We start from the raw sequence: 57,671 nt of genomic DNA, 5'->3' as shown, positions 1-57,671 counted from the left end.
TTTCGCTAGTTTTGTTTACGCAAGAGTTATTGGCGCTGCTGCAAGCCGGACTGGGTTTGATCGAAAGCCTGGAAGCCCTGGGTGAGAAAGATGCGCAAAGCGAGACAGCAAACATCGTCGCCCGTTTGCTGCTGCGCATGCGGGACGGCTTGCGGTTTTCAGTTGCCGTCGCTGCCGAACCTGAGCATTTTCCACCTCTGTTTATCGGTATCGTCAAAGCGGCAGAACGTACCAGTGATTTGCCGCAGGCCCTGTCGCGTTACATTGAATATCAGGTGCGTATTAATGGTATTCGTAACCGCATCGTCAGTGCCGCAATCTATCCGGCGATATTGTTGATCGTCGGTGGTGTGGTCAGCATGTTTTTGCTTGGTTATGTCGTTCCCCGGTTTTCTGTGGTGTACCAGGGCAGTGGCAGGGAATTGCCGCTGATGTCGCAATGGCTGATTGCCTGGGGGGCTGCGGTGGCTGCGCATGGCAAGTTGTTGCTGGCCGCTGCGACGGGCATCGTCTTCGTTTTGTTTGCCTGGTGGCGCCGGCTAAAGCGCTCTGGCCGTTTGATGCAGATGTTGACGCGTTTGCCCGGGGTGTCGCAGCGCGTGAATATTCTTGAACTGGCGCGCTTGTACCTGACGCTGGGCATGTTACTGGAAGGCGGTATTGCGGTTGTCAATGCGCTGGAAATGGTCAGTGGCACCTTGTCTGCACACAGGGCCAGGGCCCTGGCGGCGGCGCGTTACAGCATAGTCCAGGGTGGTAATTTTTCTGATGCTTTTGAAAAAAACGGTTTGACTACGCCGATTGCCTTGCGCATGTTGCGCGTGGGTGAACATTCTGGGCAACTGGGTTTGATGCTGACAAGGGCGGCACTTTTTTACGATGCCGAAACGACACTCTGGATAGAGAAATTCAGCAAGACCTTTGAGCCGGTGTTGATGGCGCTGATAGGTATCGTGATCGGCTTGATCGTGGTGTTGTTGTATATGCCCATCTTTGATCTGGCAGGTACCTTGCAATAAACGAATTGCAGGTTTGATCGTAGTACGGACGCATTGCACCAGTGTGGCGGCGTGGTCCGAAGTCAGGAAAGGAGCTTGTGAGTATGATGGACAGCATGCGTATCGCGCATACCGCGCATCTCAATTCCCGGCTTTCGGGAGGAAGCTTTTTTATTGAGCTGGAAACCCTGACACAACTTGAGCCGCGTGTCTTGTTGTCGCAGACAGCGACTTTGTTTCGCATGGCTGCGATCGACATGGCAGGCATGCTTGCCTATGAGCCTGTGTTTGAATGCCTGCCGCTGGCACGGGCCCAGGTAAGACAGTGCGTGTTGCTGCGCAATGCACTGGGGCTGACGGCAGTGGTCTGCGATCCCTATGACCAGAATCTGCAAATCTGGCTGGAAACGCTGGCTGCAGAAGCACTGCAGTGGCGGCTTGCCTTGCCGGGCGAGGTGCATGCTTACCTGGCCAAGCAGGAAGAATCGGTGCGTTCCATTGACGTACTGATTCATGACCAGCAAGCCGATGGCGAGCATAAGAACTTGTTGGAAAATCTTAGTTATGCAGCCTTGAGCGATGCTGCCAGTCCGGCGGTCAAGCTGGTTAATTCGACACTCTATGATGCTTTGAAGACGGGTGTATCTGATATCCATTTTGAATCAACGCCGAATGGCATGCTGACCAAATACCGGATAGACGGTGTGCTGGATCAGGCGGCACAGGTGACGGGCAGGGCGCTGGCTGAACAGGCTGTGTCCCGTATCAAGGTATTGGCTGAGCTGGATATTTCTGAACGCAGGGTGCCGCAGGATGGCAGTTTCCGGGTAGAGGCACAAGGGCGCGAGATTGATTTGCGGGTATCCATCATGCCCAGCGTCCATGGTGAAGATGCCGTCATACGGATATTGGACAAGCAAGCCATGGTCAGTGCGCATGGTGGCCTGACGCTGGATGCGTCGGGTTTTGCTGATGATCACCTTGCCACCATACGGCGTCTGGTGGCAGAGCCCTATGGCATGGTGCTGGTGACGGGGCCGACCGGGTCTGGCAAGACCACGACCTTGTATGGTGCGATTACCGAAATCAATACTGGCCGGGCAAAAATCATCACGATAGAAGATCCGGTTGAATATCATTTATCAGGCATTTTGCAGATACCTGTGAATGACAAAAAAGGTTTGTCGTTTGCGCGCGGCCTGCGTTCCATATTGCGGCACGACCCCGACATCATCATGGTCGGCGAAATCCGTGACCAGGAAACCGGTGAAATAGCTGTGCAATCAGCGCTGACCGGGCATCTGGTCTTGTCCACCGTGCATGCGAATAGCGTGTTTGATGTATTTGGCCGCTTTGCCCATATGGGAATAGATCCGTATTCATTTGTTTCATCTCTCAATGGCGTCATCGCACAACGTCTGGTCAGGCTCAATTGCAAGCATTGCAGCACCAGTTATGAACCAGATGATGAAGAATTGCTGCGCAGCGGACTGGATCGCACTATGGTGAAAAATTATATTTTCCGACGTGGGATTGGCTGTGGTGATTGCCGTGGCACGGGTTATCGCGGTCGTCGTGCGGTGGCAGAAATATTGACGTTGGATGATGCATTGGCCGAACTGGTCATAGAACGCCGTCCTTTGCGACAGATTAAGGAAATGGCACGTGCCGGCGGCATGCGCAGCTTGTTTGAAGATGCATTGAAACTGGTAGCCAATGGTCAAACTACATTAGAAGAGGTTAAGCGTGTCACTTTGGCAGGTTGAAAAAAATCATTTGAACATCGGTGGTCAGGAGATATGGTTAAGTCGCGCTGACGGCAGTGCGCCACACAAGCTGGCTGCAAAGCCAGGGGATTGGCAAGCGTTGCGTGAAGAACTGCCTGGCTTGCTGACAACAAAGGCCGCCTTGATCGTTGTTGTGGCAGATTGCTGGGTACGCTATTTCTTGTTGGAACTGCCAGAAGAAATCTCCAGCTTGAATGATTCTTTTCTGTTGTTGAATGCCCGTTTCGAAAATTTGTATGGACAAGCAGCGGCCGACTGGGCGATACAAGCCGACTGGCACAAGGGTGAACCCATGCTGGCCTGTGCATTGCCGCGTAGTCTGTTGCAGGCGTTGGAGATGTATGCGCTGCGCAGCCTGGTACCACAACTGGTGACGGTTTGGCGGCAGCAATGCGCAAGTCTGCCACCAACCGGTGCCTGGTGTTTCGTGCAGGATGGCATTAGCACCTTGTTATATTGGCAGCAGGGGGTATTGCGGCTGGTGCGGCAGTTGCGTTGTGATGATGTGGATGCCTTGCTGTCGCTGGAGTTACTCAGACTGGGCGAGCAATTGCCCGCCGACAGATTCTGGACCGGCGATGCCAGGCCATCGCACTGGCTGGCACGGAAAGCTGCCGTATGAAACCTGTGCAAATCAACTTTGCAGAGAAAAATAATCCCTGGCGCTGGGATGTTCGCAACCGTGGTGTGCAGGTATTTCTTGTCTTGATATCGCTGGCTTTATGCGTGGCCATTCTGGTCTGGCGTGGTTGGCAAGGCATGCAGAGTGAACTTGTCCGTCTGGATGAAAAACGCGCGCAGATGCAGGCTGGCCAGGATCAGGGCGCTGATCAGGGACGCAAGCAGCTTGGCAATGACGAGGCCGTGTTATTGCGTCAATCAGAATTTTTACGGAACCTGCGCTGGGAGGCGATCTTTCAGGCATTTGAAGCCGTACCCGGCGCAGGGCTGGATGCTTTTGAACCTGAGCTGACGCGTGGCGTCGTCAGGGTGCAGGCGCATATTGCCGATGTTGTTGCCATGCAGGCCTATCTGCGTGAATTGCAGAAAAGCCCGGTTTTTTTGAGAGTGAACTTATTGCGCCATGAAACGCAGGCGACACAGGACGCACGGGTGAATTTTCATTTTGAAGTGATCCTGGCGGAGCCGTATCGCCCGTCTGTTGCAGAGGCGAAGGAGTCACCATGAAACGATTTGCTGACTGGCGCTGGTATTTGGATGTTTTTGTATTGCGCTATGGCTGGTGGCCCTTGTCTGGTGCCGCAGTATTGCTGTTGAGCTTGTTGTTGTGGCTGGTCTGGCTGCCAGCGCAGGAGACCCGTGTGCAGTCCGCGTTGCAGGAACTGTCAGCACAGCCGGAAAGTGCGCTTGAAAGGAGATCGGTGCAGACCGCAAATGCCTTGAACCTGCCTTTGGAAACTATGGCGAATGAAGGTGTGCAAGGTATTTTACTACTGGCGAAAAAACATGGTTTAAGCATCGCTCAGGCTGACTACAAGCGGCGTGAAAGTGGGCACATAGGGCGCTGGCAACTGCAATTGCCCGTTACTGCCAGTTACCCGCAGATACGTCGTTTTATACGGGCGGCGCGGGATATTCCTGGCCTGTCCATGGATGAGCTTGGCTTGCGTGGCGGCGAAACTGGTGTCGAAGCGCGACTGTCATTTTCCATCTGGTTTGAAGTGGAAAAGCCGATTGAAAAGTCGATTGAGACCGCCATGGAAGGAGGAGCTTGATGTCAAAACGACTGGCGCTGATGCTGGCAGTACTGGCGGGTGTTGGTCTGCTGATTGCGTTGGATCGGCCACCGCCTCCGGTTGTTGCTGAGGTCGAGCCAAGCCGGCCATCAAGACGCATACCAGTTGCCGCACCTGACATAAAAACAGGGAAACAGATGGATATGGCAGATGCGGCTATACCTGACTTGTTTGCCGATCATGCAGTCCCGGCAGTGAATCAGCAGCCCCAACAAAGTACCGGCGCAGAAGGGAAAGATGCGGCGGAACAGCAATTCAGTTTGCTTGGTTTCAAGGAAGAAAATGGCCGGCGCGAAGCTTTTTTGATGAGAAATGGTGAAGTGCTGATCGCCCGTGCAGGGATGATGTTTGAAAAGCGTTATCGCGTCATGGGCTTGCAGCAAGACAGTGTACATATCAGGGACAATCAGTCTGGTCAGGAAATCCGGATCGGCTTCAGGGTGAATCAATGAAACGAATGGCGAGAAATGCGTTGTTGATAGGGGGATTGCTGGGCCTTGCGGCATGTGCGACCACCCCTGTCCAGACAAAACCAACAGAAATTCGTGCACTGCTGGATGCCGGCAAGTTGGAGGAGGGCATTGCACAACTGGAAGACCTGTTAAAACAAACACCAGGTCACGTTGAAGCCCGTGTTTTGCTGGTCAATGCCCGACGTCAGTTGGCGATGCAATTCCTGAACAAGGCAGCGCAAGATACGCGGCGCGAAGCCTGGGATGAGGCGCAGGCTGCTTACCGGCAGGCTGCAGCGCTTGGCGAGGTGGAACAGGCTATGCTGGGTGTGCGCACGCTGGTTGCCAGCCAGTACCAGTCCAGGTTGTTGAAGAATGTCAATGAATTGTGGGATGCTGGCAAGCAGGATGAGGCGCGCAAGGAATTGCATGCCTTTCTCACCGAATTCCCGCGTCATGCCAAAGGCTTGCAGCTGCAGCGAAAAATTGGTGAGCCTGAAGCGCGCATGCAAAATGCCGTGCTGAGTACGGCATTTCAGAAACGCTTGAGCTTACAGTTCCGTGATGCTCCGGTGCGGGCTGTGCTTGAGGCCATGTCGCATTCATCCGGCATCAATTTCACGCTGGACCGGGATGTGCCTTCCGATGTGCGGGTCAATCTGGATTTGCGCGATACCACGGTAGAGCTGGCATTGCGTAATTTGCTGATGAGCGTGCAATTGGAGCAGCGTGTCGTCGATGAGCGCACGGTCCTGATTTACCCTAGTGACCAGGCCAAGCAGCGCAGTTATCAGCAATTAAGCATACGCAGTTTTAAAATTGCCAATGCCGAGGCCAAGCTGGTGGCGAATAGCCTGAGGACATTGCTGAAGACCCGTGATCTGGTGGTGGATGAAAAACTGAATATGCTGGTGATACGCGACACACCGGAAACCATACGCATGGCGGCCAAGCTGGTGGCATTGCATGATGTGGCCGAGCCCGAGGTGATGCTGGAAGTGGAGATACTGGAAGTGCAGCGTAGCGACCTGGAGGCGCTGGGCGTCAAGTGGCCAGGGAATATCGGTTTGAGCCCATTGGCAAAGTCGGGCGTGGGTGATGATGGCAGCATCAACAGCGGTGCTTTCACCTTGCATGATTTAATGCATATCAATTCGCGCAGCGTATTGGCAACAGTAGATGCGATGAAATTATCTGCCACGGTCAACCGCGAAAATGTCAGCGTACTGGCGAATCCGCGCATACGTATCAAGAGCCGGGAAAAGGCGCAGATCAAGGTGGGGGAGCGGGTTCCCAGCGTATCTTCCATTGTCACGGCGACCGGGGTGACGTCGCAATCGGTGAATTATCTTGATGTCGGCCTGAAGCTGGAAGCGGAACCTGTGGTGTATCTGGATGACGAGATTTCAATCAAGCTGAATCTGGAAGTCAGCAGTATTCTGGGTACCATCTACGACAGCAATAATCAGCCCTACGGTTATCGCATTGGTGCCCGCAATGCCACCACGGTCTTGCGTTTGCGCGATGGTGAAAACCAGGTGCTGGCCGGCCTGATCAGTGATAACGACAAACGTTCTGTCAATGCCGTGCCCGGCCTGGGGGAGTTGCCGGTGCTGGATCGCCTGTTTGGCAATCGTGGTACAGAAAGAACCAAGACAGAAATTGTCTTGTCCATTACGCCACGGGTCATTCGTAATCAACCGCTGGGGGCGTCGGGCGACATTGAATTTGATGCTGGCACCGATGCCAGTTTGCGTGGGCGTGATGGCGTGCCAGGGCAGCAACCGGTCTTGCAGCAACAGTCTGTGCCGATTCAATCAAGCCAGCCAACTCAGCCACCAATGTTGTACCCGCCAGCGGGTGAGAAAGTGGGGGGATGACATGCGCAGCCAGGGCTTTACCCTGATAGAGCTGATGGTGACGCTGGTCATTGTCTCTTTGCTGGCCGCCATTGCCTTGCCGGTGGCGCAGGTGGCGGTGCAACGTCAGAAAGAGCAGGAACTGCGCCTGGCATTGCGTGAAATCCGTAATGCGCTGGATGATTACAAGCGCGCTAGTGGTGAGGGGCGCATTTCCTCGACACCGGACAGCAGTGGCTACCCGCCGAATTTGCTGCAACTGGTGAAGGGGGTAACAGATCAGCGTAGTGCCCGGCCAAAGAAGATATTTTTCTTACGCCGCATTCCGCGTGATCCATTTTCTGAAGACAGCAGTCTGCCTGACGAGCAAACTTGGGGGCTGCGCTCCTATCAAAGCGAAGCTGACAAACCCACGCCGGGTGATGATGTCTACGATATACATTCCAATTCTGAACTGGTCGGCCTGAATGGCATTCCCTATCTGCGCTGGTAAATACTATGGTAAGCGCGCTGACAGGCGTGGCTTTACTCTGATTGAATTGCTGGTGGTGCTGGCGATACTGTCGTTGCTGCTGACTATCGCTGTGCCACGGTATTTTCATAGCATCCAGCAATCCAAGGAAGCTGTGCTCAAAAAAAACCTGCATGTGACACGCGAGGTCATTGACAAGTTTTATGGTGACACAGGCCGTTATCCGCAATCGTTGGATGAACTGGTTGAAAGAAGATACTTGCGATCCCTGCCCGTGGATCCGGTGACTGATAGCACCGCTACCTGGGTACTCATCACACCGGAAAAAGGTGGTGGCGTGTACGACATTCAAAGCGGCGCACAAGGCATCACGCGCGATGGCTTGCCGTTCAACCGGCTGTAAATAATCAACGAATAGTCTGCGAGCAGTGTAGATGCCGGGCTATGTGCAAGACATTTTTCTATATTTGGCTTCTCAATACACTGGCCTGACCAAATTAAAGGAAATATCTCTAAATTCTCAGTAAATCCCATTTAATTTTATTATTGGTCCAGCCAAAAAATAATATTGGATGGGTCAAATTTAATATTGGCTAGACCAATTGTTGTTTTTTGATCTTATTTACAAGACGAATTTTGAGTGTAAATTATTTATATATTCAACATTTTTGTTAAAAATGAGAGATTTTGGTTTAATTGTCTATTGATCGATATTGGTAAATATATGCTTAATTTAAATGATTTTAATAGGTAGATGGACGATATTAATTTAAATGTGAGTTTTTAAAACATTAAAATTGCCATTTTAAGTACGAATGTACTAATGATTTTTTCGCATATACATGCTGTGAACCCGATTGACAGAGCACCATATTGGCGCGCATTCTCAACCCAGATCGGAAAAACGTTAAAAATCTTTAAATGTCCCGCCAAAAAGTAGTGTCAAGCGATGTTCAGGTCGGGTTTTGTGAGGAAATTGAAGCGGCATGTCTGGTCTCTCCCATGCAGGGAAATAACGTTGCCGAACGAGCAGCGAGAGCGATTATCTACCTATCGCGCGACAGATGATCGCTTGCCCAGAGCATGGGCAAATCATCAATCAATATAAACGGAGACATAAAAATGAAGGTAAATTTTCTGAAGCTGACAGTGCTGGCGGCCGGTATTGCCGCTGGTGCGCATGCAATTGCCGGACCGGTAGGTTACGGTGCGGCGACCACGGGTGGTGGTAACAAAACACCGATAGTTGTTGCTACCATGGCTGCCATGCAAGCCGAGATTGACAAGTATTCCGGCAGTGGTGGCCTGGTGTTGAGCTACACCGGCAAATTCAACTATGCCACCATCACCGATGTGTGCGCGCAATGGAAAAAACCAGCGCAAATAGTCGAAATTAAAAACAAAAGTGATGTCACGATCAAGGGCACAGGCGATTCAAGTGCCAATTTTGGTATTCATGTTGTCGGTGATGCGCATAATGTCATCATACAAAACATGACCATAGGCCTGCTGCAAGGTGGTGAAGCTGCAGATTCCATTTCGATAGAAGGCAATTCTACCGGCAAACCCAGCAATGTCTGGATTGATCACAACACGATCTTCGCTTCCCTGACAATGTGTTCGGGCGCTGGCGATGCTTCCTTTGATGGTGGCATTGACATGAAAAAAGGGGCAAACAATATTACCGTCTCTTATAACTACGTGTATGACTATCAAAAAGTGGCACTGAATGGTTATAGCGATAGTGATACGCTGAATGCCGGCTCACGCACCACCTATCACAACAACCGTTTCGAAAACGTCAAATCGCGTCTGCCTTTGCTGCGTTATGGCAAGGCACATCTGTTCAATAATTACTTCGGCAATGTCCATACCTCTGGCATCAATCCGCGTATGGGTGCCCAGGTGTTGGTCGAGTCAAATTATTTTGAAAATGTTGCCAATCCTGTCACCTCTCGCGACAGTAGTGCGCTCGGCTATTGGGAGTTGAAAAACAATTTTGTCGGCAGTGGCATTACCTGGACTGTACCTGATAGTACTTCCAAGCCTTACGCCAATGCGACAGACTGGACGACGACCAAGGCATATGGTGCCACCGGTTATTCCTATAACGCTGCAGCAGCGGCTGGCGTGAAAGCCAAGGCAATTGCTACGGCCGGTGCGCGTACCAATCTGGCCCAATAAGCCTCATTCAACAATGTTGATATAGCCGATTCGGGCGGCTGATTGATTGGCAGTACCAATGGTACGCACAGCACTCACAATGCCCGGGTTGCGCTTTTTAATTACCTAATTTGAAAAGAGATACAAATGAAAAAATCACATGGTTTACTCCTTGCAGTCCTGGGATTCGCGTTTGCCGTCAATGCCTATGCTGCGCCAGGAAAAAGGGCGATACCTGCCTGTACCAAGCAGTCTGTTTCCTCCACTACGACAGTGCCTGCCAACACAGTGTTTGACGGACTGGTCAAATTTGGCAAGATGGTGTGCCTGGTAGGTACTGGCAAAAGTATGGCTGGCGATCAAAGTGAAAATCAAATCCCGCATTTCATCCTGGAAGAGGGCGCGACGCTGAAAAATGTTGTGCTGGGCGATCCTGGTTTTGGATCAGGTCGGGATCTGAAGGCAGGCGGTGCCGACGGTGTGCATTGCAGTGGCAATTGCAGGATAGAAAATGTATATTGGGGTGATGTCGGTGAAGACGCTGCCACGCTCAAAGGCCCGGGCACAATGACGGTTACCGGTGGTGCCGCCTACAAAGCCGCGGACAAAATTTTCCAGAATAATGGTAAGGGCGGGAAAATTGTCATCACCAATTTTTATGCAGAAGAAGGTGGCAAGCTGTATCGCTCTTGCGGTAATTGTAGCGCGTCAAAGCAAAGCGCTCGTTTTGCTGATATCAGTAATGTGACGGTCTTCAATGTCAGCCATCCTGTTCTTGTCAATAGCAGCTTTAACAGCAGCAAACTGCCGGGCCTGAAGGATGCTTTTGATGTTGCTACAATCAAGGATATGAACTCCAATATCACGCCTGTTTGTAGTGGCAGTGTAGGCACTGTTTCCGGGAACGAGCCCAAAGACGATACCAATGCAGCTAACGTAGCCCGTTCCTGCAAAGTCTCCAAGTGATCGATCAATAGGATACGCTTAGTGAGATTTGCTTATTGAGATTCACTTAGTGAGATTCGATGATTAAGGAATGAAAAAAGACGCCATCATGTATAGGATGGCGTCTTTTTGTCGATGGTACAGCTTCGTTGCGACGTGGAATGCTGCGCTGTCGGATGAAATTTTTAATTGCTTTCACGCTGCGGTTTTTCGCCATCCTTGCAATTGGCACCGCATGCCATGACATACGCAAAAATCCAGTCGCAATAGCGTTTTTGTCCATCAAGATAAGTAAAGTCCCCATGGGTAAAACTGCGTTTGATGCTGGTCGCACATGAGCTGCTTTTAATCCCCATAATGCCGCCACCAGGTGCAGCCACCAGTTGCCAATCCAGTTTGCCGGTAATGGGATCGGGATAAAGCTGCCTGATGTAGCGTTTTACGCCTGCCTGTCTGGGATCGCGCAATAAATCTTCCAGGCGTGACGGGGCGCGGTTGGCGTTACCTGCTGGGGTATTCAATTCGTATTCGAGTATGGCTTTGATGTATTGCTGGCCGACGGTCAGCAATTCTTCTTCCGCAGTCCGCCGTCTGACCGTGTCAGCAACCGTCGCCGTTGCAACCGTGGCGACACCGATGATGGCGACCACAATCATTGCCCCCACATAGGTAAAGCCGGATTGCCGGGGCGTACACGGCAGCATGTGATGGCGAGAGATGATTTTCATGATATTGCCATACACGAATAGGGGGAGAATAGTCGCTTTGAACACTTGCAAAAGCGATGACTGATGTGAGCTTTAAATTATATCCGGTCTGCTCAATAGCAAATTAATTGTCCAGCCAAAAAAATATTGGTAGGACCAATTGTTGTTTTTTTGTTGTGTTGACTCGAATTTTCACCAGTGTTCCCGGACAAAACAAGAATGATGTAATGTCTTGCTCTGCAAGGTCACAAGGCGTGAAATATGCTGAACTTGCGCGATAAGTTCCAGGAAAAATCACCCTGGTGTAATGTCATTATGAGATGGGCAGGCTTGCGGTTTCATTTAGCAAGTCTATTTCACTTTTGTCGCTGCATCACGCTTGCAGGGGGACGTGGTGAGCAAGCTTGAGTGAGTGTGAGTAAGCGATTGATTTACTTTTATTGGATGCAGACATGGCCAGACTTATTTCTTCTGTTGTTCTTAACTGCATTCGTAGCAATATTTGTAGCTGTATTGCTCTTGCCTGTATTGGCTCCATGCAGCCGTTGCAGGCCCTGGCTGCGTCGCAAGTTGCCGTTGCAGCAGATACTGCACATGCAAGTTTCCCTGGTGCGGCGGGTTGGGCTGCGCAAACCCCGGGTGGGCGTGGCGGCAAACTTATACGGGTGACGAATCTGAATGCTGACGGCCCCGGTTCGCTGAAGGAAGCGATAGAAACACCCGGCCCACGCATCGTGGTGTTTGAAGTGGGTGGCGTGATTGACCTGAAGCGCTCGACACTGACCATACGCGAACCTTTTATCACGATTGCAGGGCAGACTGCACCATCGCCAGGCATCACGATTATTCGTGGTGGCCTGATTTTGCGTGGGCATGATGCCATTATCCGTCATCTGCGTGTACGCACTGGTGTCGATGGACAGCCAAAACGCAGCGGCTGGGAAGAAGATGCATTTTCAACTTCATCAGCCCATGATGTCATCGTGGATCATTGCAGTTTTAGCTGGGCGATAGATGAAAACATGTCGGCATCAGGCCCACGTTTTAATGGCAACACACCCGAAGAATGGCGCAAGGGAACCAGTTACAACGTCACGTTCTCTTATAACCTGGCAGCAGAGGGACTGGCGGAGGCAAGTCATTCCAAGGGCGAGCATTCCAAAGGTTCGCTGGTGCACGACAATGTCACCAATATTCTTTTTTACCGCAATATTTTTGCCCACAATGTAGAGCGCAATCCATTATTCAAAGGTGGCGTGCGTGGCTCTGTCATTAATAACCTGATTTATGACCCGGGGCGGAGAGCAATTCATTACAACCGGATGGCACTGGAGTGGGGTACGCATCCCTATCAGAATGGTCAGTTGAGTGCGGTTGGCAATGTCATGCGGGGTGGTCTGTCGACCAAAGGCAAGTTACCTTTCATGACCCTGGGTGGCGACGGTGATCTTGAATACTATGCCAAAGATAATACGGCGGTAGACAAGTATGGCATGCCCTTGCCTTCATTCGGACGGTATGGCGAAACCCAAGCTAGGCTGATCAGCATGAATGAGCCGGTTGCCTGGCCTGCCGGTATTGCTGTCATGCCTTCACACGAGGTAGAAAAATACCTGCTGCAACATGCCGGTGCCAGACCTTGGGACAGGGATGCGGACGATATTCGTGTTTTATATTTCATTGCCGAAGGGCAGGGGAAAATCATCGATGATGAAAATGAAGTCAGTGGCTATCCCAAACAAAATGAAGTGCACGCCCCCTTTGTTGAAGCCGACTGGGATATGGATAGCCTGGAGCCCAAGTCGGGTACGTATCCGCAGGCAGTCAAGCACAAGTAGGTAAGTGGAAATAACTCAGGCAGCAAATGAAAATGCCCTGTGGTGAATGTGTAATTCACCACAGGGCACTACAGCTGGGCTGTTATCAAGGTTTGCCGAGCGTTACCTTGATAGGGTGTTGCATTCTTTCTGCCGTTTCTTTGACATAGGCTTGCCATTTTTCATCGCTATTGTAAGGGCTGGCTTTGTCCCAGGCAGCGCCTACATAATAGCGTAATGGTTTGTCGGATGAAACTGTCGCCAGGATGAGGTGATTCAGGTTGTCTTCGGCATAGCCTTCAGCATTCGGCAATATGATGGCAGTACCGATAGAGCCGTTGCTGGCCTGGTCCACCCATTGCGTCAGTGATGGATTCGACTGGTTTTTAGCCAGCTTGATGACGGGATTCTGGCCTTTGTCGGTCGGTGTCTTGTTCAAACCCAATGCGACTTTCAACTGCGCAGGCCCGGCGAAGGTGAAGGTGCTTTCTATCTGGTCGAAATAATGACCGGCATCGACGGTGAAGCGTTTGACTTCGGATACCTTGACACCTGCCGCATCCCAGTTGCTGTAGGCCAGCTCAAATACCGTGCGTACCGGGCCATTGGCGATGACTTTCCAGGTGGCGTAGTTGGCGCTGGTGTACAGGGTCTGGCCATCCCAGATGCCGGTCCCGCCGCAGCCGCGTGATCTGCCGACGTTGTACATGTCCATGCCTTCACCTTCATCCTTATGGTAATGGTCATGGCCTTTGTTGTACCAGCGATCGACGATGGAATACGGTACGCGCTTGAACCAGATGTCCAGCCCGCTGCTACGCAAGACTTCTTTATTGCTGCCTGGAGGGGCTGGTGCTTCCAGCGCCGGTCCATAGGTACGGTGACCGATTTTGTCATTTTCCCAGGCGAAGTCATCCAGCCTTTCGGGGATGTAGCGTCCATACGCTTTGGATTCAAATACCGGCACCAGGGTGTCGATTTTTTCTACGCTGAACACGGCCTGTTTTTCACCGGGGGCAAAGTCATATTGGAAAATCAGTTCGCCATAAGCGATGCCTTCTCCCTTGGGGTCTTTCGACAAGGGGGCGATATTGGTGACCTGATGTGCCAGTACTTTACCCTTGGCATCTTTGACCGCTATTCGCTGTATCAACGCACCGGGCAAGGCTTTGTTGACTTCTGACCAGGGCAGAGTGATGGTTTCTGACGGGCGCGCTGCATTCAGGTCGTGGCTGACCTGTATCGTCAGTTTGTCGGCAGCGCTGGCCAGGCCAGCAGCAAGCAGGGCAAGTGGAATGGCAAGAAGACGCAGAGTCTGTTTCATAGATAGGGATTCCATGGTGTGTTTACGCAAGATTATGGATGTTCACGATAATCCGTTTTGCTGTTGCCAGCAGGCAGATAATGGTACGTGCGCACCTTGTGCTGAATTTCAATAGATGGATTTTTCAATAATTTGATCATTTCAGCGCCAGCCAGCAACATCGGGCCGTAACCATGCAGGGCATCCACACTGGTAGGGCGGTTATAGTAATAGACTTGATCGCTGGCGAAGGTCGTGCCTACGCAAGTACCTTCGACCTGGCCTTTGGCATTGATGCGGGTGGATAGTGCATTCCAGCCAGCCTGGGCGATGGAGCCATAGGTGGCCGGGCTGACCCAGCCCTGATTGATGGCGTGGGCAAATACATACACGAACATGGCGCTGGCAGAGGTTTCAAGATAAGAGTCATTGCGGTCCAGCATCTGATGCCACAGACCCTGGCCAGACTGCAATTCTGCAACGCCATTCAGGGTGGCCCGCAATTGCGCCAGCACCTTGGGATAACCAGGGTGATCTTTAGGCAGCACATCCAGCAGGTCAGACATGGTCAGCACTGCCCAGCCATTGGCACGTGCCCAGTAAAAACGCGGCGCATCGGGGTTGTTGGCATTCCAGCCGTGGGTGTAGATGCCGGCTTGCTTGTTGAACATATAGGCAGACATTTGCAAGACATTTTTGACAGAGTCATCAAAATACGCGCTGTCTCGGGTCAGGTGCCCAATTTCAGCCAATGGCATAACACCCATGTACATATCATCAGACCACAAGGAAGACGCTTGTGGGCGTTTTCTGGCCAGGGTGCCATCATCCAGCCGGTACTGCTGCTTGGAAACGAAATTGCTGCACACCTTGATCATATTGCTGAGGTCTGGCCCGATATGGGCAAAACGCGCCCTGATCAGCGCCGCACACATGGAACCGCTGTCATCCAGCGAGCGTGGGTCGAGGAAGCGGGCAAAGCTGTTCGCGCGTTCCAGGTGAAACTTTTTTTCCTGCGCATCAAAGTAAGGCATGGTTTTCGAGAAAAACTGCAAATGGCGTTCGGTCATTGCAGTAAACGTCTTGTCGCCAGTGACTTCAGCGGCCTTGATCAAGCCGGCATGCACCACGCCCATTTCATACACCAGGATACCAAAATCGCCCTTGGCAGGCTCAATAATGGCATCGGCAACGGGAGGCTTGCTGAAGTCTGTCACTTCTGCGCCGTTACTTTTTTGTATCACACGGGTAGGCGTGACTGATTCCATATAGGCGCGCACACGATGCAAGGCTTCGGTAATTTCAGCCACATTCGGTTTCTGGTAAGGCACTGGATAAGTCCCTTCACCTACATCTTTTAAATCTTTATTGTCCCTGTTACGGTAGGGGCCTTCTGCATAGGCTGTACCTGACAAGACCAGGGAAGTGATGACAGCTTGAATAAGAATGGAATTAATTTTCATATGGATTGAACATGAGTAAAGTTGTTGAGCGATTTTTTGTTTTTTTATTGGGTTTATGTAGGTGTCTATCCCCTGGAAAATGTACGGGTAACGCGTTCCAGGTGGTCACGCATGGCTTTCATTGCAGCAGCCGGGTCATGACAGGCGATGGCATTGGCGATATTTCTGTGGTCTGTCAGGGTTTCCTGGCGTAATTCTTCGGTGTGGTAGTGGCTTTTCAATCTGTGCCAGAGGCCGTTACGCTGTGACCATAAATACTCAACGGTGCCGAGCAAGGCACTGTCGCCGGTGGCGCGTGCTATCGCCATATGAAAATTTCTGTCGGCCTGTTCATTGCTGGAAAGATTATCGTGATTTCTCTCCATTTCAAGTACGGCGTCAAAAATGGCATCGATGGCCTGATCGCTTGCCTTGCGCGCAGCGATGGCGGCGACTTCGGATTCAATCAGTCGCCTCGCCGCCAGCACTTCAAACGGACCAGGTCCGAATTCAGGCGTTGATGGGGCTTGACTGTCAGGGGTTTTGACATACACACCAGAACCACTACGCACTTCGATCACGCCACTTAGTTCGAGCGCTATCAGTGCTTCGCGCAGGGAAGAGCGGCTGACCTTCAATTTGGGTGCTAAATCACGCTCTGAAGGCAGGCGCTCGCCAGCCGGGATGTTTTCATCCCGGATAAATTCTTCTATTTTGTGCGCCACGATACGATAGAGTCTGGGCTCATGTGTGATGGTGGTGTCTCCATGTACAAGTATTTTCTTCATTCTTTGATGAGATACCTGAATTTTGTATTTTTAATTGGCCAGACCATTCTAAATTGGCCTGTCCAATAATGCAATGTGGACTAGCCAATTATTATTTGATTATGGGATAATTCCTGACCGTAGCGCGGCCAGCGGGGCATGCCGCGCCCGTAAAGGAGCGACAATGGAAGGAGTGGAGCTTGAAATTAATTCTGGTCATGTTTTATGCCGCTATGCTGCTGATGGCGTGTACGACCACGGGCAAGCCCGCATCTGCCGAGAATGCCTATACGGCTGCATCCACCTATCAAAAGCTGATCGCAACTTATCCTTTTATACGCATCGCCAGCCAGACAGCACCTGTGTCTGTCAAGGTAATCAAGGATATTCCCTATGTCAGCTATGGCGACAGGAAGGTGCAACTGGACTTGTTCATGCCGGCCCAGGCATCGGCGAAGGCCTTGCCCGGTATCGTACTGGTGCATGGTGGTGGCTGGCGTTCCGGCTCCAGGGAAAATCTGGCGGCCATGGCGATACGTCTGGCCGGGCGCGGCTACGTCGCGGCGGCCATCAGTTACCGCTTGTCGGCAGAGGCGCCATACCCCGCCGCGATACATGATGTGAAGGCAGCAATACGCTGGATGCGTTCCCATGCAGCCGACTACCATATCGATCCTGCGCATATGGCCGTTGCCGGCGGTTCGGCAGGCGGGCAAATTGCTGCATTGGTGGGGGTTACCAATGATATGCCACAGTTTGATTCACAGGCACAAGGCAGCCAGATATCCAGTGCCGTGCAGGCGATCATCAATATTGACGGCTTGTCTGACTTTACGTCAGAGCAGGCACGTCGTTATGAAGATGACCCTGCCAAGAAGCCATCATCAGCCGGTGCCTGGTTTGGCGGCACCTATGCCGAGAAAACGGCGTTATGGAAAGAAGCGTCACCGCTAAGCCATGTCGGCAAGAATACGCCTCCTATCCTGTTTATCGGCAGCGCGCAGAAACGTTTCAGCCTTGGGCGGGATGAGATGGTGCAGCAGATGAATGCACTAGGTATTCCGACGCGGGTAGTGCTGATACCAGATACACCGCATAGTTTCTGGTTGTTTGATCCCTGGCTGGGACCGACAGTGGATGCAATGAGCGAGTTTTTGGAGTGGGAATTTGGCTTTTCACCATGAGGGCTTGATTTAAGAACTCGGATATGAGAGCACAACTGGGGCACAGTTTTCTGTCGGGCCTACCTAGCCTGGAGATCAATCTTTTTCAGCTTTAGCCAGTTGACGAATGCATCAGGGTCTCTGGGGGTAATAAACATCTTTCTATCCCACCACCAGCCGAGCTTGGTTTTAATCAAAAAGCTACGTGCGCGTTTATGTTGCCTGGAGGTGTCCAGATTTTGCGCATCTTTGGATTTCGCGCCGACTTCGGCAACGGATTTAATGTTTTCTACGCTTAGCGAATGGCATTTCCACACGCCAAACAGCACAAAACGAATAGCTTGCGCGTCAAGAATCAGGTCGAAAAGCCAGGAAAACAAGTCGGTAGGTTGTTTCATTCCAGTATCCCAAAAGTATCGGTTGCCGCATGGAAAACTGGACTTTAGCATACCTTGCTATTGCAGGCATCTTTTTCAGACCTTGTTTGGCGCGCTACTTGTTGAGCATTTTTTCATAAAAGGTACTGTGATGATGGCCTTTTAGAACCTGATTGCGATCTTACTGCGCAGCGCATGAGCCCCGATCACGCCCGCGCAGTAAGATCGTAAACAGGTTCTTATGTCGTTGGAGCCTGTCCATCCGCGACGATACCCATGTCCTGCATATTTTGCGGCGTATAGCCGGCATGGAGCAATGCGTGATTGAGTTCCTGGCGCAGGTGGTGCAGGGCGTGTTCGGTTTGTAGCACCGTCAAACCCAGTTCCGTAAGCACCTTGACACGCAGTACTGGTGCACCAGTGGCTTTGTCCCAATGCAGCAGGTTGTGATTTTCATTGGCATCGACGTCAAGGTTGTACAGTTCCCACTGGGTGTTGGTGTGATTTTTCGGCTCCCAGTAACGTACCAGTTTCCAGGGTTTCTCAAAATATGATTGTACGTGGTTGGGCTGCACTACCGGGCCGGGTGCTGTCAGTGGTCGTTTTTCTGTCGGCTGGCCGTCGGGGCCGGTCAGGCGTTCTGTGATATCCACATACCATTGGTATTTATCGGGCAGGTAATTGGTGTCCAGCGGTGCGGTGATGTTGTCGTCGGACACAAACAGCACGCCTTTGCGTTCTGTGTCGTGTACTGTGCCGCGTATGACGGGGGCCAGGTCTTCGCCGGCCAGGGGCTTGACATCATGGCCCTGGATGAATTTGGCCAGTGCTTGTCTATCGTTTTTGTCAAACCCTGCCAGGCCCAGCAAAGTAGGCACCCAGTCGACATGGGTGGTGTGGCATTGCACGGTGCGCATGGTTTTATCGCCATTTACCAATGGCGAAGAAATGATGGCGGGGATATGTATGCTTTCCTGATATGCACCATACCATTTTTCTATCTGGCCACCGTGGGCACCGGCCAACTCGCCATGGTCAGAGGTAAAGACGACGATGGTGTTTTGATCGAGACCAGATTCATACAGGCGCTCAAGTATGGTGCTGACTTCGATATTCACCAGGTATTGCAGATACAAATAAAACGCCAGGTAGTTGCGATACCAGTCTTCGGCATTGCTTTGCATCTTGAAGGGATAAGGGGAAGGGATGACGGCATGCTGGCCGCGCAAGGTGGTCAGCGCCAGTTGGAATTTATAGGAATAGTCGTACTGGCAATCTGGCTTGCTGGACAAGTCACCGCGCCAACTGGCAGGCAGTTTGACTTCACCCAGTTTGAAGCCGCCTGGGTTCAGCGGCACACAATAGGTTGCCTTGAATTGATTGGGGGCCTTGCCATAGGTTGGTGGCAGGCTCATTGTGCCCTTTACAGGGGCACCGTAAGGCGCAATGATTTCACCCAGTGTGGGTGGTGTGGTCGCTGATTCTACTTCTGGCTGCCAAGGGAAAGGATAAGCACCAATATCATGTGGATTCACGAAGGAAGCCACTGCCAGCCATGGCCGCAACTTGAAGCTGGCATTGGTGGGATTGTTGCTGTTAATGATATTCGCTTCCACGCCCAGGGCTTTGCGACGCAGGAAAGTGTTGACCAGGTCAGTGTAACTTGTGTCGCGATATACACCCAGATTGGGCGTGCCAAAACGCTGGTCAGACGGAATCGAATATTCCCAGTCGCTAAATCCCCAGTTTTCAAGACTGCCGGTAGGCGGGTTGGATAAATCCCAGCGGCCAAAATAATGTGTCTCGTAACCCGCTGCACGGAACCAGTCTCCCATGGTCGGTACACCGTCTTGCGGCAACCAGGGGAAGGCAGGATCGGTATCCACCTTGAACATGCCTTCGGTCTGGGTCACGCCACTATGCGCACTGTATTGCCCGGTCATGATAGTTGCACGACCAGGCACGCAGGCAACGCTGGAGCAGCTATGGTTTTGCAGTGACACGCCGTTTTCACGCAGCTTGACGAAGCCAGGGAACAGTTCGGCATAAGGATTGCCTTCCAGGTCACCTTCTTCAAAGCGCAAAATCTGGTATAGCGGGTCCAGCGGATCTGCCGGGTAGTGCGGCGGATAACGCATCTGATCGACCATGATGAAGAGGATATTCGGTCTGCTGGATGGTGTGTCTGTGCTCATGATGACCTTTCGCTGGTTACAGGATTGCGCTATTGATTCCAAGAGCATTTGTCTTTGAAGGGGAGGGCAAATGATGGATTGATGCTGAAGCGCTTATTGCGCTTAAATTATCTTATTGATAATAATAGCTGCACTTGCTAAAAAAGCAAAGATTAAATGACCGCGAGCCAGCATTTTTTGTAGAAGCTGGATAGGAAACGAGAATGTCGCCCTGTATAGACCGCGTGTGCGGGATAGGCAAGAAGAATAAGCAGGGGAAAAACACCCTGACAATGTAGTCAGGGTGGCGGTGAGGGAGTTTTACTTAAGCTTAACCGCGCGAGAAGGTACGCGTGACCCTGTCAAGATGGGCACGCATGGCTTGTCGTGCGGCAACGGCATTGTGCGAAGCGATGGCTTCCAGGATATTGCGGTGGTCTATCAAGGTTTGCTGGCGCAATTCCTCGGTCTGGAAATGTTCTTTGAGCTTGTGCCACAAGGTGCCACGCTGATTCCACAGGTATTCCACCACGCCTATCAAGGCGCTATTGCCGGTAGCACGCGCAATAGCCAGGTGGAAATTGCGATCAGCCATTTCATTGCTATTGCGATTGTCGTGGTTGTTTTCCATCTCGATAACGGTCCGCAAGATGGCGTCGATTGCCGAATCCGTTGCCATTTTGGCGGCGATCGCTGCAATTTCTGATTCGATCAGACGGCGTGCAGACAAGACTTCAAATGGACCTGGCCCGACCGGTTCTGCGGGGACTTCCTGGCTGGTTTGTTCACATACGTAAACGCCAGAACCACCCCTGACTTCGACGATACCACCCAACTCCAGTGCGATCAGGGCTTCTCTCAGGGAGGTACGGCTGACGCTCAGTTTGTTGGCCAGTTCACGTTCTGGTGGCAGCCGTTCTCCTGCGCCTATGTTTTCTTCACGGATAAGTTCTTGAATCCGGCTTGATACGACCCTGTATAGACGTGGTTCGGTAATAGTCGCTTCTTGAGGAGCAGGATTTTTTTTCATTGAGAGAATTCGATTAATGCAATATAAAGCAGGCGAAACCGCCAACTCCCAATCTTAGTTTGATCTGTCCATTGTGGCAAGTTGGGATAGGTAAATTTTTTTTCAATAGGTGTTACTGAACATGTCAGATTTGATAGCTAATCTGTGAGAAATGGAAATTTGCACCAATTTGGCCTATTCTTAGGCACGAGCTCTCACTTTCTTTCTGATCTGTCTGTATACAAATTCTGCCAGGGCAACATTTTCCATGCCTATGCCCACGGCCTTACATAAAATAATCTGGCTATCGCTTTGCCTGACTGCTGTCGCTGATGCCAGCAAGTTGGTCAGTTGTCGTCGTAATCATGGCTGGCCGCGTAACTATGTCCCTGAACCTTGCTGACGTCTTGTTGGCGTGACTGGTGGACTGTAACAATTGAAAACAGAGTGCCTTCCGCTTGCGCGACGACCATGGCTGCGTTGCAAATGCTCGCGATAGTTCACTATCGCTGTGCATAAGTGTTAACCTTGCCTTGCCCTGATCGCCGGGCAAGCGTCTTTCACTTCTGTTTCAACTGTGACAGTCCACTAGTTTCATTCATTTTTTCGATCGGTAAAGGGTCGATTGCAATCTACCCTTTACCGTGTCTGAGCGCTAAGAGGTTTCTCGCGGCTTTTTCTTTTGCTGATTGATTCTCTCTCGCTGCGGCAATTCACGTTGAGACTGGATATACAGGTAACCGCCAATAGTGCCGAGGACAATCACCGCCAGAGCAATGATGAACGGCAGATTACCTTGTGATAAGCCGGTCCAGGCCGGATCGTAGAATAGCAACAGGGTGAAGATGATCAATGGAGGTAGCAGCACGAAAATCATCATCCACAAGAAATACCGGCGGATGAAGTTTTGTATATTGCAGTATTTAAAATACAGGAAAGCCAGTACCGCAATTGCAATCAGCCAGCAGTTCATCAAGATGATGAGTGTCCAGCGGTATTCGCAGACTTCACGAGCAATCAGTGAGGGCAGATGGCTTTCTGTACCCGGCATTTTAAAATTGTCCAGCAGGCAGATCAAGACTTGCTGCGAATCCATACAGGATTGCGGTTTGGTCGGAGCTGGCTTGGCCAGATTGGCGACCGGCAGTGGCCAGAAACCCATACCGCCAAAATTGTAATTCATATAGGCGATATCAGCCTCCAACTGCTGCCAGTTGCGGTTGTCGAATTGCACGACAGGTACGACGCCTTGCAAAAATTCTACCCGTTCTGCACCGCTGATGCTGCTTTCCACATCGATATCATGCCGCAGCAGTTTCTTGGCATCGGTACTGGGTTCATCCAGCAAAATCAGGAAGTAGGTTTTCAGGTCCCGATTGTATTCTTCCTTGTTGCCATGTATTTCTCTTTCCACTTTGCGCAATCTGATTAAATTTGCCATGCTAAAAGCACTGTCCGGATTAGCAAGTTCTGGTCTGGACAAGAGAATATTGATAGCAACCCTGTCACCCGACATGCTATGTCTGAGATACCCATAAAATTCGTTGAATAACCGGGTGGATTCAGCATCTCTTGGATAATCCTGGAAATAGATGGTGACGCCATCGCCGCGTTTCGGCGTTCTGCTGAAACCCAGGCTCAGGTATGGCATAGCCTTGGAAAATTTATCCGTTAAAGGCGTATGCAAGAGGTTGATAATATTGTTTGCCAGCCTGCGGAAAATCGCTTGTTTGCTTTCGGCCGGATATTTGCTCCATTCATCCCAGTCACTTTTTTGTACAACCCAGTCAACCTTGGAATTGTAATTGCGGGCTGTTTGAATGAATTCATTCGGTGCGGCTGAACCATCATCAATGGTGAATTGTCCACTTTTGGCAATATCATTACTTTGTTTGAGTTCACCCAGGTTATCCATGCTGAGAGCATGGTAAGCAATACGGCTCAGCATGCTGAAATTCATTGTCTGTTCTTTACCCTGATTTATCCAGAAGGGGTAAAAGCCATAGACCACGCCTGTTACGTGATCCAGTGCGCAACCGCATTTGCCGCCATTCCATTTAATCGGCAAGCCGGAATTGGGATAGTTTTTCCTTGCGGTTGAGTCAACGACGTTTGCCAGATAGCTGTCAAAGATCTTTGCGACGGCATCGATGGTGCTTTTGTACTCTTCCATTGTGCAAGTGTTCTGACGCGCACGGAGTTTGGTCAGCATGTCAAATGTGGTCGTCAGATTCAGTTGTGCACTACCTTTAATGAGACTGATTTCAAGTTTGCTCAAATTGTCTTTGAGCAAGGCCAGTTCATCATCACTGATGCGGATGCTGACGACATATTGATTGTCTTGCGGTAGATTCTTTTTGCAGGCGCCGATGGAGTACAGGATTTTTGCGCGTGCTGCGCTATTAAACAGATTGACATCAGGATACTGGACGTCTTGAATTTCCTTCAACATTTTCACGATACCAGTGGGTACGCTGGCATTGTAGATGTCGCCTTTTAGATCATTTGTCAAATTGACCAAAGATTGTGCATTCAATTGCACACCATCGAGCACTTCGGCTTGTTTGCTCAGTTTGGAAAATGCCGCTGCTATATCTTCTGGTGGAAAATCTTTCAGGACGTCATTTACATTCAATTCCAACTCTGATTTGTCCAGAAAGTAATTGTCATTGAGCTTGGCCAGGGCCTTCAGGATAGCGTCATCGACATTCTGGGTTTTCAACGCAGCGAGTTTGCTGGCATTGACCTGGTAACCAGGGACATCGACTATCTGTTTTTCTATCAATGGCCACAGATGCTGAAATAACTGTGCACGGTTGCCCAGTGCCTGGTTGACGGCAGCTTTCAGGGCTTCTACTGAATCAAACTCTTTGTCTTTCAACGCTGTTAACGCAAGAATGACCTGATCCTTGCCCCCCAGTATGCCGAGATCATCTGCAGTCAGGGAGTAGATGTATACGGTCAGCGGTTCGCGAACGTCGTTGGTGCTGCTGCTTGTTTTAGTTTTTGTTTTCTTCCTGGACAGATAGCGCTTTACCAATGCCAGCAACTCGGCATCACTGCCTTGTCGCCTGACCTGGAAATCTTGCCCGCGTTGTGGTTCGGGTTCAAGATTATCCCAGCTTTCAAAATCCGGACTGATCAGGATGCCTGTTTCAGTCGGATATTTCTTGGCAAATTCAGCGAGCCGTGTGACTGCTGGCGGCAAACGGGTTCCCAGGCTTTCATCCAGGGGGATTTTAAAATTGAAGCACATGCGTTGCAGCCACGCCGCTGTAATCGGCCCCAGTATGCCGTCATTGAGTGGCTGCTTGGGCAAGGCATAGTCATGCTTCCAGTCCGCCAGCGGGTAATACACCAATCCCATTTGTTGCTGCATTTGCAGCACAACGTCATGGCTCAGGTTCCTGAAATTGGAGATGCGCCAGATACGGTCATAATCCCCAAAAACCGGCGAGGTAATCGATGTCAGTATTGGTGTCTTTGCAGGCTTTGATGATGAAGTAGCCAGTGGCACTGGTGGCGGGGCGGTCATCGATGCCGGTGCCGCCACAATGACGGATGAGGTGCTGGCGGGCGCTGATGCGACCACCGGTGGAATGACAGCAGGTGTGTATATGGGTTTCGCTGGCTTTTTAGCGGCAGTCATCCGGGTCTTTTCTGCATAGCCTGGCATGCTGGCGCTAGCCGGTGCATAAGCAGGGATGGGGGCCGGAGAAGCTGCAGGAGTTGCAGAAGCCAGGGGAGCCACAGCAGGAGTTGCCGCAGTGGCAGGTGCCTGGCGCGGGGCGGGGGCCGGGGTGAGACCCAAGCTGTTGCTGGTACTGGCTGCACTGGCACTGGCTGCGCTGGTATTGACTGTACTTGCGGCTGCACTCGCTGGTGCCGGGTCAGCAGCCCAGGCCTGGCTATCGAAAATAATACCGCAAGCGATCAGCAGGCAACTTAACGGCAATAAACTGGCGCGATGCGAGTTTCGCTTCATGATGGTAATCATAGTGTTTTTCCATCCTTCATTAATTCTTTTCCAATACCGGCAATCAGATCGTCTTGTACGATGGTTTCGCGTTCCATTCTCACCGCACGTATGGCCGCGTAACGCGCCACGTTGAGCAGGGCACCGCCAGACAATTCATATTTTTCGGCCAGCCGTTTGAAATCAACATCCGGGCCCAGGCTATCAGCCTGTGAAAACAATCCCCGCCAGAGACGTTCGCGCTGGGTGGGGTCAGGCATGGCGAAGTAGACTTCACTCTGAAAACGACGTGCAAAAGCCTGGTCTATATTCGCTTTCAAATTGGTCGCCAGCAGTACCACGCCCGGAAAATCTTCCACCCTTTGCAAGAGATAGGAAATCTCTTGATTGGCATGACGGTCGTTGGAGCTGCTGGTTTGTGTACGTTTGCCAAAAAGCGCATCTGCTTCATCAAAAAACAATATCCATTTCTTGTTTTGCGCCTGGTCAAATACACTGGCCAGGTTTTTTTCGGTTTCACCTATATACTTTGAAACGATCATGGACAGGTCTATGCGATACACGTCTGCCCCCACCGCCGCACCTATCAGGCAGGCTGTCAGGGTCTTGCCGGTACCGGGTGGGCCATAAAACAGACTGCGGTAACCCGGCTTGACGGTTTTTTCCAAACCCCAGCGTTGCAGGATCAACTGTGGATGCCTTAACCAGGTCACGATGTTTTCTACTTCTTCCATCACTTCGGGGTTTAACACCAGGTCACTCCAGGACAACTTGGTGTGCATCAACTTGGCCGGGAAATTGGCGCTGAAATCCGGTTTGTGAACTTCACCGCTGCTCAGTCTTTGCAGATATTCATTTCCCAACATGAAGGAAGAACCAAAAAACGGCTCGCCGTTGGCACCGTGTTCCAGCCGCAAGATACCCTGCTGCAGGAAGAAATGGTCTTCCTGGAACAGGTGTGCGACGATAAAGCGCTGCTCCAGATCATTACCGGCCAGAATAAAGGCTGCGGTTTCGCAGGTCGGTAAAAAACCGCCGTGAATTTTTCCACGCCAGCCACCAATTTCACTGTAGGCACGCCCGGTTTGCGCATTTTGCAACATGAAAATATCCAGGGCCTGAGGGCGGCAATGAGGCAAGAAAGCCAAAAGAAAAATAAGTCTTTCCTCAAAGCCCATTTGATATTGCAAGACCAGTTCTGCATAAGGACCATCATCAGCTTGCAAAGCTGGCGTGGGACATAATTCTTGCAAAGCACGTGTTTCATCGCCGTCGCTGAAATAGCTACGGAAGCGCATATCGCAAACCTGGGTAAACCAGGCTATCTCTCGCTCCAGGCATGCTGCATTGTTGTTCATATGTCTGTCTGTCATTTCCGCAAATTGGGCTATCAGCGCCAGGTTGTATGTATCGGTGCTTCCATCCAGGGGAACCTGGTCAAGGCAAAACTCCAGGGTAACTTATCCAGTAACATGTCAAACGTACCTGGGAGCACCGTCATGTGCCAGGCGTCGTCTTGCCGGTACAAATGCGCCTGTCTTTGCAAAAAAGTTTCCCGCAAGGCTGTGATGGAAGAGCCACCCAATGCTCCCCAGTTGGCAATCACGCCTCCCAGCATTTGCTCTATCACTTCCTGCTCACGATCAAGCAGGGTGATGCCTCTGCATATCGGTATCCCACCCTTGATGCCACACAATAATTTATTCAGTACCAGTTGATATTCTGGCGTCTCCAGCTCACCCGTAACGATGAACTGCAGCAGATGCACGGACCGTTGTGCACTTTGTTCATCTATAAAATTGCCATCTTTGGTCAATTCCAGAATATCGAACAGGCGTGGTATATACGGTGCCAGCAAGATCAATCCACCATTGTGGATATGGATATTGTCTACATGGATATCCGCACGATCTGGTATGTCGTCGGGTTGGCGTCTGGTTTTACTGACATTGGCTGCAGGTGTGTTGGCTGCGGCGGTATTCTGTCTAATTACATCTTCTGTTCTTGCAGATGGGCCAGTCACGTCGGCATGTGTCAGCAGCGCTGCATCTTCGGTTTTACGCAACCAGTCGGCAACATCTGCTGCCTGATAGTGGGAAGCCAGTCCACGCACCATGGCCTGGGTAAAGGCAGTACCAGGTTGGGTGATATGACTGACAAAGATATTTTCATAGACTGTACGCCAGACAAAACTTGCCATTGGTGGGACTGCTATCTCCAGGGCTTGTTCCAGTTGCATGAATAGTGTTGGCAATGTCGGCGAGAACGTCGGCAACAACTTTTCCAGCAGGTTCTTCAAGGCAGGCGGTGGCAATATGTCCAACAGCCGGCGCAGGCCTTGCGGCCTGTTTAGCGCGCTGAGCATGATGTCACTGGCTATCGCTTTGCTCGTGCTGGCCTTGCCTGCCAATAGTCTTTGCGTCAGCAAGATAAAAATTGTCCTTTGTTCCGTATCCGGTTCTGCATTGCGTTGCAGGATAAAGGCCAGCCTTTCCACGTCCGATAGTTGCTGGTTCTTTATAAACTGGCCTGCATTTTTCATGGCAGCAGAGACAGCAGAAAATGCAGTGGCCGATGCAGTGACAGATTCAGTATATGAAGCAGATTTTTTCTCTGCCACTGCCTGTGTGTATGGCTTGCCGGGCTCACTTGTAGCGTAAGGATTTTCTTCCTGGTCTGCCAGTGATGCGGTGTTGGCTCTGACATACTCAGCAACTTGTTTTGACTTAAATAATAAATCTTGCAGGCTTGCTTTGTAGGCTGTTTCTGGTATGGCTTTCCAAACAGAGCCCTGATCAGGGTGCATCAATCCAAGGCTTGGTGTTGCCGTACCAGGTACGGCGCTGCGTATTTCAGTCGGTAAGAATTTCTCTTCCCATTGTTTCCAGAAACTGGCCTGTATTTTGTGCGGGAACTGATTCAACAGTGCATATATCATCTGCTGCCATTCTTCCGACACAAATTGTGCCTCTTCAAGATTGGCATGTTCAAGTTCTTGCAAAAATTCCTGCAGCAGTTGCGGGAAATCATTCGCCAGCGTTGTGATAATCAATTCACGGTCTGCGCCAGTGCCGGTATCATGGGTTTCCATTTCAGGAGATGTTGCCATATCCTGACGATGTTCTTCTTGATGGTCTGGCAGTCTGGTTTGCTGGAAATCCGTAACTGACAATATGCGTTGCTGCAATACCCGCAAATAACTACGTCCATACACCATGGTATTCAGTGCAGCGAATAGCGGCTCTGGTCGGTTTGAACTAAAGTGGGCAAACCAGGCTTGCGCAAGCTGCAGTATGGCCGCATCAGTATTGGTATCCTGTACAAAGACAGCAAGTATCTTTTTCAACAAGCTTTCTGCATTAAATACGTCCGATGCCGATGTCAGCAGGAAGGACAGGCTGCTTGCCAGTACTTTCTCTTTCAATGCTGACGCGCTGACTGATAGATTGCCAGCTTGCTGACAAATATCCCAGTTTGCCCAGATGGTGTCGAGCATGCTGCCAGCCTGGTGTTGCAGTACGCGTATCAAGTCTCTGAGCTTGTCATGACTGGTCTGTGCCAGCAGACGTCGTTGTTCTTCCGGGCGTACCATATAGCGACGCATGCCCTGTGCCAGCAAATCTCTATCTGCCGTCATCAGGTGTTCCCATACAGGTGCCAGGCTATCCATATTGGCTTGCAGCATGGCTTGGGCAATGCGGTGCGGCAGATTAGGCATGAGCTGCTGCACGGACCTGTCTGGCGGCACGTCTGCTTGTTGCGATGGGCGTCGTGCAGTCACGCCGGGTATAAAGGCTTCGTACAAGACATGCGCTTCGTCATTATGCTCGCCGACGGTATTGTTCACGTCGCCGACGCGGCTTTCAGTCCCTTTGCGGGTGTCTGTGTCGGGCTGCCCTGTTCGGCTTGTTTGGTCTGTTTGGTTTATTCGGCCTGTTTGGTCTATTCGATCTGCTGACGCAGATGTGCCTGTTTCATCATCCTGGCCAGAAAGGCCAATGACTTCGGTATCTGCTTGGGCCAGACAAAAGTCAATCTTCTGTTGTAATAGCAATGCTTCTGCATCATTGGCCAACCATGCAGCAATGTGTTGCTGACTGTCTTCGTCATAAGGAAAATACTGCAAAATAGCCTGCCTGAAGGCTTTTTGCTGTTGTTCGCCAGCTTGCCTGTGCATCAGTGTCTGCAAAAGCAGATATGGCAATAAGGCTGCGCTCGCTGACTGTGCCATTTGTTTGACGTGCATTTCCAGTGCCGTCAGCCAGGCCTGTGCAGCTCGCAGTGAAGAGGTGCCGGTCAACAATTGCGAAAGCCAGAAATGCAGCGCAGGTGTATGCCATGCCTGTGCCTGGGCAAAGATGTCCTGCATAGATGGAGCCGTCGGTGTGTCAGAACTACGCTGGCTGTTTTTATTGTCCTCAGTACCTGGCAGGTCAGACAGGAGTTCTTGCCTGCCTGCTACGTGCGCAACCGGTGTCGGATACGTATGCTGATTTTTATTTTCAAAATCATTTGAAAAAACGTTTGTAAAATTAATTGCAGAATCACTCACGAAATACGCGTTGATGGCTTGCGCTTTCAATTGAATGACAGTGTCCTGGCTGGCAGCCAGTATCTGCTCCAGGTCCACGGTTTTTTGCTCAAGCAAGTCTTGCAATACCATTCTTAAATAGGCATGCAAGTCTGCTGACTGTAATGCATAGCGTTCTATGGATTGCAAGAAGTGCTGCCTGGTTTGATGGCCATATTCCAGATTCAGATAATCCAGCAGCAACTGATGTAGTTGCGTGCTATTGCATAGCATTAGTATGCTGCTGTCTTGCTTTAATTGGCCCAGCAGGATAGTAAATTCCGGGTGTTGAGCAAGTGTATCTTTTCCTGCATCAAGGTCATGATGATCCCTGGTAAGCCATAGAAATAGTTTTTTACCCAAGTCGGACGAAAGCAGTGGATTGGTCGCGGGATGCAAACGGGTAGATGTCTGTCCGGCTTTGGCATTGGTTTCAAATTCAACTTCTGGTTCAGTTTCAAAATCAAGGTCAGCAACAGCATTGGCTATCACATCCCGTGTTTGTGCAGAGGTTGCCAGTTGAGTTTCAGCTTGAACTGGATTGACCTCCACTTGTGTCAAATCACCCTGGACGGCGATTGCTTCTTGCGAAGCCAGCTGTACCGATTCTTGCAGCAAATGATCGAGATCAATTTCTTTGTCTTGCTGTAACTGTGTTAACACCAGTTTCAGGAACAGGGCAGGGTATTCTGCCTGTTCGCAATAAGAAATAATCGATTGCCGGAAAAGCAGGTGATGGTCCTGGCCTTGCTGTTCATTGCTGGTGAACCACCATCTCAGCCATTGCTGCGATTGCTGGTTGGTGAGCTCAAGTTCCCATAGAGACAATTGACCTTTGGCCCACAGACGGAAATTGGAAAAATCCAGGTTGGTGCCTAGTGCCCTGATATCTGCGGGCGCAGGTTTGTTGCTATACGCCGGCAAGTCAGGTGCCGTGGTCGAGCTTGTATCTGGTGCCTGCAAGTCAGGTGCGGTGGCCGAGCGTGTATCTGGTGCCTGTGTTGCAAGGGATGGGTGCGACGCGTGCCAGTTTTGCAAAGCCTGGTATAGCTGCTTTGCATGTAATTCCATATCCGGTAGTTTTTTCCAGATATGTACCAGGTCACCAGCATGGCCCTGGTCAGCCAGCATTGCCTGGATAATATGTTCGGGGGCAAGCGATTCGGCATTGGTTTGCAGCAGGTATGTCAATGCTTTGCGCTGGAGTTGTTCTGCATATTGTTTTGCGGATTCGGTTTCAGGCAGGGCAGTGCGGCCAGTTTTTCTATCCGTCGCAATATCCGTCGCAGTATTCGTCATAATATCTGTCGCAATATTCGTCGCAATATTCGTCGCAATATTCGTCGCAATATTCGTCGCAATATTCGTCGCAATATCCGTCGCAATATCCGTCGCAATATCCGTCGCAATATCCGTCGCAATATCCGTCGCAATATCCGTCGCAATATCCGTCGCAATATCCGTCGCAATATCCGTCGCAATATCCGTCGCAATATCCACCGCAATATCCACCGCAATATCCGTCGCAATATCCGTCGCAATATCCGTCGCAATATCCACCGCAATATCCGTCGCAATATCCACCGCAATATCCACCGCAGTATCCACCGCAGTATTCGCAGCAGTATCCACCGCAGTATCCGCAGCAGTATCCACCGCAGTATCCGCAGCAGTATCCACCGCAGTATCCGTCGTTACATCTCGCAACAAGCTATTTTTATGTGCATGCAATACTTGCGCGACTTGTGCCAGGCGCATGGCCTGTTGCTGTAGCTCGGCAGTCAGTTGGCTGGTTTGTGGTTGGAGAATCTGCACCCATTCCATCAATACAGAAAATTCAAGCGATTGCAGGATTGCGTGTCGTTGCTGCTGACGAATCATGGTCCATACCTGTAGCAAACTGTCCACCTTTTCTATACCGGCAGATGTCCAGGTGTGCATGATCGCAGTGATGTCAGTTGTCGACAGAGCCTCTAGCAGTTGTTTGCTCGGTGCAGACAATTCAATGATCGGCGAATCCTGATTGTCACCGGCGGCGGTGATATCAAGTGTCGCCATATCTATTGCGGTGTTTATGTCGACATTGGTATTTATATTGGCATTGACATTTACAGCGGGGTTGACATTGGCGTGCATTTGCATGGGTGCAATAGTGCTTATGTCGGTGTTTGCATCAGCACTTGTTTCGGTATTGCTTGTTACTGCCGCCATTGAAACACGATAGTTGGTCCCGGTTTCTGCATGCTTGGCTTTGCGGCCTTGTTCAATATCCCGCAGTGGTGGAACTTGTCTAAGCAAATCTGCAATGTTGAGTGAGTCAGGTGTAGCCCGTAGTAACAATGGCAGAGCCGATGCCAATATGGATTGGCGCATAGCTAAAGGCAGATTGCCTATCAATTCTTCAAGATCACAGGTGGCGCTCGCCTGTAGCACGAGACTAAGATCATGCAGTTTTTGCGGTGGCAGCGTTGATAGCCATACCGGCCATGATCCTGTCTGGGCCTGACGGATGAGGTCACTGTGCTGATGCAAAAGCTTTTCCCAATGGGGGGCTAGTTCTCGTAGATCGGCATTTTCCAGTGCTTTATACAACTGCGTCAGGGTAACGGAGGCATTGTTTGCCGTTGTTTCAGTGCTTGACGTGGGCAGCTTGGATGTCTGCGTTTTTGACTTCGCTGATGCCGATATGAATTTTGTTGGCTTTCCTGTTGCTGCAGGCGCGGGTACTGGATTTTTTACGGCTTTCCTGGCATGTGTTTTTTTGTTGCTGCTGGTGAACATGTCGTCAGTCGTTTGCGGCACGTTAATGTAGGTATCTGCATCTTCAGGGGTGAGTAAGTCATGACTGTCCCTGGCGGCTGGCGTATTTTTTTCATCCATGTCTTGCGGCAGGTAGATGTGTAATTCGTCTATGCTGGCTGCAATATCACGCAATTGCGGCAACAGTCTTAATAACTCCTCTGGTTGCAGGGTGGAGGGTGTAGCCGCCAGCAGGATAGGCTGGCTTTGTTCAAACCACAGTTTCACCTGACCGGTCCGTATAGACTGGGCATGATTGAGTATTCTTTCCAATAGCCAGCTTGCCCGTGGCTGAAGAATTTGGTTGACGATACGTAATTGCGCTGCCGGGAAATTTTTCAGCCAATATGCCCACCCCTGTGCATGCGCGCGGCGCAGCAAGTCTGTGTGCTTGCTGATCAATTGCTGCCAGCGAGGTTTGATTATTGGCCAGTCGCCTGCACACAGGGCTTGATAAAGATCATCGATGTCGACCGCAGCAAGTGGTGCACCAGGTGAAGTAGTTGGTTTCTCCAGTTTCTTTTGCGTGAAATGGTCGTCCGACTGATTTACTGTCTTTTTATTTTCCTGACGTGCCTGTGTTTTACCAGTTTCCGGTGGTATGGCAGATGTGTTGCTAAATTGGGCAAGCGCATGCATGTTATCAACTGCGTTATCAACTGCGTCTTCAAATGCGTCTTCAAATGCGTCAGGGGCTGTTTTTACCACTTCTTTTTGAAGCCCCTGCATTTCTGCTTGCTTGTCAGGTGAGCTATGCCCGACCCGGATTTGTGCAATAAGGTCCTTACCAAATAATTCGGGCAGCGATATGGGATCATGTCCCGGCTGAGGAGTGTTTTTCTCAACATACTGCTGATACTTAAGCAGTAGCGCATCGCTTGTCTTATGGCTGTGCAAAGACCATGCATGCAATACAGCAGGCATTTCTTGTGTCTGCCCGACGACTGCCAGCAGTAGCCATTGCCAATAAGTCTGGGCGGCTGTCGCAGACGTACTGTGCGACGCCAATTCCAGGTGTGCCCATTGTTGCACTTGATGCGACAGATAAACTGGCCAGTGGCTGAGCAGTTTATCAAGTACCTTGAATAACTGTTTTTCATCAAATTGCAGCGACAAACGCAGGCGCATTTGCTGATTGGTGACGATCTGTCGCATGGCGATGGCGGCATTGCTACTTTTGAGTACCCGTTCCAATAGCTGTGTGTGTGCTTCGCGAGGATGGCTGGATACCACCCATGCCAAACGCCCTGTGCGTAAAAAATCTTCCAGATATTGTTTATCGTCGGCAGCCACTTCTTCGACAATGACGGGTTCGGTCGCGTGTTCGCGTGGCATGTTTAACGCAGAACTCAATTGGGCATACAATCGTCGTGGCAATTCTATGGGCAATTCTTGTTCGGTCATTTCACCAAGATCAATTTCCAGCTTTTCTATGCGATAGATACCTGTTCCCGTATCGGACTGTGTCATCACCTCATCTATCAATGCAGGTATGCTGGTGCTGATCCAGTCGGACAGGGCAGTTTCTTCCATTTGCCCTTGCGCAAATGAAAAATCAAATATCAGATCATCGATAGCATGGATTGGTTTCATGATTTCATAACCAATGCTGTGGTGAATAATTCTGTCTGACGATACGCAGCAGGGTAATGATGTCATCTGCCGACTGATCCAGGCCTTCTGCTGGCAGACCGGAACGACGGGTTTGATTCAGCAGTTCCAGCCATTGTTTGTAGCGCTGCTCAAACTGATGCATGTAAACATAATCAAGCCAGTGTATTTCGGGCAGGATGTGGGCAGGCAGATTTTGTGCAATGAGTTCTTCCACCCAGGCCCGGCAGGCCGGATCGGCAAAACGTGTTGTATAGCTGGGCAGAACGATACTGACGCGATGTTCATAAAAATTTTCATCGACGTTTCTATTGACTTGCTGATTACCGGGGCGCAATAGCAGATGTTCAAGCACATGCATGCCTTCGCTTTGCTGACTGAGTTCTATCAAACGCTGACGCAAGCCATGTGCGTAGTTGACGGCTTGCTCTTTGGGCAGGGGAATAAGATGCCAGATTGGCTTGCCCGGTTCCACTTCCAGGCATAACCAGACTTTTTTATCGGCACGTTCTACCAGCCGGTAACGATGCAAGTCTATACCTGCGCGCAGCAATTCCACACAGATCATATCGTGTGGCAATCGTTTGACTGTGGTTGTTTCCCCGGTTTTTTGCAAGGGCAGGGGCAGGGCATGGCTATCGTTGGCCTTGTACTTGGGATGTTCACCCAGTTTTTTCTCATACGTCTTGGCACTGACAAAAGCAGGGGAAGCAGATGAAAAATGTGCCGTCAAGGAACGGCCCAGACTGGCTTCCCCACATCCCATCAGTAATAACAATTTATGCTGCAAGCAAGCCCTGTTGCCGCCCGTCCAGTAAGGGGCGTGCACATTCATGGCAGCTCCACGTTGTGCACTCAATTCACGTATATGTGCCAGGAAGTGGATTTTGCTGTCGATGACGGTCTGGTCGTCATGTTCATGGTGATACACATTAAAACGGCGCAAGGCGTCTGCCGGGAATGATTCGCCATACATGGCCAACATGCTGTCCAGCACGCGGTTGCGGCGGTCGATGAACTGGTCGAATTTGGACAGGATTTCAGCCGGCAGACTGGGGCTTAAGGTATTGCGGTATAAGGTTTCAAGCAGTGGTATTTGCTGATTGCCTAGCAGTTGTGAAAAATAGCTTTGTTTCAGATTGAGATTCAGCGAGTACAGATCAGGGATGGCCTGCAGTGATTGCAGGTAATTGGCCATCAGTTGTTCAAATCCGAACAGAAAGCCTTTCAATTGCCTAGCGCGGGCATGCACCTCTGGCGGCTCCGAGCTGGGTACGCCGTAATGATTAATGCCATAAATGGCTGGTGAGTGTTCTGCTATCGAAGAGTATTCACGCAGGGGCCGATGTTCTCCCTGTGGCAGTTCGATTAATTCTTCCAGGTTGATGTCATGCCTGCGAAATGCATGGTGATTGAACTCATGTTTTCTCAAGATGATACGCACTTGTTCCAGCAGGCTGACTTCCTGCGGCAGCATGAATTTCTGCCGGATGGGGTGATGCGTGGACAATTGCTGGTTGCCAGTCTGGGTATGAACCAGACGCATCAAATTCATCTGTTCTACATCGCGTGGAAAAGCCAATACCGAGCAACGCCTGGTCTTCAGGTTGAAATTCAGGCGGTCGAATTTTTTACCCTGTGAATCGACCAATTGCAGATGGTGAACCTGCTTTACTCCCGGCATGCGACGTATCAGGGCGATCAGGCTGACGACATCGATACTATTCGACGCACGTGAAAAATACCTGTCGTCAATGTAGCCACGTTTGGTCAAGGGACCATCCAGCAACTCTTCCCAGCTCTTGCCTTCTGCGATGGCTTCTTCAAAACGGGTAATACGTGCGCCGGAAGAAATCAGGGTGGCGCACTGGAAATAGATGTCGGCGTATATTTCTGCGGCGGGACGGCTGTCGTCAATTTCAATTTCGCCTGTCAGGAAATAGGCATCGGTCTGGACGATATAAACCTGGTCCAGATCCTGGCAAAGATTGCGATTGCTGGCATACAGGGCAATGATATCTTGTCTGACATCTTCGGGACTGCGTTGCTCTATTTCTGATAAAGGTTGATGCAATTTGACGTAAATGGAAAACAGGCCTTCCATTTTTTCACCGTGGTTTTCGGTCTGTATCCAGATATCGTCAATTTCCGGCACATGGTCGTAAATCAACTTGCAATAGTCAATGGCGGTGACTGGGCGAATCGGCAGGATGTCCTGAGGACGGTACAATGCCTGGTGTTCAAAGTTGATGCCACCTGATTCCGGCGTCAAGAAATCTGCCACTGAAAATCCTGACCGGTACACCAGATCAGTCAAGCCGTAGCACAGCATTTCCAGCAAAGTCACGCCGGGGTCATGGATATTGTAGTCTGTCCATGTCTGACCAGATAAAGCTTGCAGCAGTTCTACACCCTGACGGCGAAAGCCATCAAAATCAAGTCCATCAGGATCTGCCTGCAGGCGCTTTATGTGGTCGTCAGCCAGCATGTCGTCGCACCTCGCTCAATTTCAGTTGCGAATGCAATTGCTGGACTAACTGATGTACGCGGTTATAGGGCATTTCTCCCAGCACTTCAATGATGAGACGCAATTCGGCTGCTGAAAACGTCAATTCGGCCTTTGCATCTGGGGGGCTGCCAGCGGGCAGCAACTGACCGGCCTGCTGATTCAGGTTTCCGATCAGCGCAAAAACTTGCTTGAAGGGGCGTTCTACCAGACCTTCCAGTATCAGGTTACCTTGCGCCAGCGAGATGGTGATATGAATAGGGTTCATACTATGTTCACTTCTTTGCCTTTGCTGGCTGCGTCAGGGGGCGAGGTGCCAGTTTCGGTTTTTGGTCACTCTCCAGCATCTGGGTATCCAGCCAGAGTTGGGTCATGTGGTATTTGATCCAGACTTCATTGCCAAAGGTACAGCCGACCCGCATCTGCAATTTGAATTCAAAGGGGGAATTGCTGTCAGTACCTATCCATCGCAATTCTATGCGACTGCATTTATTGCCAAAATGGGTCTGGTGATAGGTAATGTGAGGATTGGAATTGAAGGCATTCATGGCAAAGGCATGCATCAGTGCATAGCGGCCTTCGGCATCCTTGCCGCCCACACCGGCAACAACTTCCCAGGCCTGGCAACCAGTCATGGCCACGCTGATGTCATACCAATTGCCGTCTGCCGGAACTGACATTTTTCCTTCACGTCCCACCCGTCCGCGCGAAGCAATAAATCCACCGACGTCCAGTTCATGGCGCGGCGCACTTTGCCGTATGCCTACCCGGCTGTGGGTCACACCGTCATCATCGATCTGGCTGGACAGTGTCAACAAAGGGCGACTTTTTTTTGCCTGAAAACTCAGGTTATTTGTCCCTACGTCCAGGCCCATGGACCACAAGGGTGTTCCTTCGACAGTGTTTTGATAGAAGCTGAGCAATTTCCCATCACCCAACTGCGCAACTTTGAAACCTTCACTCGCCGACTTTTCAAAGCCTTCATCAAGCATGTTCAACATGGATTCGATCAAATCTCCGAAATCATCCTCGGTAGGCATTTTGCCGTGCTCAAACTGCTGCCTCAGCATGGCTCGGGTTCGTTTTTTCATAACTATTTCCTTGGCGGAATAATAAAGGTGGAGCCAATTCTCAATTCATTGATACCGACAGGTTTTGGGTCGGCTGATGCAAATTCATCCAGCAATACGATCCAATGCTGATTCATGGGTACGGCAATACTCCACGGATAAATGGGATACAGGTTTTTCGTGCCATGCACATCCCTCGCATTGTCATCCATGCGGAAACGCAAATCAGTGCCTTGCCCGGTCGGGGTGATATGCAACATGGAAAAACCGGTCACTGCCTCGACATAATCAAGGTCCAGCAAAAAAGAGATCAGATCATGTTCACGTATGCACCAGCCAAAATGCTGTTGGTACCCAACCGGATGCCAGGGCGACAGGAAATCGCATAGATACTGATTAATCTGGCTGCTGTACCAGCCACCACGCAAGCCTGACTTGAGTTTGATCTGGCAACGCACCTGGATTTCTTCATAGACAGGGTTTTCTACACTGATCACAGTGAAGGGCGGGGCGCAGGTTTCTATGAATTGCTGTACTTCATGTATCAGGTGACCGCTCAACAATGGGCGCTGATTAAGATGCCCTCCCTTGTTCAGATACGGTAGCGGGATGATCAATATCTGGCCGCCACGCAGGCGCTTGGCTGGATCGATATCGCTGGACAGATTGGCAAAACACTTCACCTTGTGAATTTCAGGGAATTGTTCCAGTATCAGTAATTCATAATCACTGGCGGTCAGTGCACGGTTCTTGTGTCGTAATCTTTCGCTGACGCGGGTGCGAAAACGCCTGACTGTTTCCGCGCTTTTACCACCCACCGAATGACGTATCTGCAGGACACGGTCAATGCCGGGGATAGTTTGCTTGCTGCGTGTAATACTCATGGCGGGCAGTACCGCGCTGGTTTTGCTCGCCTGGTTGGCACACCAGGAGAGCTGGATAGCCTGGGCATAGACGGAATACACACTGCAAAAGCGTTCCATACCCACGTTAGCCGAAACACGCAGCCAATACACACCTGGGGGCATGATGGTATTGTTGGTGTTTATATCGTCGGGTAAATTCAAACTGACGATGCCGCTGGTCATGAAGCCATCGGTAGAATCGTCAATGATGTTTGCCCTATCCAATTTCTGCCAGTTGTTGCCCGACAGGTACCACCATGATAACCCGCTGTCTTTGATGCGGGTCATGGGCAGTGAATCTTCGCGCAGGTAAAAATACAGGGTCAGGGCACCGCTCAGATCGCTTCCCTGTAATCCTATAAAAAGATTGGCCGGATAATCATATTGGGGTATCTGATAGATGGCGCGCGAGTTGATGGCGACCATGGTTTCCGTACCCAGCGGATGCAGATGCACCATCTTGTCTTGTGTCGGTCTTTGTTCCTGCAGACGGCTTTGCTCAAAACGAATGGTGGAATGCGCCTTGTAATTCAATACTATGCTGCTGATCTGCGGTGTATAGGGTGGATTGGGTAAGGCCTGCGCCTGGCCAGCTTTCTTTTGCCGGGCGTTGTCGGTCAGTATCTGTGCCAGCAACATGGGGTATTCCTGATGGCCGAATGCACCCTCCGGTGCTTCCAGTGTCAGCTTGAATAAACCTGCCATGGTCGCCGGTGTGTACGCGAAATTTTGCAGTGCCGAATCACTGGTGTTGTACGGCAGAGGTTTATAGAATTGCAGCGCTGATTGATACGACAATACACTGTCAGTCGCCAGTTGGTTACTCTGGCTACCATCGTCGCGCGCCATTTCGTCAAACAGGGTGATGTCCTCCATTCCCTTGACCCATTTGCCACCAGACAGGACAGAGACACTGGCCAGCACTTCACCGCTTTTCATGGGCTGGGCGTAACCACGGTAATAAGCCGATATCCCTCCCAGATTGGTAGGCAGGCCATTCCATTCCACCTGGATTTCTGCATCATCGAGTTGCTTGCTGAGCGTTTCTTCGCAACCGACAATCAGATAAGAACCGACATTGGGCAAAGGACCAAACGGCATGAAAGGCGACAAGGCACTCAACTGGCCGATCTGATTGTGCAGCAATAACTGCCTGCAACCCTGTACATCGACTTCCAGGCGAATGTGGCGCAAGACCAAGTTTTTCAGAAAATCATAGGGGTAACGATATTCGTTTTCGGTCATTTCAAACCGTGCTACCGGCAAATCTGTCTCATAATTATCTCCATGCAGACTGGCCTTGTAGTTGCAAATGGCAGCAACGTCAGGCAGCAGCGAAAATTCTATGGACAGGCAATCAGCATCAATGTCGCTATTGAGGCCAGTGTATTCCGGACGATATTCGGTTACGCGATACCAGCCAGTGGCAGTGGTCAGTGAAATACGGAACATGCCACGCAGCAGCTTGACGAAAATATCGTTCATGCGCACTAATTCACTCTGGGACGCATCGTATTCGTGCGCATTTTCATGTGCAAAACGTCGCAAGCAGTCTTTTATCGTGTCGCCAGCAGCGTTTTGATATTGCAATTGCACGCGGACGCGACGCTGGCCTTCACGTAATAAAAGCGTCTTGCTGGCGATTGCAAAACCGAATCTGGCTGCTGTGGCGCTGAAATTGCGTTCGCCAGGCTTGGGCGCACCCAACAACGGCAGAGGAGGCAATTTTTCATGGTCTTTTTCGTCGCTGCCATCTGCCAGTGCATTGATAGGCTGGGTATGGCAGGAAACCGATTCAAGATGATGATCGATCGTGCGCCGGTCAAAAAACAGGGTGTGCAGCGCGGTAATTTTTGCATCATTCAGGGTGACTGCTTCTTGGTTGGCATAGGTAATTTCATGCTGGTTCTTGTCTATGCCTGCGACGAACTCAGTGGCCTTTTCAACAAAAATCTGGCGCACACCCGGCTTGGGCTGTATGACCACAAAGGTATGGTCGGAGCGATGCGGGCGCTGCTCCATTTTCAGCATCTGGTGATAATAAAAATCCAGATGCGCCTGGCCAAATTGATTCAGCCGTATCTGCAGCTTTTGGAATAATTGTATGAAGGTAATCAGCAAACTGCTGCCAGGATCATGTTCCTGACTGCTCATCGATTGCGGCAACAGATGTCGCACGCCATTTTGTACGATTTGAATTGCTTGCGAAAACGCATGAAAATAGCTGCGTGTCTCAGTGACTGTATGCGCGCTGCCATTTTTTTTATCTTGCACATTGGCAGGTTTGACCGCCAGCGCATTCAACAGGGGTAAGGCAGGGCGGCTGTGTGCGGCAGCGGCATCTCCGGAGTTGAGGTCAGCGGTCAGGTCAAGCATGGCCAGCATTTCTTTATTCAAGCCACGCAGTATGCTTTCCAGTAATTTGGTGATCTCATAGCCGGTGCGACCATCTGTCCGTTTGGCGCAAGACAGCCAGTATTCCAGCAACCGTGCCAGCAGCAGTGGTGAATCCAACGGGATAGAACAAATTTGCGGAAACTCTATGGTCAAGTCATGCTGATACCAGGCCTTGCCCGGGCTATAGCTTTGCAATCTTTGTTCAAAGCGCATCGCCAGTTGCTTCAGGTCCAGGGACAGGATATTTGCCAGCAAGACCACTTCATCCGCATGGAAGTATTGCTGCCAGTGACCGTCTTCACTGAGGTCAAGCTGATAAAACTTGACCATGCTGGCGTAGTCGACTGCCATGGTCAGTAATTCTTCAAAACGCATTTCATTGAGTTTGAAGTAGTCACCACTCAAGGCTGGCGAACGGCGTTGTGCCTGGCTGCGGCCATCACTGATCAATAGTCTGGGCTGCGTCACGTCAGCACCTCATGCTTATTCCTGAACATCGGTGCCTTCCCGGAAATAGAACGGATACACCAGGTTATGACGGGTGTTGGTCGTGACGATGCGGTAAATCAGTTCAATATTCAGCCGTCCTTCATAGATATAGCTGTGATCTGTTTCTATTGCTTCCAGTACGACCCGGGGTTCGTAGAAAATGACGGCGCGTCGTATCAAATCTTTTAGTATGGTAATGGTGCTTTCGTTCAGGTTTTCGTAAATCTGCGCTTTCAAACCGCAGCCAAAATTCGGCTGCATGACTCTTTCCCCCGGGGTGGTGGATATCAGTATCAACAGGCTTTGACGAATATCTTCCTCGGCACTGACCATCCTGGCGTTGCCGCGCTTGCTGAACTCGGGAGGGAAGCTCCAGCCCGTGCCTAAAAATGAAGCATTGTTTTCCATGGTCATGATCCCGGGTTGCGCCTAGCCACCGATGATGACAGTCGGCCAACCAAAGACGATATTGCCACCATGTGCAGTATTGTCACCTATCCTGGCGGATGGCATTTTGCCTATGAATACCGTGGCCGATCCCTTCACGATGCTGTCAGGAGGCCCGACACAGACGCACATGTCACCCACCACGGCGGCTGGCAAGCCACCAATCAATACGGTAGGAACACAGGGACCACTGATAGGGCCACCGACATGCGGAATCGGTGGCACGCCAGGCGTTACCATCGGACATACATGCATATCTGTGATACGTGCGGCTGGGGGCATAGCTTTTCTCCGTTTCAGTTAATCATCACCATGGCACCGCGTACGGTGGTCTGGCCACTGGCAGATAGCTCTGCGGTAGCGGTTCCTTTGGCAGTGAAGCCTATATTCGCAGTACTGGTGATATTCAGTCCTTTCGTTGTGACATCCATCTGCGCTGTTGTATCCACATTCTGTACGGCTGAGATGGTGATTTTTCCTGCTGCCTTGATGGTGATATCTTTGGGGCTGTCCAGCAAGATACCGCTTGGACTCAGTTCCACCTTGTTCATGTTCTGGTCTTGCAAGAGAATGGACTTGGTGTCGTCACTGATAACGATTTTGTTGCTGGCGGGGGTGATCAGGGTGATGACTTTTTTCTCTTCATCGAATTCCATCTTCAGTTTGCTGCGTGTCACCAGCGCCTTGTAATTATTTGCGTCTGCCAGCGTATAGGCGGGCGTATGTTTGCTGCTGTACAGGCTACCCAGTATCACCGGGCAAGAAGGATCATTATTGAAAAATCCCAATATGACTTCATCGCCGATTTCAGGAATGATGAAAGCCCCAAACCCGGCCGATCCATAGAAGCTGGCAAAGCGCGCCCATACGCCGACTGTCTGTGCATTCATCAAAGGTACGGAAACCTGGATTTTGTATTGATTTTCGGGGTCGCCTTCCAGCTTCAGGACGACGCCTATGTGCAAGCCGCACACGCCGGATGTCCAGCCTGCTGCTTCGGGCGCGTGGGTCTGGTAATCTTCGGTGAACCAATAAGGTGGCATGCCAAACTCGACTTCTGTTACCCAGTTGCCGTCGATCAGGTGATGAAAGACGTTAGTAGCCAGCACATTGCCATTAAAATGCATGCCTACACTTTTCAGTTCCAGCACTACGCCAGGTTTGGTGCTGGCATTACCTTGAAAGCGCATTCTGCCGCGTATTCTTGACATGCCGGATTTTAATTGCTGTGCCTTGGCCCAGTTGGTCAGTGCCGCAGATTCCAGGTTGGCTGCTGATTGCAAACCAAAGTCGGCAACACCCAGGACTTTCGCCAGCTCAGCAGCAGCGATATCTCCCTGGGTGGTTAAGCTTGTTGGTGTTGCTGTTCCCTGAACAATAGCCTGGGTTGCCATATCCCAACTGGTGCCGGTGACATTGCTCAGTTGCCAGCGTGCGTCAAGTTCGGCATGAAACTCCATCAGATCGATGCCATAAGTCAATGTCAGGACAGGTGCTGCTGTGGTCAAAGGGGCCTTAATGCTGACAGTGCCCGCATCTACGATCACCAGGAAACCGTTGACTTCGGCCCGCGCCATCATATAGTCCCAGTCAGTCACATAGTATTGCACCAGTTCTTTATAGGTGACCGTGGTTGCCGCCACATCAGCAGTCAGGCCACTATAGTTACCAATCAGCGCTGTCATGATGTCACTGTCAGTCTGATTGACGAAATTGGCATTTTTGCGACCAACTGTCATCGCCAGCGCCTGGTCGCGGCATTCTATGACCAGCCGCGCAAAATTGTCGCCGGTAATTTTTACGGAATGTTTAATCACCACGCCGGTGAAAATGACTTCAGTTGTAAGGTCATAGCCGGCACTGATCACGATCTTTGTGCCTGGTTTGAAATTCCCGGCGTCAGCGAGAGGAAACAGGCCATTTGGCATGTCACCATCCAGCACTGTGATGATGGCAGTAGGAATGCGGTTGGTACTATGATTCGTCTCTACTGACACGACCTGTGCCGCGTCAGGAGCCGGCTTGCCATCACAGGTGATGGCCAATGTCAGTACGCCAGTGCTATTTGTAAATGGGGAATTTGCCATCTGCTTTCTTTTCTTGAAAAATCATTTCAGCGCATCTGCTTGGACAGGCTTACGCTATGAAAGCGGAGGAAAACGTAATTTCATTCCAGGCTGCAAGGTTCTGAAACAGGTCAGGCGATTGATACGGGCCACTTCCACGTAATACGAACAATCGCGATAAATTTTGTAGCATAAAAGGGGCAGGGTATCGCCTGCCTTGACTTCCACCAGATGCGTCAGGTCGGGAGAATTGAGCTTGGTTTCTTTGACGATTTCGGCAGCACTGATATATCCGACAAAAGTCAATGTGACTTTTGCCCTTAGCGGTTCGCCGCTTGGTTTGAACAGGGTATAGTCGAATTTCAGGCCTTCTACACGGCCATAAAAAATCATCGTTCCCCATACCACCTGCACAATCGGTGCCTCATGTTTGGAGCCGACATAGGTATACACGGTGTTGCGCAAGGCATCGATTTGCTGGATGACGGTCTGGGTAGTACCAGGCACGGCACCTGTCCCATCCAGTATCATTTCTTTCAGTGTCAGTTTTTCCGGCAGACTGGCAGAGAATTTCGTTTCATTGCCCGGTTGACCCAATGCATGATTTTTGGAATATTTGATCAAATAATCGTGACCATAACCAGAGGGATTCATCAAGGCGGTAAACGCAGTGCGGCTGCTATCAACGCTGATGGTTCCTTCTTTGGATACCGTACAGGGGGCAATGGTCAGAGGGGTTTTTTGTCCCGATGCGGTCGCGGCTGCTGCTGGTGCTGGCATATTCAGCGCTCCCCACGTTCACGCAGCAGGGATGCAATCAATTGTTTGCATTCTACGAGGATCTCATCTTTCAGTACCTGCTTTTCCTGGAGATTGATTTCTGTTTCCCTCGCTTCACGCTGCACGATGGTGGACTTGATCAGCAGTTGTTTGATTTCGATTGACATATCAGGCTCCTGATCTATTTTGTACGTTGTGAATAGGTATAACTGAATGTGATCTTCTCGATTGCGACATCATTTTTGGTAGAGCTAAAGCTTTCCACATCCCATTTGATGGGATAGGCACCAAAGAACTCCCAGGTCCTGAGTACTTCAGTTGCTACCGGCGGAGCGCCGGGTACCATCTTGTTACTTTTAAGATTGACAATGATCGTCTGAGGAACGATCAATTTCATGAACTCACCCTCCAGTACCGCCTTGCACCAGACTACCAACGGAGACTGAAGGGTGGCAATACCGCGTTTGAGCTCCAGATTGCCGTGCTTCATCTTCAAAGGCAGTTGATGCACAAAACGGTTTTCACCACCTTCGACCACTGATTCGGTTTCAATTTCTGTGCCAATTCCCGACACTTCGCTGAACGAAGTATCGGGAACCTGGATACCATTACCAATCGTTACTGAAAAATAGAACGCTGGCGGTGGATATCCATTATCAAAAAAGTCATTGATCATTTATTCTTGATGGTCAGGCCTTCATGCACGATTTCTATGGTTTCTATTGCCACTTCATTGCCTTCTGACTTCAGGTCTGTACTGGTAATCTTGGTTGGCCAGGCGTTGCTCAGCTCCCAGATCATGGTGTCACCGCCTTTTTCGTCCAGCAGGCTGATTGTCACGCTGATGCGCTCAATGGTGTTGAGCTTGATCTTGTCCAGCCAATCCCAGAACTTGTTATCACCCTTGAAGACGCCTTTTTTCATGGTGATATTGCTGTATTTCTTCATGCCGGGCATTTTGACTACTGAAAATATCGGGCTGTTTCCGGAACGATATTTGATCTCTTCGGATTGCACATCCAGACCAGATACTTCCTGAAACGCCATTTCATTCTTACCCCACATGACTTTGAAATAGAATTTCGGCATGGGCCATACTGTTGCCGATTGCGTTTTTCCGTCATCTGCCATAATTTGCCTCTATCTTGTAAAAATAAATAAAATTAAATGTGCCCAGGGCAAGCTATTGCTTACCGTGGCGCCATATCAAAAACACCGGATCAGGATTTCTGCATTTGCTGCTGGAACGTGATTTCAATAAATTCGGCAGGACGGCTGATTGCAACCAATACGGTAATGCGCATGATGCCTTCCAGGATATCTTCCGGTGTCATGGTTTCACCCAGGCCAACATGGACGCTGAATGCATCTTCCGGGCTGGCACCAGCCAGACCACCACGTTTCCATATGCCGTTCAGGAAATTGCTGATCATGCTTTTCATGGTGACCCAGGTGCCAGACACATTGGGTTCAAAAACAAAGGCTTTGCTGGCCAGACGGACTGATTCTTCCAGCATGATCATGGTGCGGCGTACGTTGATATAGCGCCAGTCAAGACTATTGCCATCCAGTGTACGAGCACCCCACACCAGTGTGCCTTCGCCTATGAAAGGGCGGATGGCATTGATGGATTTGCCAGAAGTCGTGACGTTCAGGTCTTCCTGTTCGTCATGGGTCACATTGACGGCAGGTGCAACTACTTCATTCAGGCTGACATTGGCAGGTGCTTTCCAGACGCCGCGAGAATTGTCCACCAGCGTGTAGATACCGGCCATGGCGCCAGACGGTGGCAGCAAGTTGAGTTTTTTCTTGATTGACAGCAGGATATTGCCATAGCCCGGGCTGACCACGAACAGCGTTTTATGCAGCTCTTCATGGGACAGATAGTCAGGCTTGCTGGGGTCGCCTTCAACGCCGACCTTAGCGATGACAGCCAGGATGCTATCCTTTTTGTCTTGCTGCAGCGGGCTTTGATTGACTTCTGCAGTAAGAATTTCCTTGAACTTGGCGATATCGGTCAGGTTGTTGTAATCGAGATCCGATGTCTGGATGATCGATGTATCAACCCACGGATAATACGCTGCGCCGAAATTGAGGAAGTTGGTACCGAGGGCATTACGGAATTTGGCGATGCAGTCACCGGCTGCAGGGTCTTTGCGATCGCGGTAGCCGTTATACACGTCAAGGATGGAAAAACGGTTTTTCATCTGGCTGCCACAATGCATGAGGCTGGCCTGTTGCAAGGCGATGCAGTCTTCTTCCGCCAGTGACATGGCATCTGGAATGACGACCATGGTTGGTTCTTGCTCTTTGAGCAGTTTATCAATGCCGCCAGCCAGTTTGGGCTTTGCTATGCTTTGGCCATACGTACCGACGGAGACGATATAACAGGCACCGCCGCCATTTTTGAAAAACAGCATCATGCTGAAGTACAGGAAGTAACGCGGATCTTTTTCGGCCAGCACATATTCGCTTTTGCCAATTTTGAAATCGCTGACTGGTGTAGGCTTGCCTTCTTCTTTGGCTGGCAAGTCGGTAATGTCGAATAGATCTTTGGGTCTGTATCCATAATATTCATGGAATTCAGACATCGAGGTAATGCGCCACGGTTTGTCTGCCAACGTAGTGCCTTTGTTGTCTGCTTTCTCGGTATAGCCGATGAAGGCAGGAACTGCAGTAGCAACTTCAACTACCGAGTTGGGAAAGGCGTTTTTCTCAACGATATAGACACCGGGTGTTTTATACGCGCCAGCCATATGTGTTCCTTTGAAAATTATTGATGAATATAAATTTCCGCAACAAGCAAGTTTTGCCCATCCGGACCTCTTTCTTTGCCAATTTTGTTAACACTTGCGTTTGGCAGTCGCTTGATCAAAACCTTTCCCGCCATACCAACTTCCCGCAATTGAAACTGCTGCACCGGCCTGTACTGCATGGGAATTGCCGTTTGTGAGATCAAGGCAAAACCTGAATCCGTGGCGGTTTGCGTTGAGGTTTCAAAAACGATGCCGGTCTGTCCTTCATTTGCATCCAGATCCACTATCAGCATTTTTTTCCTGGCTAAGGAACCAGTAAAAAAATACTTCCAGCGTATCGTTTTGGATTTCAGGTGAATTGCATAGCACCTGGAAACCCGGTCTTGCTGTGCTGCCTGATGTAAAACCTCTGCTTCTGATAAAAAGATATCGATAGAGAATTGCGTTGCCTTGAATTGAAAACTCTCGTTTCTGCGTACCGTTTCCGGTCGGGAAGAGGTCGGTATGGCGCTTGCCTGCAGGTTCACAAGTGGTTCTTGCTGAGCCAGCCCTTCATTGCTGAAACAAAGCGGGGGAGTGACTGGCCAGTCGGTGTAGAAAGAGAATTGCGGATCATCACAACTGACTTCATAACTGAAGCACAGCACATGGCTTCCTGCGTCGCGGGCCAGTACGGCATCGCGTGTGTCGTTGGCACGGGTGTCCGCTGCCATACCAGTGGATGAAGTGTGGTCATCTGATTCTCGCCACATTTCCATGCCCTTATCAACCGGACGTAATACCAGGCTATATTGTTTTTCCAGTTCGGCACATTGCGGTGTCGGTGTAAAACGCCAATTTGCGCCTGGTGTGCCAGCAAAGAAATCATGCTCAATGGCAACAGAGAAAAGGGGAAGGAAGCGTGCCATGAGTCACCTAGCCCACAAGCTGATTTCGGGTATCGACAATGACAGGTACCTGTCCTGTGACTGCTGCTGCATCCATGCTGATCATGCGTACTTTATAGAACACCGAGGGCAGATAACGCCCACCGAGCAGGCTCCAGAGATTATTCAAATCAGGGATCTTCAGGTTTTCGATATCCAGTATCAGTTTTTCTATCCTGGTATCCAGTCCCGGGCTGTTATGTTGGTCGAAGACGGCATGCTGCTGGAAAAAACTGACTGCGTTGGAAATTGTTTTTAGTGCTTCAGCGTAATTGCCGCCACCAAAATTGGCCGCCATCATCAAGTACAGGTTCAGATAAAGCGGGGTGCTGTGAACCAGCAGTCGTTCATCATTGCTACGCTGAGGCAAACCCGTGCGGTAGGGCAGGGTATCTTTTTCAATGTTAACCAGCATCAACACCAGCTTGTTGCTGGCATGCGGGGCGACACTGCCGTCAAGTTCAACCAGATTGGATACCACTACAAGGTCTTCAACCGAGTGATAATTATTTCTGAAATGCTGATTTAACTGCGCTGCCAAATGACTGATTGCTGCATTGATCATTGCTTAATCCTGCGTCACAAACCTTTTTGTTCAGCCGCTCGACCTGAGACGGATGCCACGGAAATACCAGATTTTTATTGTAAAAATATATTACAAATAATACATACGAGAGTAACATGTTACTTAATTTTCGCACAACAGTTAATTATTCGTTTTTTAATTTCTGATGTGGCAATTTTGCCTCATGACATCTCGTGGTCTTTTTGGGCTGAGCCGTGTGGGAATGGGCGGGGCGGAGAGCTGCAAATGATCAGCTTTCCTGATCGTTTTGATGGTCTGTTCAAGTCAGGAAAGTGTTATTTCTTTTGGGAAATAAATTGGCAGTAAATGCCTGCGTGCATGGACTACTCAGAAATCTGCAAATCCTCAAGCGAGGGGTGGCTTCTGGTTTATTTGCGCATCAATATAGTGAAGTCATCCGGCAGATAACCGCTGATCAGTTCAGCATGTGGGTCCAGTTTGTGGCAATACGTCAGTACTTCATCTTTGCGATAGCCGCATAGCATTTCATCTTGCCCAAATACTTCCGCATCCAGTAAATTAAATGCCACACCCTTGCTGGCATTTTTCCACATCTGCGAAATGATCTGCCAGGGATGCAGCACGTTTTCTGAGCGGTAATTCAAGCTGCCTGAGGCGATGATGATATCGACTTCGGGCAGGCCCGTGGTCAGAAAGTCGGATTGGAAAAATTGCGTGTTGGGAAGATGTCCCAGGCGTTCCTGGGCTGCGTCGACGAATTCTTTCAGGAAGTCTACGCCTAGATAAATGACATCATTAAAACGTTCATCCAGAAATGGTTTCAAATCACCATAGCCGCAACCCAGGTCCAGAATGGAACAGCCTGAAAAATCACCCCAGGTGCATAATGTCTCGAAACGTTGGGTCTGACTTTCGGGTCCGCGAAAGCCCAGTGCCTGTAAGGTGCTGCCACCCAGACGATGTCGGTGAAAGGCCTGTACGCTTGCTTTTTCCAAAAGTTTCATTGCTCAGCACCAGCAGTTGAAAAGTGACACTGATTTTAATCCAGAAGCAGTGGCCACAACATGCTTAAAGCTATTGTTTAATAAATAAAAAAGCGAAGACCCCGGTATTCGCGGAACCTTCGCCAGCAAGTCGGGCAAGCATCAGTTGGATGACATTCAGGGCAGGGCTGCCATGGATGGACATCTATGCGGCAATTTTATGTTCAGCCCAATGATAGGCCATTGCTGCACTGGGTATGCCGACTGAATTGGTATTTTCCGAAGACATGGTGATATGCCGCAAATATTCGCCGGCAGCCTGTCTTTGGCGTAACTCATCTGCAAATTTCAGGGCGGCAACCATGTCGCTTGATTGAAATTCCTTGCATTGAGACATTTTTATTTGGTTATGGATTTCTATCCAGAATACAGCAAACATGTTGACCTCCCTTCATTAAGATAAAAAGCAATAGAAGCAGGAATGGAATACCCCTGGACTCCTGAATATACTGACTTGTCATGCCACACTTGCCTGACCGCCAGCCCCGGCATTAAATTCCGGGGAATAAATGATACTGTTGATGAAGATGTTTCCGTGATCAATTGCCTGCCAACCACGACCGCTTGCGCGGGTTTCACTGCTGAGTCTGTCAAAACATAGGTGACAGACGGTAAAACAAAAAAGCCCGAAGCTTTTGAGGGCATCCGGGCTTTTCAGCTTGGGGTAAAAGGGAGCTGGTTTTAGCTTGCTCCCGCTACCTGAAGGTTTTCCCTTCGGATGCGGCTATATAGTGTTGAATACGCTTTAAAACTGGCTGACTGTGACTGCTCGCTATGAATGTGTTTGCTGCGGCGGTTAATATTGTCAATGCTGTTACCAGTGAGCGTATTCAGATTCGTATTCAAAATATTAATAATCACCGCGGCAGTATCTGCCACGCCTGCATTGATCGTTAGTGCTACCGGCAAGGCGCACGCTGACACTGAGCCCTGCGCTGTTGGGCGCATGCTTTGTTTCAGTTGTGAGAGCCAGGTAGTCTTCACTATTAATCCTAAAAAATTAGCGGCTAAGTGCCGAAAATGCCTTGTATATCGAAACCGTTTATGCTTACTACATTTGATGATTTGATCTTGCCATAGCTAATAAAAAAAATCTAGCTTGTCCTGATGAAATAGTGGTTTTCAATGTTGTATTTATGCGGCATCCGCAAAAAGCATGCAAGTCCTGTATCATCGCAGCCGTCGAAGTGAGGTTCGATCATGCCCAATATCTATAGTGAAATACCGGATTCATCCGCACCGCAACAGCGTGTCAAGGCCGAAATGCGCATTCGCGAATTGATGGCGGAAAACAAGATCCGCTCGGTGTCTGCCCTGCATCGCCTGCTGATAGCCAAACGGGTGACCGTTTCGCATTCACAGTTGTTGCGCATCGTCGATAACAAGGCAGAACACTGGAAGGTTGAATTCATAGAAGCATTTGCCGAACTGTTTAACTGTTCGGTGCAGCAACTGTTCAAGTTTGAACTGGTAAAACAAGGTGAACCCAATATGAGTGCCCCGTCTGCCGATGGCACAAACCAAGTATCAGTCGATTGAACCCGTCAGGCGATCAAAGCTTAGAAGCTGTTTACGATCTTATAGCCGTGAGGCTGCCAGTTTGGCTAATCCCAGCAATTGCTCGTCGTTCAGATTGGCTTTACCTGCTTTATCCCATCCCATGGATTGTATCCAGACTGCCTTGCCACTCTTTTTAAACACCACGTAGGGTATGGCTGAGCCAGGTTTGGTCTGAAATGCATCGGAACCCAGTCCGCTGACGCTGGTGCCCAACTTGCCATATTGCTTGTTCCAGAAATCAAACATCGAAGCGTCTTGTATCATCACAATGGCGACCAGCTTTTTCTCGGCATTGGCAAAGTTCAGGTCGCCACCAGCCCCCTTGGCCGGATCTTTGGGAACCGATTGCACGCCGCTTAAGCCTGTCGTTTTTTCTATATCTGCTACGCTCAGCAGGTCGCTTGCCAGGGCGGAGCAGCTTAGTGCCGCCAGCAACAGGGCAGTGAAAAGTGATTTCAGACGCATGAGATTTCCTTTCAAGGGTAGATGTGATACCTGTTACTCTGGCTGTCTTGTCAGCAAGTACATTCTATATCCTGACATGAATTATGAACACCACTGAATCGCATAGTCAATTCATGAAGCCGTCATAAAAAAAGTGTATAGTACTTATAGCTGCTGTACATGCAACCGATATGCATGACGGCAGTGAGGTGGGCCTTGTTCGTGTTCAAACGAACAAGCCACCGTCCGGATACATGCGACGTGGAAGCATTTGGGCCTGTTTAATGATTTTATGATTAACAGACCCAACTGCTTTCACGTTTTTATTTGTGCAGGGCTGGTGCCCGTCCATTCCCTGAAAGCATGACTGAAAGTGCTTTGTTTCTGATAACGCGCCTGTCAGACTGATCTGTCAGCCTGAATTGCATTGGGGCGATGGCTACTGGAATGCCGGACAGGCAAATTACCCGCGACTTTAGAACAGGCATCGCGCTTAGCCTGGTGCTCCGATTCCTGCTTCGCTGACGGCATAGGCATATACAATACATACTAGGACTTACGCAAAATTGTCCCAGCAAGGCGCCAGCGACGAAGACATTACTTTAGTACGGCAAGGAGCTGCAACGCAGCTGGGGCGGTTTTGCGTAAGTCCTACAAAAATATTGCTGACATCAACACAGGATATCAATGTCCGGACAAACAATTTTGGCTATAGACAATGGCACCCAGAGCGTCAGGGCCATCCTGTTTGATGTGCGTGGCAATATTATTGCCAAATCGCAGGTGCCGTTGAATGCGTATTTTTCGGCACACCCAGGCTGGGCCGAACATCACCCTGAAGATTATTGGCAGGCAGTTTGCACTGCCTGCCAACGCCTGTGGCAAATGCCGGATGTCACACCAGCCAGTGTGCTTGGGGTTGCCGTAACCACACAGCGTGGAACGGTTATTAATCTGGACAAGCAGGGCCAGCCCTTGCGTCCGGCGATTACCTGGCTGGACCAAAGACATACCGATGTGGTGCCGGCTGTCAATCCCCTGTGGCTAACAGCCTTTAAAATTGCCGGGGTTGCCAGTACCATCAATTTCTTCCGGGGCGAGGCCGAGGCCAACTGGATCAAGGCCCATCAGCCAGACATCTGGGACAAGACCGATAAATACCTGATGCTGTCAGGTTATTTGAATCATCGCCTGTGCGGTAATTTTATCGATTCGGCAGGCTCGCAAGTCGGTTATATTCCCTTTGACTATAAAGCCCTGAAATGGGCTGGCAAGCGAGACTGGAAATGGCAGGCACTAGCCGTCAAGCCTGAAACTTTGCCTGAACTGGTCGCCCCCGGCACTGTCATGGGCCATATCACCGAAGCCGCCGCTATTGCAACGGGCATACTGGCAGGCACGCCTTTACTGGCAGCCGCGGCCGACAAGGCTTGCGAAGTCATTGGCGCCGGGTGCCAGCAGCCGAATATTGGTTGCCTTAGTTATGGCACCACTGCCACCATCAATACCACCAGTAAAAAATACCTGGAAGTCACACCTTTTATACCGCCTTACCCGGCAGCGATTCCTGACTTTTACAGCACTGAAGTACAGATTTTTCGTGGCTACTGGATGGTCAACTGGTTCAAGGAACAATTTGGCCATCACGAGCAATTGCAGGCGACAGCGCAGGGCGTAACACCTGAAGCCCTGTTTGATGAACTGGTGAATGCCGTACCACCCGGTTCCATGGGTTTGATGCTGCAACCTTATTGGTCGCCCGGCATCAAGATACCAGGGGCAGAAGCCAAGGGCGCTATCATCGGCTTTGGTGATGTGCACACCCGGGCCCATATGTATCGCGCCATACTGGAAGGGCTGGCTTACGCTTTGCGCGAAGGGAAGGAGAGCATAGAAAAACGTAGCGGTGTCGCCATTACCGAATTGCGCATTTCTGGCGGCGGTTCGCAAAGTGATGCCGCCATGCAGCTCACGGCGGATATTTTTGGCTTGCCGACCTCACGTCCGCATATCTATGAAACCTCGGGTCTGGGGGCGGCAATTGATGCCGCAGTCGGTCTGGGTCTGTATCCCAATTTTGATGTCGCCATCAAGGAAATGACACGCATAGGCAAAACCTTCGAACCGATTGCGCATCACCATCATATCTACAATGAGCTCTACCATCGGGTGTACCAGAAGATGTATGCCCGTCTGCAGCCCCTGTATAAAGAGATACAGCAAATTACCGGTTATCCGAAAATGCATTGATGCCTGCATGTGCATGTGCATGCGCAGGTCTGGCCTGTTATCATCATTGGCATGACGACGATCGTACTCTTGCCTGGCATGGATGGTACCGGCACACTTTACGCACCTCTGTACAAGGCGCTGAATGGCAGGTGTCGATTGATTGTTGTCACTTATCCGGTTGATCAGGCGCTTGATTATGCGACGCTGGAAACCGTGGCACGTACTTATCTGCCGGAGGATGAGGATTATATGTTGCTTGGAGAATCGTTTTCCGGCCCGATTGCCATCTCTATCGCGGCCAGCCAACCGCCCGGGCTTCGTACGTTAATACTGTGTGCAAGTTTTGCCCGCAATCCCCGTCCTTCTCTTGCAGGTTTCCGGCATCTGCTTCCCTGTTTGCCTGTACGAATGGCTCCTCTGGCCCTGTTAAGTTATTTGTTGTTAGGAAAATTCTCAACGGCAGAATGGCGCCAATTGCTGACCAGTGCTCTCGCGGGCGTTTCATCTGATATATTGAAGGCCAGAATGCGCAGTGTCTTGCTGGCCGATGTGAGAGGGAAACTGAGCGATATCAAAGTACCGGTACTATATTTGCGTGCCACACAAGATCGCCTGGTGCCTGCATCGGCTCATAAAGATATACAAAAATGCCTGCCGTCCACAGAATTGTACGAGTTTGACGCACCGCATTTTCTTTTGCAGGTCAGAGCAAAAGAGGTGGCTGATTTTATCGCCGCATATCGCAGGCATTGACATGTTACCTGCCTTGCTGCCTTACATCATTTATTCCAGTAACACAGATCCATCCGGTCCCCATTTGACTTTGGTAATGCCGGGATCAGTTTCTTCCAGTCGCTTCATTTCTTCTTCTTGCGGCGTGATCACGCCACGCTGTACACGTAATTCATCGGCCAGGCGGTGCTCTTCCACTATTTGCTGGCGGCGTGCTGCTGCCAGTTTGACGGTGTCTATCAGTTCGTCCTGATTCCAGGGTTTGGCGATGTAACGAAAAACCTCGGCGTCGTTGATAGCACCCAGTATGGTTTTGAATTCGGCAGATGCACTCAACATCATGCGTATGGCATCCGGTTGCATTTCTTTGGCTACCGACAGAAATTGTATGCCATTCATGGCGGGCATATGGTAGTCCGAGATAATAAAGTCATAGGCCGTGTGCCGTATGTGTTCCAGTGCTTCAGAAGGGGAATTGAACAGGTCTATGGTCATTTCCATCTCTTTGGAGATACTTTTCAGGCTTCTTTGCAATGCCAGTAACACATTCTGTTCATCATCCAATAATAAGATCCTAGGCATTATTTTCTCCTGTTACTGTAAACCCGTATCATTAATTTAGCACTTCCGGGATGGTCGAACAATCTCAACTTATCGATGACATGCTGATCAAGCACGTATTCAGCGGGTAACAGTAGCATGCCGTCCTTGGAAACTACGTCCGCGGAAAGAATCATGCCGATCTGCAGTTGCGGCACGCTGACTTCTTTATCATCAATATCGTCGCCCTGATTCGTGACGATTTGTTTGAATGCCTTAACAACTTTTTCATCATAGCGATTACCAGCACCGCGAATAATCAGGGCCTGGGCATCATCCATGTGTACGCGTCGCGGCACCAGGCTGCCATTCTGAAGATTGTCGTAATCACCGGCCAGCGCCAGGATGCGCGCGCCCAAGGGGATATTTTCCCCTTGCAGTCCATCTGGAAATCCCCGGCCATCAAAACGTTCATGCTGCGAGCGTATGATTTTTGCTGTGCCTTGCAAATCTTGCAATGGCATCAATAGCTGCTCGGCCCGTAAAGTGTGCTTATGGTATTGCCCTAACTGGTCACCATTCATCTGATTGACTGGGGTTTCCAGCAATTCGTCTGAAAAGCCTATCTTTCCTATGTCGGCCAATAATGCCGCGACAAAAATTTCCTGAATTTCGCGCGTGTCCATATTGAATTTTTTTGCTATTTTTCTGGACAAGTCGGCAACTCTTCTGGAATGCCCTACCAGTTTTCCGCCCCGCATTTCGACGACGCTGGAAAACACCTTGATGGATGTCAGGAAATTACTTTTTAATTTGTCATTTGCCAGTAATAGGGACTCATGCGCCTTTTTTAAATCGGCAGTGCGTTCATCTACCTTTATTTCGAGAGTGGCATTGAGTGACTTTAATTCTTCATTCTGTCTTGCGGTTAATTCTTCCAGTCGTTTTTTTTCAAGTTCAAGCGCCTTGCGCTCCAATGCCTGCCGTACGACCAGTACGATGTCATTGTCGTTCCATGGCTTGGTAATGTAGCGATAAATTTCCCCCCGGTTGATGGCATCGATCGTCGATTGCATGTCTGCGTAACCGGTCAGCAGCAAGCGTATGGTATTTGGCCAGCGGGCTCTGACATGGGTTAAAAATACGGCGCCGTCCATGACTGGCATGCGCATATCGGATATCACCAGGTCAACAGTTTCTTTTTCCAGTATATCCAGGCCTTCCTGACCACCGTTGGCAATCAGTATTTTGTATGAGTGGGGTCTGAACAGTCTGCGCAGGGCAGAAAGAATATTCGGCTCGTCGTCTACGAAAAGCAGTACCGATGGGTTCTCGGGTGCAATCTCGCCGCTCATGTTTGCGCACCTTCATCGTTAGGAGAATCGTCTACATGTCGGACAGGCAGGCTGATAAGAAAGCTGGTACCTTTGCCGATTTCGCTGCTGACGCTAATATTGCCCGCATGCTTCTGGATGATGCCATAAGAGAGCGATAGCCCCAATCCTGTGCCTTTACCTATAGGCTTGGTGGTAAAGAAGGGGTCAAAAATACGATTGAGATTTTCTTTGGGGATACCACTGCCATTGTCCGTCACTTCTATCGTGACCCGCTCAAGTTCGTCATCACGACTGGTGCGAATGGTGATTTTCCCTCTTTCTTCTCCTATGGCGTGCGATGCATTTACCACCAGATTCATGATGACCTGATTGATTTGCGAAGCCAGGCATTCGATATCGGGTATGTCACCATATTCCTTGATGACGTCTGCCTTGTATTTGATCTCGTTGTTGACAATGTTCAATGTGGAATCTATACCCTGATGAAGATTGGCCCATTGCCATTCTTGTTGCGAATCTACTCTTGAAAAATCCTTTAAATCCTGAACAATCTTGCGTACACGCTCTATACCTTCCCTTGACTGTTGCACCAGCTCGGGTATGTCTTCCTTCAGGAAGGGTAATTCCTTTTCTTCTTTTATAGTGGCCAATTCACTTCGTATCCTGGCGTCGGTAATATGTGATTCGGCAGCTTCATATGTCTGGATAATGCAGAACAGGTCCTTGATATAGTTTTCCAATGTGGC

48 protein-coding genes (2 of these 48 running past the window's edge) are annotated in these 57,671 nt (G+C 50.2%); 16 read left to right on the top strand and 32 right to left on the bottom strand.

The window, feature by feature from the left end; all coding sequences use genetic code 11:
* The 11 genes from ACO0LM_RS02210 to ACO0LM_RS02160 form a co-directional block, all read left to right on the top strand.
* Positions 1–1,019, top strand: the 3' portion of a protein-coding gene (locus ACO0LM_RS02210) for a type II secretion system F family protein (RefSeq protein WP_423033894.1). The gene continues 163 nt to the left of window position 1, outside the view; only the last 1,019 of its 1,182 coding nucleotides appear in the window; its start codon lies beyond the left edge, outside the window; the stop codon is at positions 1,017–1,019.
* Between the two features lie 83 nt (positions 1,020–1,102).
* A complete protein-coding gene (locus ACO0LM_RS02205; protein WP_423033892.1) occupies positions 1,103–2,764 on the top strand; it encodes a GspE/PulE family protein in 1,662 nt (553 codons plus the stop codon).
* Positions 2,745–3,407, top strand: coding sequence for a hypothetical protein (locus ACO0LM_RS02200; protein ID WP_423033890.1), 663 nt, complete (start codon positions 2,745–2,747; stop codon positions 3,405–3,407). The genes ACO0LM_RS02205 and ACO0LM_RS02200 overlap by 20 nt, the downstream gene beginning before the upstream one ends.
* Positions 3,404–3,973: a hypothetical protein gene (locus tag ACO0LM_RS02195; protein ID WP_423033888.1), complete on the top strand. Its 570-nt coding sequence runs from the start codon at positions 3,404–3,406 to the stop codon at positions 3,971–3,973. Before ACO0LM_RS02200 ends, ACO0LM_RS02195 begins: the two co-directional genes overlap by 4 nt.
* On the top strand, positions 3,970–4,521 hold the full coding sequence (locus tag ACO0LM_RS02190) for a hypothetical protein (RefSeq protein ID WP_423033886.1): 552 nt from the start codon (positions 3,970–3,972) through the stop codon (positions 4,519–4,521). Before ACO0LM_RS02195 ends, ACO0LM_RS02190 begins: the two co-directional genes overlap by 4 nt.
* A complete protein-coding gene (locus tag ACO0LM_RS02185) occupies positions 4,521–4,994 on the top strand; it encodes a hypothetical protein (protein WP_423033884.1) in 474 nt (157 codons plus the stop codon). Before ACO0LM_RS02190 ends, ACO0LM_RS02185 begins: the two co-directional genes overlap by 1 nt.
* Positions 4,991–6,874, top strand: coding sequence for a secretin N-terminal domain-containing protein (locus ACO0LM_RS02180; RefSeq protein ID WP_423033882.1), 1,884 nt, complete (start codon positions 4,991–4,993; stop codon positions 6,872–6,874). The genes ACO0LM_RS02185 and ACO0LM_RS02180 overlap by 4 nt, the downstream gene beginning before the upstream one ends.
* Before the next feature lies 1 nt (position 6,875).
* Positions 6,876–7,346: a type II secretion system protein gene (locus ACO0LM_RS02175; RefSeq protein ID WP_423033880.1), complete on the top strand. Its 471-nt coding sequence runs from the start codon at positions 6,876–6,878 to the stop codon at positions 7,344–7,346.
* On the top strand, positions 7,321–7,728 hold the full coding sequence (locus tag ACO0LM_RS02170) for a type II secretion system protein (RefSeq protein ID WP_423033878.1): 408 nt from the start codon (positions 7,321–7,323) through the stop codon (positions 7,726–7,728). The genes ACO0LM_RS02175 and ACO0LM_RS02170 overlap by 26 nt, the downstream gene beginning before the upstream one ends.
* A 719-nt stretch (positions 7,729–8,447) precedes the next feature.
* Positions 8,448–9,509, top strand: coding sequence for a pectate lyase family protein (locus ACO0LM_RS02165; protein ID WP_423033876.1), 1,062 nt, complete (start codon positions 8,448–8,450; stop codon positions 9,507–9,509).
* Positions 9,510–9,635: 126 nt separating this feature from the next.
* Positions 9,636–10,454 (top strand): pectate lyase, encoded by an 819-nt coding sequence (locus ACO0LM_RS02160; protein WP_423033874.1) that lies wholly within the window; start codon positions 9,636–9,638, stop codon positions 10,452–10,454.
* Positions 10,455–10,618: 164 nt separating this feature from the next.
* On the opposite strand, the gene ACO0LM_RS02155 is transcribed toward ACO0LM_RS02160, so the two are convergent.
* Positions 10,619–11,161: a type II secretion system protein gene (locus tag ACO0LM_RS02155; protein WP_423033872.1), complete on the bottom strand. Its 543-nt coding sequence runs from the start codon at positions 11,159–11,161 to the stop codon at positions 10,619–10,621.
* Between the two features lie 515 nt (positions 11,162–11,676).
* Here ACO0LM_RS02155 and ACO0LM_RS02150 point away from each other — a divergent pair.
* A complete protein-coding gene (locus ACO0LM_RS02150) occupies positions 11,677–12,978 on the top strand; it encodes a pectate lyase family protein (protein ID WP_423033870.1) in 1,302 nt (433 codons plus the stop codon).
* Between the two features lie 85 nt (positions 12,979–13,063).
* On the opposite strand, the gene ACO0LM_RS02145 is transcribed toward ACO0LM_RS02150, so the two are convergent.
* The 3 genes from ACO0LM_RS02145 to ACO0LM_RS02135 all read right to left on the bottom strand — a co-directional run bounded on the left by ACO0LM_RS02145 (position 13,064) and on the right by ACO0LM_RS02135 (position 16,490).
* On the bottom strand, positions 13,064–14,281 hold the full coding sequence (locus tag ACO0LM_RS02145) for a DUF4861 family protein (RefSeq protein WP_423033868.1): 1,218 nt from the start codon (positions 14,279–14,281) through the stop codon (positions 13,064–13,066).
* Positions 14,282–14,313: 32 nt separating this feature from the next.
* The gene (locus ACO0LM_RS02140; protein ID WP_423033866.1) at positions 14,314–15,723 is read right to left on the bottom strand and encodes a glycoside hydrolase family 88/105 protein; all 1,410 of its coding nucleotides are present in this window, start codon (positions 15,721–15,723) and stop codon (positions 14,314–14,316) included.
* A gap of 65 nt (positions 15,724–15,788) precedes the next feature.
* Positions 15,789–16,490, bottom strand: coding sequence for a FadR/GntR family transcriptional regulator (locus ACO0LM_RS02135; RefSeq protein ID WP_423033864.1), 702 nt, complete (start codon positions 16,488–16,490; stop codon positions 15,789–15,791).
* A gap of 179 nt (positions 16,491–16,669) precedes the next feature.
* Here ACO0LM_RS02135 and ACO0LM_RS02130 point away from each other — a divergent pair, with 179 nt between their 5' ends.
* Positions 16,670–17,653, top strand: coding sequence for an alpha/beta hydrolase fold domain-containing protein (locus ACO0LM_RS02130; protein WP_423033862.1), 984 nt, complete (start codon positions 16,670–16,672; stop codon positions 17,651–17,653).
* A gap of 59 nt (positions 17,654–17,712) precedes the next feature.
* Here ACO0LM_RS02130 and ACO0LM_RS02125 read toward each other — a convergent pair whose 3' ends face one another.
* The 24 genes from ACO0LM_RS02125 to ACO0LM_RS02010 all read right to left on the bottom strand — a co-directional run bounded on the left by ACO0LM_RS02125 (position 17,713) and on the right by ACO0LM_RS02010 (position 51,064).
* Positions 17,713–18,030, bottom strand: a complete 318-nt coding sequence (locus ACO0LM_RS02125) for a hypothetical protein (RefSeq protein ID WP_423033860.1) — start codon at positions 18,028–18,030, stop codon at positions 17,713–17,715.
* 218 nt (positions 18,031–18,248) lie between these two features.
* Entirely contained in the window at positions 18,249–20,204 is a 1,956-nt protein-coding gene (locus tag ACO0LM_RS02120) for a sulfatase-like hydrolase/transferase (protein ID WP_423033858.1), read from the bottom strand.
* Between the two features lie 310 nt (positions 20,205–20,514).
* The gene (locus ACO0LM_RS02115; protein WP_423033856.1) at positions 20,515–21,213 is read right to left on the bottom strand and encodes a FadR/GntR family transcriptional regulator; all 699 of its coding nucleotides are present in this window, start codon (positions 21,211–21,213) and stop codon (positions 20,515–20,517) included.
* A gap of 634 nt (positions 21,214–21,847) precedes the next feature.
* Positions 21,848–25,177, bottom strand: a complete 3,330-nt coding sequence (locus tag ACO0LM_RS02110; protein WP_423033854.1) for a hypothetical protein — start codon at positions 25,175–25,177, stop codon at positions 21,848–21,850.
* Positions 25,178–25,185: 8 nt separating this feature from the next.
* Positions 25,186–26,466, bottom strand: coding sequence for an ATP-binding protein (locus ACO0LM_RS02105; protein WP_423034000.1), 1,281 nt, complete (start codon positions 26,464–26,466; stop codon positions 25,186–25,188).
* Complete coding sequence (locus ACO0LM_RS02100) at positions 26,453–26,551, bottom strand: hypothetical protein (protein WP_423033998.1); 99 nt, start codon at positions 26,549–26,551, stop codon at positions 26,453–26,455. Before ACO0LM_RS02100 ends, ACO0LM_RS02105 begins: the two co-directional genes overlap by 14 nt.
* A gap of 7 nt (positions 26,552–26,558) precedes the next feature.
* Positions 26,559–34,130 (bottom strand): contractile injection system tape measure protein, encoded by a 7,572-nt coding sequence (locus ACO0LM_RS02095; protein WP_423033852.1) that lies wholly within the window; start codon positions 34,128–34,130, stop codon positions 26,559–26,561.
* A 4-nt stretch (positions 34,131–34,134) separates the two neighbouring features.
* Positions 34,135–36,636, bottom strand: a complete 2,502-nt coding sequence (locus ACO0LM_RS02090; RefSeq protein WP_423033850.1) for a hypothetical protein — start codon at positions 36,634–36,636, stop codon at positions 34,135–34,137.
* A complete protein-coding gene (locus tag ACO0LM_RS02085; RefSeq protein WP_423033848.1) occupies positions 36,626–36,922 on the bottom strand; it encodes a hypothetical protein in 297 nt (98 codons plus the stop codon). Before ACO0LM_RS02085 ends, ACO0LM_RS02090 begins: the two co-directional genes overlap by 11 nt.
* 7 nt (positions 36,923–36,929) lie before the next feature.
* Positions 36,930–37,745, bottom strand: a complete 816-nt coding sequence (locus ACO0LM_RS02080; RefSeq protein ID WP_423033846.1) for a hypothetical protein — start codon at positions 37,743–37,745, stop codon at positions 36,930–36,932.
* A gap of 2 nt (positions 37,746–37,747) precedes the next feature.
* Entirely contained in the window at positions 37,748–41,494 is a 3,747-nt protein-coding gene (locus tag ACO0LM_RS02075; RefSeq protein WP_423033844.1) for a baseplate J/gp47 family protein, read from the bottom strand.
* Positions 41,495–41,509: 15 nt separating this feature from the next.
* Positions 41,510–41,923, bottom strand: a complete 414-nt coding sequence (locus ACO0LM_RS02070) for a GPW/gp25 family protein (protein ID WP_423033842.1) — start codon at positions 41,921–41,923, stop codon at positions 41,510–41,512.
* 21 nt (positions 41,924–41,944) lie between these two features.
* Entirely contained in the window at positions 41,945–42,244 is a 300-nt protein-coding gene (locus tag ACO0LM_RS02065; protein ID WP_423033840.1) for a PAAR domain-containing protein, read from the bottom strand.
* Between the two features lie 14 nt (positions 42,245–42,258).
* A complete protein-coding gene (vgrG, locus tag ACO0LM_RS02060) occupies positions 42,259–44,049 on the bottom strand; it encodes a type VI secretion system tip protein VgrG (protein ID WP_423033838.1) in 1,791 nt (596 codons plus the stop codon).
* 54 nt (positions 44,050–44,103) lie between these two features.
* Entirely contained in the window at positions 44,104–44,808 is a 705-nt protein-coding gene (locus ACO0LM_RS02055; protein WP_423033836.1) for a peptidoglycan-binding protein, read from the bottom strand.
* A gap of 2 nt (positions 44,809–44,810) precedes the next feature.
* Complete coding sequence (locus ACO0LM_RS02050; protein ID WP_423033834.1) at positions 44,811–44,975, bottom strand: DUF5908 family protein; 165 nt, start codon at positions 44,973–44,975, stop codon at positions 44,811–44,813.
* A 14-nt stretch (positions 44,976–44,989) separates the two neighbouring features.
* Positions 44,990–45,484 carry a phage tail protein gene (locus ACO0LM_RS02045; protein ID WP_423033832.1) on the bottom strand — a complete coding sequence of 165 codons (495 nt, stop codon included), beginning with the start codon at positions 45,482–45,484 and terminating at the stop codon, positions 44,990–44,992.
* Complete coding sequence (locus tag ACO0LM_RS02040; protein ID WP_423033830.1) at positions 45,481–45,897, bottom strand: phage tail protein; 417 nt, start codon at positions 45,895–45,897, stop codon at positions 45,481–45,483. The genes ACO0LM_RS02045 and ACO0LM_RS02040 overlap by 4 nt, the downstream gene beginning before the upstream one ends.
* A gap of 131 nt (positions 45,898–46,028) precedes the next feature.
* Positions 46,029–47,564 (bottom strand): phage tail sheath family protein, encoded by a 1,536-nt coding sequence (locus tag ACO0LM_RS02035; protein WP_423033828.1) that lies wholly within the window; start codon positions 47,562–47,564, stop codon positions 46,029–46,031.
* 17 nt (positions 47,565–47,581) lie between these two features.
* A complete protein-coding gene (locus ACO0LM_RS02030) occupies positions 47,582–48,472 on the bottom strand; it encodes a hypothetical protein (RefSeq protein WP_423033826.1) in 891 nt (296 codons plus the stop codon).
* 7 nt (positions 48,473–48,479) lie between these two features.
* Complete coding sequence (locus ACO0LM_RS02025; protein WP_422981444.1) at positions 48,480–49,055, bottom strand: DUF4255 domain-containing protein; 576 nt, start codon at positions 49,053–49,055, stop codon at positions 48,480–48,482.
* 389 nt (positions 49,056–49,444) lie between these two features.
* Positions 49,445–50,041, bottom strand: coding sequence for a class I SAM-dependent methyltransferase (locus ACO0LM_RS02020; RefSeq protein WP_423033824.1), 597 nt, complete (start codon positions 50,039–50,041; stop codon positions 49,445–49,447).
* A 184-nt stretch (positions 50,042–50,225) separates the two neighbouring features.
* Positions 50,226–50,459, bottom strand: a complete 234-nt coding sequence (locus ACO0LM_RS02015; RefSeq protein WP_422981448.1) for a hypothetical protein — start codon at positions 50,457–50,459, stop codon at positions 50,226–50,228.
* Positions 50,460–50,761: 302 nt separating this feature from the next.
* On the bottom strand, positions 50,762–51,064 hold the full coding sequence (locus ACO0LM_RS02010; RefSeq protein WP_423033823.1) for a hypothetical protein: 303 nt from the start codon (positions 51,062–51,064) through the stop codon (positions 50,762–50,764).
* Positions 51,065–51,280: 216 nt separating this feature from the next.
* Here ACO0LM_RS02010 and ACO0LM_RS02005 point away from each other — a divergent pair, with 216 nt between their 5' ends.
* Complete coding sequence (locus ACO0LM_RS02005; protein ID WP_423033821.1) at positions 51,281–51,619, top strand: helix-turn-helix domain-containing protein; 339 nt, start codon at positions 51,281–51,283, stop codon at positions 51,617–51,619.
* Positions 51,620–51,658: 39 nt separating this feature from the next.
* Here ACO0LM_RS02005 and ACO0LM_RS02000 read toward each other — a convergent pair whose 3' ends face one another.
* A complete protein-coding gene (locus ACO0LM_RS02000; protein WP_423033819.1) occupies positions 51,659–52,105 on the bottom strand; it encodes a hypothetical protein in 447 nt (148 codons plus the stop codon).
* Positions 52,106–52,771: 666 nt separating this feature from the next.
* Here ACO0LM_RS02000 and ACO0LM_RS01995 point away from each other — a divergent pair.
* Positions 52,772–54,334, top strand: a complete 1,563-nt coding sequence (locus tag ACO0LM_RS01995; protein WP_423033817.1) for an FGGY-family carbohydrate kinase — start codon at positions 52,772–52,774, stop codon at positions 54,332–54,334.
* Between the two features lie 51 nt (positions 54,335–54,385).
* Positions 54,386–55,069, top strand: a complete 684-nt coding sequence (locus tag ACO0LM_RS01990) for an alpha/beta fold hydrolase (RefSeq protein WP_423033815.1) — start codon at positions 54,386–54,388, stop codon at positions 55,067–55,069.
* Positions 55,070–55,099: 30 nt separating this feature from the next.
* On the opposite strand, the gene ACO0LM_RS01985 is transcribed toward ACO0LM_RS01990, so the two are convergent.
* The 3 genes in view from ACO0LM_RS01985 to ACO0LM_RS01975 are tightly spaced (each overlapping or abutting the next) and all read right to left on the bottom strand, a layout consistent with a single transcriptional unit that may run on beyond the window.
* Positions 55,100–55,630: a response regulator gene (locus ACO0LM_RS01985; protein ID WP_423033813.1), complete on the bottom strand. Its 531-nt coding sequence runs from the start codon at positions 55,628–55,630 to the stop codon at positions 55,100–55,102.
* Entirely contained in the window at positions 55,630–56,943 is a 1,314-nt protein-coding gene (locus tag ACO0LM_RS01980) for an HD domain-containing phosphohydrolase (RefSeq protein WP_423033811.1), read from the bottom strand. Before ACO0LM_RS01980 ends, ACO0LM_RS01985 begins: the two co-directional genes overlap by 1 nt.
* Positions 56,940–57,671, bottom strand: the 3' portion of a protein-coding gene (locus ACO0LM_RS01975) for an ATP-binding protein (RefSeq protein ID WP_423033809.1). It continues 828 nt past the right edge of the window; 732 of the gene's 1,560 nt are visible here — the last part of the coding sequence; its start codon lies beyond the right edge, outside the window; it ends in the stop codon at positions 56,940–56,942. Before ACO0LM_RS01975 ends, ACO0LM_RS01980 begins: the two co-directional genes overlap by 4 nt.

The sequence above is a fragment of the Undibacterium sp. Di26W genome (genome assembly GCF_049340265.1).
In the GTDB taxonomy this organism is placed as follows: domain Bacteria; phylum Pseudomonadota; class Gammaproteobacteria; order Burkholderiales; family Burkholderiaceae_D; genus Undibacterium.
This window is presented reverse-complemented; position numbering and strand designations above follow the sequence as displayed.

Excerpts from the sequence above, each read along its gene's own strand:
- ACO0LM_RS02205 (WP_423033892.1), top strand. The coding sequence starts at position 1,103 with ATGATGGACAGCATGCGTATCGCGCATACCGCGCATCTCAATTCCCGG.
- ACO0LM_RS02195 (WP_423033888.1), top strand. The coding sequence starts at position 3,404 with ATGAAACCTGTGCAAATCAACTTTGCAGAGAAAAATAATCCCTGGCGC.
- ACO0LM_RS02190 (WP_423033886.1), top strand. The coding sequence starts at position 3,970 with ATGAAACGATTTGCTGACTGGCGCTGGTATTTGGATGTTTTTGTATTG.
- ACO0LM_RS02185 (WP_423033884.1), top strand. The coding sequence starts at position 4,521 with ATGTCAAAACGACTGGCGCTGATGCTGGCAGTACTGGCGGGTGTTGGT.
- ACO0LM_RS02180 (WP_423033882.1), top strand. The coding sequence starts at position 4,991 with ATGAAACGAATGGCGAGAAATGCGTTGTTGATAGGGGGATTGCTGGGC.
- ACO0LM_RS02175 (WP_423033880.1), top strand. The coding sequence starts at position 6,876 with ATGCGCAGCCAGGGCTTTACCCTGATAGAGCTGATGGTGACGCTGGTC.
- ACO0LM_RS02170 (WP_423033878.1), top strand. The coding sequence starts at position 7,321 with ATGGCATTCCCTATCTGCGCTGGTAAATACTATGGTAAGCGCGCTGAC.
- ACO0LM_RS02165 (WP_423033876.1), top strand. The coding sequence starts at position 8,448 with ATGAAGGTAAATTTTCTGAAGCTGACAGTGCTGGCGGCCGGTATTGCC.
- ACO0LM_RS02160 (WP_423033874.1), top strand. The coding sequence starts at position 9,636 with ATGAAAAAATCACATGGTTTACTCCTTGCAGTCCTGGGATTCGCGTTT.
- ACO0LM_RS02155 (WP_423033872.1), bottom strand. The coding sequence starts at position 11,161 with ATGAAAATCATCTCTCGCCATCACATGCTGCCGTGTACGCCCCGGCAA.
- ACO0LM_RS02150 (WP_423033870.1), top strand. The coding sequence starts at position 11,677 with ATGCAGCCGTTGCAGGCCCTGGCTGCGTCGCAAGTTGCCGTTGCAGCA.
- ACO0LM_RS02145 (WP_423033868.1), bottom strand. The coding sequence starts at position 14,281 with ATGAAACAGACTCTGCGTCTTCTTGCCATTCCACTTGCCCTGCTTGCT.
- ACO0LM_RS02140 (WP_423033866.1), bottom strand. The coding sequence starts at position 15,723 with ATGAAAATTAATTCCATTCTTATTCAAGCTGTCATCACTTCCCTGGTC.
- ACO0LM_RS02135 (WP_423033864.1), bottom strand. The coding sequence starts at position 16,490 with ATGAAGAAAATACTTGTACATGGAGACACCACCATCACACATGAGCCC.
- ACO0LM_RS02125 (WP_423033860.1), bottom strand. The coding sequence starts at position 18,030 with ATGAAACAACCTACCGACTTGTTTTCCTGGCTTTTCGACCTGATTCTT.
- ACO0LM_RS02120 (WP_423033858.1), bottom strand. The coding sequence starts at position 20,204 with ATGAGCACAGACACACCATCCAGCAGACCGAATATCCTCTTCATCATG.
- ACO0LM_RS02115 (WP_423033856.1), bottom strand. The coding sequence starts at position 21,213 with ATGAAAAAAAATCCTGCTCCTCAAGAAGCGACTATTACCGAACCACGT.
- ACO0LM_RS02110 (WP_423033854.1), bottom strand. The coding sequence starts at position 25,177 with ATGAAGCGAAACTCGCATCGCGCCAGTTTATTGCCGTTAAGTTGCCTG.
- ACO0LM_RS02105 (WP_423034000.1), bottom strand. The coding sequence starts at position 26,466 with ATGCGCTTCCGTAGCTATTTCAGCGACGGCGATGAAACACGTGCTTTG.
- ACO0LM_RS02095 (WP_423033852.1), bottom strand. The coding sequence starts at position 34,130 with ATGAAACCAATCCATGCTATCGATGATCTGATATTTGATTTTTCATTT.
- ACO0LM_RS02090 (WP_423033850.1), bottom strand. The coding sequence starts at position 36,636 with ATGCTGGCTGACGACCACATAAAGCGCCTGCAGGCAGATCCTGATGGA.
- ACO0LM_RS02085 (WP_423033848.1), bottom strand. The coding sequence starts at position 36,922 with ATGAACCCTATTCATATCACCATCTCGCTGGCGCAAGGTAACCTGATA.
- ACO0LM_RS02080 (WP_423033846.1), bottom strand. The coding sequence starts at position 37,745 with ATGAAAAAACGAACCCGAGCCATGCTGAGGCAGCAGTTTGAGCACGGC.
- ACO0LM_RS02070 (WP_423033842.1), bottom strand. The coding sequence starts at position 41,923 with ATGGAAAACAATGCTTCATTTTTAGGCACGGGCTGGAGCTTCCCTCCC.
- ACO0LM_RS02065 (WP_423033840.1), bottom strand. The coding sequence starts at position 42,244 with ATGCCCCCAGCCGCACGTATCACAGATATGCATGTATGTCCGATGGTA.
- vgrG (WP_423033838.1), bottom strand. The coding sequence starts at position 44,049 with ATGGCAAATTCCCCATTTACAAATAGCACTGGCGTACTGACATTGGCC.
- ACO0LM_RS02055 (WP_423033836.1), bottom strand. The coding sequence starts at position 44,808 with ATGCCAGCACCAGCAGCAGCCGCGACCGCATCGGGACAAAAAACCCCT.
- ACO0LM_RS02050 (WP_423033834.1), bottom strand. The coding sequence starts at position 44,975 with ATGTCAATCGAAATCAAACAACTGCTGATCAAGTCCACCATCGTGCAG.
- ACO0LM_RS02045 (WP_423033832.1), bottom strand. The coding sequence starts at position 45,484 with ATGATCAATGACTTTTTTGATAATGGATATCCACCGCCAGCGTTCTAT.
- ACO0LM_RS02040 (WP_423033830.1), bottom strand. The coding sequence starts at position 45,897 with ATGCCGAAATTCTATTTCAAAGTCATGTGGGGTAAGAATGAAATGGCG.
- ACO0LM_RS02035 (WP_423033828.1), bottom strand. The coding sequence starts at position 47,564 with ATGGCTGGCGCGTATAAAACACCCGGTGTCTATATCGTTGAGAAAAAC.
- ACO0LM_RS02030 (WP_423033826.1), bottom strand. The coding sequence starts at position 48,472 with ATGGCACGCTTCCTTCCCCTTTTCTCTGTTGCCATTGAGCATGATTTC.
- ACO0LM_RS02025 (WP_422981444.1), bottom strand. The coding sequence starts at position 49,055 with ATGATCAATGCAGCAATCAGTCATTTGGCAGCGCAGTTAAATCAGCAT.
- ACO0LM_RS02020 (WP_423033824.1), bottom strand. The coding sequence starts at position 50,041 with ATGAAACTTTTGGAAAAAGCAAGCGTACAGGCCTTTCACCGACATCGT.
- ACO0LM_RS02015 (WP_422981448.1), bottom strand. The coding sequence starts at position 50,459 with ATGTTTGCTGTATTCTGGATAGAAATCCATAACCAAATAAAAATGTCT.
- ACO0LM_RS02005 (WP_423033821.1), top strand. The coding sequence starts at position 51,281 with ATGCCCAATATCTATAGTGAAATACCGGATTCATCCGCACCGCAACAG.
- ACO0LM_RS02000 (WP_423033819.1), bottom strand. The coding sequence starts at position 52,105 with ATGCGTCTGAAATCACTTTTCACTGCCCTGTTGCTGGCGGCACTAAGC.
- ACO0LM_RS01995 (WP_423033817.1), top strand. The coding sequence starts at position 52,772 with ATGTCCGGACAAACAATTTTGGCTATAGACAATGGCACCCAGAGCGTC.
- ACO0LM_RS01990 (WP_423033815.1), top strand. The coding sequence starts at position 54,386 with ATGACGACGATCGTACTCTTGCCTGGCATGGATGGTACCGGCACACTT.
- ACO0LM_RS01985 (WP_423033813.1), bottom strand. The coding sequence starts at position 55,630 with ATGCCTAGGATCTTATTATTGGATGATGAACAGAATGTGTTACTGGCA.
- ACO0LM_RS01980 (WP_423033811.1), bottom strand. The coding sequence starts at position 56,943 with ATGAGCGGCGAGATTGCACCCGAGAACCCATCGGTACTGCTTTTCGTA.